The organism is Methylobacterium sp. WL64, assembly GCF_008039945.1.
Lineage (GTDB): Bacteria > Pseudomonadota > Alphaproteobacteria > Rhizobiales > Beijerinckiaceae > Methylobacterium.
In genome coordinates this window covers 1-56,666 of the sequence record NZ_VRVA01000019.1, presented here as the reverse complement: position 1 = coordinate 56,666, position 56,666 = coordinate 1, and the positions used below count along the sequence as shown (strand labels likewise).

The window sequence follows — 56,666 nt, the reverse complement described above, 5'->3', positions numbered from 1 at the left end:
GACGACGCGTCAGGCCCGCGCGACCGATCCCGCGCCGCGGGCCGGGACCGGCAGCCCGCAACCCGGTGTGCGCGTCGAGATCCGCGACCCTAGTCGGGTTTGTGGCGAAAATGCCGTTTCGCGCCGCGAGAGCGGGCCGATCGGGGCGATGGGTCAGACCGGCGGCTGGCAGGTCGCGCAGAAGAAGGTCGAGCGGTTGGCCTGCACGATCCGGGTGACCGAGCCGCGGCAGCCCGGGTGGCGGCACGGCTCGCCGACCCGGTCGTAGACCCGGAAGGCGTGCTGGAAGGCGCCCGCGCTGCCGTCGGTGTGGGCGTAGTCGCGCAGGGTCGAGCCGCCGGCCTTCACGGCCTCCTGCAGCACCTGCACGATCGCCTTGGCGAGCGCGTTGGCCTTGGGCGTCGGGCGCCCGTCGGGCTTGATCAGCAGGCCGGCGGGGGTCTCCGGGTGGAGGCGGGCCCGGTGCAGGGCCTCGCAGACGTAGATGTTGCCCAGGCCCGCGATCAGGCTCTGGTCGAGCAGCGCGGCCTTCAGCGGCGTGATCTTGTGCCGGAACAGGCCGGCGATCACCGCCCCGGTCAGCCCGTCGAGCGGTTCGATCCCCATCCGGGCGAAGTGGCGGCTGGTCGCGAGGGTCTCGCTCGGAACGAGGTCCATGAAGCCGAAGCGGCGGGCGTCGTTGTAGGTGATCGTGGCCCCGGTGCTCATCGCCATCACGACGTGGTCGTGCTTCGGCGTGCCCTGCGCCCCCTCCAGGTAGAAATCCCCGGGGGAGAGGTTGCTCCCGTCGGGCAGGGCCACGTCGAACCGGCCGCTCATGCCGAGATGCATGATCAGGGTCTCGCCCGAATCGAGCCCGGCGGTGAGGTACTTCGCCCGGCGGGCGAGGTCGGTCACGGTGCGACCCTCAAGCCGCGCCGCGAATCGCTCCGGGAACGGGAAGCGCAGGTTCGGCCGGCGCAGGGTGACGCGGCTGAACCGGGCGCCGACCATCGCGGGCACCAAGCCGCGCCGCACCGTCTCGACCTCGGGAAGCTCCGGCATTGTTTTCGGACTTTTCGTTCGACCACGCGAGCGCGCGTTGAGGATATCGAGTTCTTCGAAGAAGTCGGCAACGGCGCGGTTTGCCGCCCTGGCCCGCGAAGAGCGCGCGAAGGCTGGCGCTCAGCGACGGCGAAGTCTGACGTAGAGCGCGCCGCCGCCGCCATGGTGCCGCGACGCTTCCTCGAAGCCCAGCACGATGCCGCGCAGCTCGGCGCCGCGCAGCCAGTGCGGCACGCTGCGCCGGAGCACCCCCCGCTCCGCGAAGGCATCGGGATAGGACGAGCCCCCTCTCTCCTGGCCCCCTTTGCCGGTCACCACCAGTACGTAGGCATGTCCGGCGGCCCGGCACCGCAGAAGGAATCCTGTCAGCGCAGCATGGGCTTGCGCCTGCACCATCCCGTGCAGGTCGATCCGCGCCTCCACGGCCAGACGCCCCCGGCGCAGCCCGACCTTGGCCTGCCGCTCCAGCCCCGACGGGGCAGCGTGGCTCTGGAGCGGCGCCTGATAGGGCGCAGCGGTGACCTTCTGGGGCGAGGCGACAGCCGGCTTGGGCGGCGGTTTCAGGCGCGCTTTTTTGGCCACCGGAGGCGCGGTCGGCTTCAGGATCGGCGCCGTCAGCGGCGGCATGGTGGCGGTCGGCGGCGCCGGCGCGACCTCGGGCTGCGGCAGCGTCGCCCGGCCGGTCAGCGGTGTCACGAGCTTGGCGATCTCACCCCAGAGCCGGGCCTCCCCGGCGCTCAGCCGGCGCGTGCGGCGCGGCGGCCTCACGGCGTGACCCCGCGGGCGGGCTTGGGCAGCAGCACGACGAAGCCTATGGAATCGCGTAGGTTTCCGGCCGCGACCCCGGCCTGCACCCCGGTCCCGACGAACAAATCGCCCCGGGCCGGGCCGACGATCGCCGACCCCGTGTCGGCGGCGATGACCAGGCGTCCGGTGTCGCCCGGCACGCCGCCCGGCAACGGCCCGTCCAGCCAGAACGGCAGGCCGTAACGCCACAGTCCGCCATCCACCGCGAGGCTACGCCCCGGCGTCAGCGGCGCATTGGCGGCACCCGGCGGACCGAGCGCCGGATCCTCCACAGGGGCCAGGCGGAAGAAGATGTAGGAGGCATTGGTGCGGATCAGCCGTCGCGCACTCTCGGGATGGGCGCGCAGCCAAGTCGTCCAACGGGCCAGCGTGAGGCCTTCCAAAGGCAGGTGGCCCTCCTGCACGATCAGCTTGGCGACGGCCGTGTAGGGCCGGCCGTTGCGGCCGTCATACAACACTCGGACGGCCCGACCGTCGGGCAGGCGGACGCGTCCGGAGCCCTGGACTTGCAGGACCAAGAGATCGACCCCGTCGCGCAGCCATAGGATCGGCCGCGCCTGGGCGCCCAGCGCCCCGTCCTCGATCGCCGCTCGGTCCGGATAGGGTCCGAACCCATCCGCGGTGGCGCGGGCGGCGCGCAGGACCGGGTCGAGACCGGGGCGGGTCTCGCCAGGGGCCAGCGAGACGAGGTCGTCAGGTCGGGCGAGAACCGGCGTCGGGAAGTCCGGACCCTGCGTGAGGGAGCCGTCCAGCTCCGGCTCGAAGTAGCCCGTCAGGAAGCCCGGGCGCTCTGCCCCTGGCCGCACCACCCGGTAGGCCTCGAACCGATCCTGAAAGAACGTGGCCGCCGCCTCGCGCGTCACCCCCACCGCAGCCGCGCAAGCCGCCGACAGGTCCGCCGGATCGCCAGCGACCCCCGCCGGCTGTGGCGTCGCGGGCTGGGGCGCGGCGCAGACCCTCCGGAACGCGTCGAGTGAAGCGGCCGGATCGGGGCCGGGAAAGCCCGGCAGTGCTGCGAACGCTACGGGTGTCAGGACCGCCCCGCCGACCTCGGCGGAGGCGGTCATGGACGAGCCGGCTAGGAACGTCGCGTAGAGGGCGGGGATGAGGGCGGTCGGGATACCTCCGGACCAGGCACGCAAGTTTGGCACGGCAACGGGGTCACGAAATCAGGCGCCGGCCTCGGTGGCCACGAGCTGCCAGTTCGGGTCCCGCGAGCCGAGGGTGCGCGCGAAAGTCCAGACGTCCGGCACCTCGACAACCGTCTCGGCGCTGCCGTCGACGACCTTGCCCTCGGCGTTGCGGGTGGCGGTGATCAGGTTCGACAGGAACCGCACGGTGATCTGCGCGACACGGTTACGCACCTCGATGGCGACGATCTCGGCCTTGTCGATCGACACGAAGGTGGTTTCCAAGGTCTGTCGGTTGCGCTCACGCTCGACGATGGCCCGCTCGAAAGCTTCGCCGACCTCTTTCGACAGGAGCCCCCGCAGGGTTTTCCGGTCGCCCTTCGCGAAGGCGATCATGATCGTCTCGTAGGCCGACTTGGCCCCCTCGATGAACGCGCGAGGGTCGAAACTCGGCTCCGCCTGAACGGCCGCTTCGAGCCCGCGGGCGATCTCGGAGCCGGGCTCCGCGATGCCGCGCCAGTCACGTACCGCCGCAGACGCTGTGGCCGACGCGGGCTGAACCCGGTCGGCACCGGGCAACCGAACGACGTTGTCGCCCTCAGATCGGGCCTGCGGCTCGGTACGGCTTCGATCCACCGGCTTGAACGGCGAGCGCTCGGCACCGGTCTTCTGGCCGAGCACCGAGCGCAGGCGCCAGATCACGAAGACTGCGAGTGCGAGGAAGATGATCGTCGTAATGTCGAAACTGTCCTGCATCACCGATCCGATGGTGGCCGCGGCGGGACCTCGTGCCCCGTGCCGAGGTCGTGCGCGGTGCGGCGCCGGCAAAGCGCTCGCGGGTCTAGGCGACTCATAACTGACCAACGCGCAAGGAGCGAGCCGGTTATACCGATGCGGAACGCCGCGATCCCCATGCGTCAACCGATATGGGTCTCGAACACCGCTGCCGCCAGCGCCACGCCAGCCCGCTGCTTGTCCGTCTCCGACGCGCGTGTTAGCGGCGCTGCCTTCCGGGCCGCTTCGCGGCGCCGTTCCGCGGCTCGCGCCGCGACAACCCGGGCCGGTCCTGCCGGCCGATCGAGAAGGATGATCCGCATGGCCGACTCTCCGGCAGCCAACGGCAACGGCGGCGGCATGCCGCAGGGCGACGCGCCGACCATCAATGCGCTGGCTCAGTACACGAAGGACCTCTCCTTCGAGAACCCGAACGCGCCGCGCTCTCTCCAGCCCAAGGAAGGTCAGGGTCCGCAGATCAACATTCAGGTGAATGTCAGCGCGCAGCAGCTCTCCGACACCGATTTCGAGGTCGAGCTGACCCTGGAGGGCGACGCCAAGATCCAGGCCGAAGTGCTGTTCGCCTTCGACGTGAAGTACGCGGGCGTCTTCCGCATGGTCAACATCCCGGCCGACCAGCTTCATCCCGCGGTGATGATCGAGTGCCCGCGCCTGCTGTTCCCGTTCGCTCGGCAGATCGTGGCCGAGGCGGTGCGCAACGGCGGCTTCCCGCCCCTGTACATCGATCCGATCGATTTCGTTGCGCTCTACCGCCAGAAGGCGATGGAGGCCCAGGGCGCCAGCGGTCCGCTCGCTTCCTGAGGCGCTGAACCGTCCCGGCGGTCAGTGGCCGCCGGGACCGCGATAGGCTGCAGCCAGCGTTCGCAGCGCTTCTGCAGGGCGCCCGCTCAGTCGCCGCCAGGACGTTGCAGAGCCCCGATTAGCTGGCCAGACGGAACGGCTCGCCCGCTGGTGGGATCGGGAAGTCCGGGGCTAGGAACCAGCGCAGGCTCTCCTCTACCAGCACGATCTCGTCCCGCCCATGCATCTTCGAAATCCGTAGCTCGGCGAACTCCCACTTCGGGGCTGACCATCTCGACAGCCATCGCGGTGGTGGGCTGGTCATCATCCAGATCACCTGCAACGCCACACGGACCACGGCACAAAAGCAGTCGCCGACACAGCCCTCGGGCGCGAGCCGGGGGTGACGCCAGCCGACGTGTTCGTGAACTTGGTCGAGGTAGCGCCAGAGAACGGGTCGTTCGGCGACGGGCTCACGCCGTACGGCCCGCCCGGCCGGCGCGGCCGCAGGGGGCGGACGCTCGCTGCCGGGCTTGACCGTACGAGGGACGGCGTTCAGGTCCGGGGCCCATTGCCAGACCTGGATCGCATGAGCCCCACCGCACACCTTGCCCTGATTAACCTGTTCACCGGGGACATCCAGGGTGGCCTCGGCCCCTTCCTGGGGACGTGGCTGGCGCAGGCCGCGTCCTGGAGTCCGGCGCGGGTGGGCTTTGTCATCACCCTAGTGGGCATCGCGACGCTATTCTTGAGCGGCCCGTTCGGGGCCATGGTCGACCGCTTTACACGTCCGCGTCTCCTGGTGGCGCTCGCCTGCGCGGCGATCCTGGCGGGCACGCTCCTGCTTCTCCCGGCGCGCAGCTTCCCGGCGGTCCTGGTGGCGCAGCTGCTCGCCGCGGCGGGAGGTACCCTGTTGCTGCCGGCGGTCGCCGCGCTGACCCTCGGGATTGTCGGGAAGGACGGGTTCCCTAAACAACAGGGCCGCAACCAGGCGTTCAACCATGTTGGCATCCTGATCGCCGCCGGCGGCATCAGCCTCGGCACTGGAACATTCGGTCCGGCGATCGCCTTCTGGGTGCTGGGCGGTATGGCGGTCGCCGCGATCGTCGCGACGCTGACGACCCCGGCCGGCGCCTGGAGTCGACGTCGCGCGGTCGGTTGGGAGGAGGACGCGGACGACGAGCCGCAGCGCAGCGGCATTCGTCAGGTCCTCGGCAACCGGCGTCTGCTGGTGCTCACCGTGGCGCTGACGCTGTTCAACCTTGGCAATGGCGGCATGCTGTCCCTGCTCGGACAGAAACTTGTGGCCACCGCCGCCGACGCGACGACATGGACGGCCCGCTACGTGATGGTGGCACAGCTCGTGATGGTGCCCGTGGCCCTGTTCGCCGGCTCCCTGGCGGATCGGCGCGGACGACGCCAGCTCCTGATGGTGGCGTTCGCGGTACTGCCGGTGCGGGCCGTCCTGTCGGGTCTGATTGACGATCCGGTCTGGCTCATCACGGCGGAAGTCTTGGACGGTGTCGCCTCCGGCATCGTCGGCGTGGCCGTGCCGGTGATCGTGGCGGACCTGACCTGGGGGTCCGGGCGTACCCAGACAGCGCTCGGCAGCGTCAACGCCGTGCAGGGCGTCGGCGGCGCCCTGTCGGGCTGGTATGGTGGCTTGTCCTACGGATTGTTCGGCTGGACCGGCGCGTTCCTCGCCCTCGGCGTACCGGCCCTTATCGCCCTGGTGCTGGTGATATGGCTCGACGCTACGCCGGAGCCCGGTCGGCGCAGGCGTCGGAGGGAGCGGCGACGCACGGCGGGCCAAGGAGCGTAAAAACTCTTGCCGATCAGGTTCGGGACCCCCTGCGGGAAACGCAAAAAGCCCGGCCGAGGGGCCGGGCTTGTTCAAAAGATCGGTTGCTCCTGTCGGAAGGATCAGCCGATATGCGGGCTCCCGGTCGCGGCCGGGAACCTGTCAGCCAGGGCGCGACGGAGTTTTTCCAGGGCGCGGTTCTCGATCTGGCGGACCCGCTCCTTCGAGATGCCCAGGCGCTGACCCAGGGCTTCGAGGGTCGCCTGATCCTCAGCGAGGCGCCGCTCACGCAGGATGCGCAGCTCGCGCTCGGACAGGACCGTCAGGGCCTGTTGCAGCCAGCTGAGGCGCCGTTCGCCGTCGACCGTCGCGCTCACGGTCTCGTCCGGAAGCGCCGCACCGTCGACCAAAAAGTCCATGCGCTCCGATGAGGCGTCGTTGTCCTCGCCGACGGGGGCGTTCAGCGACATGTCGGGACCTGAAAGGCGGGCATCCATCAGAGCCACGTCGTCGCGCGAGACGCCGATGGCGGTCGCGATGCGGCGATGGATCTCGTCGCCGACATGCTCCTCAGTGGATTGCATCAACCGGGCACGCAGCCGGCGCAGGTTGAAGAACAGGGCTTTCTGAGCCGAGGACGTTCCCCCGCGCACAATCGACCAGTTGCGCAGGATATAGTCCTGGATCGATGCGCGGATCCACCACGTCGCGTAGGTCGAGAACCGGACATCCCTCTCCGGCTCGAACCGCGCTGCGGCCTCCATGAGGCCGACGTGACCCTCCTGCACCAGGTCTGCCATCGGCAGCCCGTAGTGACGAAAACGCCCCGCCAGGGCGATGACGAGGCGCATATGGGCTGAAATCAGGCGGTGCAGCGCCCGCTCGTCGCGGTTGTCCTTCCAGCGGAAGGCGAGGCCGCGCTCTTCTTCCCGGGCCAGGAAGGGCGCCTCCATGGCAGTCCGAATGAACTGCCGTCGAATTCCAGCGATATCAGCCATTCCGCCTGCCTCTTGTTGCCGAGTGCTGTCGCGGCGCCGAACGGAGCGTCCAACCCGCAGGGCGTCACCGAACGGCGGCGCCAGGCAACCGACAACGGAAGGCCAATCACGAAAGTTCCGCCACGTGCCTTCGCAGTGCGACAGGCCGATGGCCACGATTTCGTGTTTCACTAAGAAACATGGGTTCTAACGTCGCGCCGTCCAGTCCCCTGTCTTCCGAACTGCCGTGGAAAAGCGGGAGACGCGACCGATCCGGCGTGCCGGCACAAAAAAGCCCGACCCCAAGGGGCCGGGCTTGTTCTCATCGAAGAAACAGGGGCGCTTCAGGCAGCGACTTCCTGGATGTCATCGCCCTCACCTTCGGCTTCCGCCTCCGGCTCGGCCTCGCTCTTGGCGCGGCGTGGGGACTTGGCCAGGCTCTGTTCGATCAGCTTCAGCGCCTCGGTCTCGGTGATGCGGTTGACCGAGGAAATCTCACGCACGATCCGGTCCAGGGCAGCCTCGTAGAGCTGGCGCTCCGAGTAGGACTGCTCGGGCTGCGCCTCGGAGCGGAACAGGTCGCGCACCACCTCGGTGACGGCCAGCAGGTCGCCAGAGTTGATCTTGGCCTCGTATTCCTGAGCCCGACGCGACCACATGGTGCGCTTGATCCGAGCGCGGCCGGTCAGCACGTCTAGCGCCTTCTTTACCAGGTCCGGCTCGGCGAGCTTGCGCATGCCGACGGAGTTGGCCTTCGCGGTCGGGACGCGCAGAACCATCTTGTCCTTCTCGAACGAGACGACGAACAGCTCAAGTTTGTAGCCCGCGATCTCTTGCTCTTCGATCGCGGTGATGCGACCGACGCCGTGGGCCGGATATACGACGGCCTCACCGGTCTTGAAGCCTTGCCGGCCAACGGTCGTCGTCTTCTTGGCTGTGGTCATGCGAGAAGGGCCTCCACTGGCGCGCGATGCTCCGCACCGCGCAAAACCGTGTTCTTCCGGGCGGGATACCCGGTTTGCCTCGCCGTTCCCGGGATCCGTGCCCACCAGGCACAGATCCGGGCGTTCCCCGGCGCGGCCGTGCAAACACCGGAACACCCGCCGAAGTCACCCTCGGCGGTCGTTCGCGTGCCACTCCTCTAATTCACGAAAGCGAAAGGCATTTCGGCCTGAGGGAGCACGTCTGGCGCAAGCGACGGCAGGCGGATTGTGTATCACAATCCGGCGCACAGATCAAAGCATCCCTGAAGAAGCGCGCGCCATCCGGGCGCAGCCTCGAAAGAGTTCTACACCGGCCAAGCCGGAGAGGAATGACCTGATCGCGGCTCAGGGCTTCGCTTGACGCAGGTCAAATACGGTTTCGGCCATGATCCACAAGCGCCGAACGGGCCGAGGCTGGATCGCAACATCGTGAGGCGATCCGTGATCCTAGTTCTGCCCGCCCGTGTCCGCGTTTCGATCCGCCCTGGTCCTGGGCGACCTCCGCAGGGCATCAGGCTCTAGTCGCCCGAGCCAGGGTTGTTGGAGAAATGCACCTCGAGCTTACCCGAGACGCCATCCCACTCCTTGGCGTCCGACGGCGCGTCCTTCTTCTGGGTGATATTCGGCCAGCTCTTGGCGTAGTCGGCGTTCAGCTTCAACCACGTCTCGAGGTTCGACTCGGTATCAGGCTTGATCGCTTCAGCCGGGCACTCGGGCTCGCAGACGCCGCAATCGATGCACTCGTCCGGATGGATGACGAGCATGTTCTCGCCCTCGTAGAAGCAGTCCACCGGACACACCTCGACGCAGTCCATGTACTTGCACTTGATGCAGTTGTCAGTGACGACGTAGGTCATCGGCTGTCTTCGTCCTAAAAATTCTGTTCAGCCCGGGCGGAGCCTGGAAGGCCCGCACGCCCAGGCGGCGCTTCGATGGTGCGCCGCAAAACCTCGCGTCGAACCAAGTCTTTCGGAAGCCAAGGGCTCTAGACCCTGCCTTCCAGGCTGACAAGCGCACGGGTGTCCCAGGGGCCTGCGACCCGATCCGCGACGCACGGCTGTGGCGCCAGCTCATCACTCGGGTGGCTCGATCGCCGTCTGTACGCCAGCCAAGTCCTCGTAAAGAGCCCGCGCCTCCGGGGCAGGTCCCCGCCGCTCACCGAGGGCGAGTACGCGCACGGCCAGGGTCGCGTGGGGAGCGGCCACAGTCACCACGTCGCCGATCACGATGCCCTTGGCCGGGTTCTCGGCTCGGGTTCCGTTCACCCGCACGAAGCCGTCTTCGGACAGGCGCGCAGCCAGGGAGCGGGTCCGCGCGAACCGCGCGAACCACAGCCATTTGTCGAGCCGCTGCCGACCCTCCCGCATCCGCGGGCGTCAGCGCTTCCCGCCGTCGCCGGCTTCGAGTTGCGCCTTGAGCGCCGCCAGCTTGGCGAAGGGCGAATCCGGATCCGGAGCCCGTTCGCGCCGCGGCGGACGCTGGTCGGGCCGCGGCGCCGCGTGGCGTTGCTCGGCGCTGCGCTGGTCGTCCCGGCGCTCGGGCCGGCCGCCCTCGAAGCGATCACGGCGAGGGCCGCGGTCGCGTCCGGTGCGGGGACCGCCCTCGTTGCCGGGGCGCTCGCCGCCTTCGGCCCGCCGGTGTTCGGGACGCCCGCCCTCCGGGCGGCCCGGACCCTGATGCTGACCCGGCTGCCCCGGCTGAGCGCCATCGCGTCCACGCCCCGCGCCCCGCGGGCGGTTCTGCGGCCGAGGATTGGCCGGCCGCTGATGGCGCTGCAGGCGCCACACCTCGATCAGCACCGGCTCCGCCGGGGTCTCACCCTCCACAGCCGCGGATTCATTCCCGGCGGTCTCGGATACGGTCTCGTTCGCTTCCACCACCTCGTGAGTCTCGGTGGTCGGACGGGTCTCGGATTCGGGTGCCTCGGCGGCCTGCGCGCCTTCGGCTGGGATCGCTTCCACCTCGGATTGCGGTGCGTCAGCCGCTTCCGGCAAGGTGTCGGCAGCAGCCTCGACGGGCTCAGCTTCCGCCATGGCTTCGGGAGCGGCTTCGGCTTCGGCTTCCGTTCCGGTCTCTGGAGCGGCGTCAGACTCAGCGTTTTCGGAGAGCGAAGTCTCCGCGACGGAGGTCTCCGCGGTCGCAGCCTGCGCGGCGGCGTCGGCCTCGTCTCCGGTCGCCTCGCCGAGGGAGCCGGGATCGGTTTCGCCGGTCTCGCTTGCCGGTGCAGTTTCAGATGGTGGGGTCAAAACGACCGGCGCAGTCGCGGCCGCTGGTACCAGCGGCACCGTGATCGCGGGTCCGGGGCGGGCCTCCAGCGAGTAACCCAGAGACTTCAGGATCGAGGCGAAATCCTCGCCCGAACAGCCGACCAGCGAGGTCATTCCGACCGTGGCCACGAAGGCATCACCGTCGGCCGTACCCTCCGGCGCCGCGCCCGGTGTGGTACCGGGGCGATAGGCGATCGCCGGCCGAATCAAGTCGGCCAGACGCTCAAGGATGTCGACCCGCACCGCCCGCTCACCGCTGACACGGAAGCCGGCCGCCCGGTAGAGGCCCTTGGCGATCTCGCGATCGACCTTGATCGAGGTCCGGCCCGAGCCCGCGAGATGCGCGATCTCGTCCAGGCCGCGCTGGTCGAGGCCACCGTTACGGAGGGCCCACAGCTGTGCCGCAAGCGTCCGCGGCGCCGGCTTCAGCAGGGCCGGCAGGAAGATGTGGTAGGCGCCGAATCGCACGCCGTGCCGGCGGAGCGCCCCGCGCCCCTCCTGGTCCAGGCTGCGCATCTCCTGGGCGACCTTGGAGCGTTCCAACACGCCCAGAGCCTCGACCACCTGATAGCCGATACCCTTGGCGAGGCCGGTGAGGTCGCCGGCGGTCTCGAGTTCCATCAGCGGGCCGAGCAGGCGCACGATCATGGCCTTGAGCCAGGCATCGAGGCGCGCCTCGACCTTCTCGCGATGCGCGCCGGTCAGGCTGTCGTCGGCCAGCAGCCGAATCTGCGGCGCGAACAGCTTCTCGCCGGGGGTCAGCTTCGCCACCGGGGCACCGGTCCAGCGAATCATCCCGTCATGCGCGAGCACGAGGGTGGAATCGGCTGTCGCCGCGAAGCGGTCGGCCCGGGCCTCGATCTCCCCGGAGAGCGCCTTCTCGGCGGCACTCCTCAGAGTTTTGGCCTCGTGCCCCTCTGCGCTGGCATCCGGAACGAATAAAAATCCATGCAGGTGACCGACATGCTGACCCTCGACGGTGACGTCACCGTCGGCGGAAATTTGGGCTTCGAGCATCGTGTTCTCTCTCAGGCGCCGCATCAGGACGCTTGTGCGCCGGTCGACGAAGCGGCTCGCGAGGCGTTCGTGCAGGGCGTCTGACAGCCTGTCCTCTACCCGACGTGTCTCGCCCTGCCAATGTTCAGGGTCGCGCAGCCAATCGGGGCGGTTGGCCACGAACGTCCAGGTGCGCCCCTGGGCGATCCGCCGGGACAGCGTATCGATGTCGCCGTCGGTGCGATCGATCATCGCCATCTGCTCGGCGAACCACGTGTCGGGGATGCGTCCGGCCATGCCCTTCATGAGAAAACGGTAGAGCTGGGCCACGAGGTCGGCATGCACCTGCGGGTGGACCTTGCGGTAATCCGGAACGCCGCAGACGTCCCAGAGCCGCCGCACGGTGGAAGCGCTCCGCGCCATGTCGCGGATATCGTCCTCGCGCATCAGGATCTCGAGGGCCTGCTGGTCCTGGCCCATCGGCGCCCGGGTCAGACCTGACTCGCGCGGATGCTCGTCGAGGCTCGCCTGGAGCGCCTCCAGGGTGCCGAAGCTGAGGTCAGGGTTGCGCCATTGCAGGATGCGCAGCGGGTCGAAATCGTGATTCTCCAACCGCTCGACCATCTCGGGCTCAAAGGGCGGGCAGCGCCCCGTGGAGCCGAAGGTCCCGTCCGAGAGATGGCGTCCTGCGCGGCCGGCGATCTGGCCCATCTCGGCGGGCGTCAGCTTGCGAAACCGGGTGCCGTCGTATTTCCAGTTCGCCGCGAAGGCGACGTGGTCGACATCGAGGTTGAGCCCCATCCCGACCGCGTCGGTGGCCACGAGGTAGTCGACGTCCCCGGCCTGGTACATCTCGACCTGGGCATTGCGGGTCCTGGGCGACAACGCCCCAAGCACCACCGCGGCACCCCCGCGCTGGCGTCGGATCAGCTCTGCGATGGCGTAGACCTCCTCGGCCGAGAAGGCGACGATCGCGGTGCGCCGGGGCAGGCGCGACAGCCGCTTCTCCCCCGCGAAGGTGAGCTTCGATAGCCGCGGCCGAGTCGTGGTGTGGACGTTCGGAATCAGTGCCTGGACCAGCGGCAGCATGGTCGAGGAGCCGATCAGCAGCGTCTCCTCACGGCCGCGCACGTAGAGCAGGCGGTCGGTGAAGACGTGGCCGCGATCCATGTCGGCTGCGAGCTGGATCTCGTCGATGGCGACGTAGGCCACGTCGAGGTCGCGCGGCATCGCCTCGATCGTGCAGATCCAGTAGCGCGGCCGGTCTGGCTTGATCTTCTCTTCTCCGGTCACGAGGGCGACCTTCTCGGGGCCGACCTTGGCGACCACGCGCAGGTACACCTCCCGGGCGAGCAGCCGCAGGGGCAACCCGATCATGCCGGTCGGGTGCGCAAGCATCCGCTCGATCGCGAGATGCGTCTTGCCGGTGTTGGTCGGTCCGAGGACCGCCGTCACGCCGCGGGCACGGGCGTCGCGCGGCAGGGACCGGCGGGGGAGGGGGCGGAGCGGCGCGTCGATGGTCGGCGGTTCCTTCGGACGGGAAGGCCGGCGCGGCGCCGTCATGGCGCGGGCTGGAGGTCTCGTACGGCCGGTCGCGTCAGGGACGATAGGGCCGCCTCGGTCCTCCCCCATATGGGATATCACCTGGGTCGCTGCCAACCTGCGGCATAATCAGCGGATCGACCACGATCTGCATGGCCGGCGATCCAGGCTGGGGCGCGACGTCCGCGCAGAGGGTGTCGGGAACGGAGACCAATGGGCCATGCCGCGGCGGCCGGTGCTCGATCACCTGCGCCGACGAGAAGGCATCGCCGCCGCAGCCGGGATCGCCTGATCCGGCGCTCAGGGGCTGGGCCGCCGCCGGTCCGACGAGGGCCACGGCCCCGACAATCAGGGTGACTTGAAAGCGGTGTAGGGCCATGGGCCGATCATCGTGGGAACATCAAAACAATTCGTGTGCGGCGGCCAGCCGGTTAGCAGGCCGCACAATCCCACCCATCCTGGAACGCCCTCGAAACGCCAGACCACAATCCTCAGCCGCGTTTCGAAGGCTGCAACTGATTCACTCGGGGACGGGAACTCACGGATTCCAGGCCGGACACGCCAGGTCGCCCAGCCGAAGCGCGGGCAGATTCGAGACGCCCGGCAAGGAACAGCCAAGCCGTAAAAGCCATAGGGGCTAACCGGCAATGCACCAGCCACTACGATCAAATGATCAGGTCCGAGCAGGCTGATTTTATCGATAAATATTTTCAAATTTATAATTATAGTCCCGAGATATGCAGGTATTAAGTGTGACATGAGTTCTCAATAGCGCCATCTGAGCTGTGACTTTACGATGAAATTTCATCCTATTCGGCTTCGCGCGCCGATGTCGATAAACAGGGCGCTATGCGAAATGGGAACGATCCGTGCGCAAATCGTGAATGCCGCGGCTGACATTTCCGCGCCTTGATCGAACCGCGGAAAAGAGTGGCACACCCTTCCGACATGCATAGATTATCGATTGAATAGATGCCGCCGAGCGGCCAATGGTGAGCATAGGGCTCATTATACAAATACGACAGAATTTTATCCGCAATTTGTTCGAATGAAGGCCTGCCAGAGCCACCGGAGCGCGCAAGCGCTGCCGGAATTATACGCGCTTCCGCTTTAGACGGGCGTGCTCTATTAATGAAACGCTATATTTCTCGTTCTGTGGCGAGTGTGCTGGGTTCATAGGTGGATCGAGCTTTGAATTCTAAAATCTAAGATGTCGAGGCCGGCCGGAATGGGTACTGCAGGAAAAACTGTTTCGGTCGTTATAGCCACCTATAACGGCTCGGCGTTTATCCGCGAGCAGCTTGAAAGCGTCATCAATCAAACCATCAAGCCGATTGAGATTATCGTCGCCGATGACGGGTCGAGCGACGAAACGCTAGACATCGTCAGGTCGATTGCGGCTCGTTCGGCGGTGGCCATCAAAATCAAGGTCAACGACAGCAATCTCGGATTTCGCGACAATTTTCTGATGGCGGCGTTGTCGGCCAAAGGGGACTTCGTAGCCTTCTGTGACTAGGATGATATTTGGGATCTGGAGAAACTTGCTTGCGCAGCGCACCATTTTGACAACAAGAATATTTCGTTGATCGTTCACGCCGCTTCAAGTCTCGATCAAGCAACTGGTAAGCTGGTAAAATTTACTCAGGGCATCGAGCGCACGGGAGTGAAGCCGCCGCTGAGCTACGATCCCTGGCTGACATTCTTCGGCTTCTCCATCGTGTTTCGTCGGGAATTGTTGAGCCTAGCCAATATCGAAGGCCGATTCCGCGACTTCATAGTCCCCAAAGAAAAGATTGCACACGACAGATGGATCGTTTTTCTCGGCCAAGTCGTGGGCGAGACTGCCGAGTTCGATAAGCCGCTCGTGACGTACCGCCAACATTCGACAAATCTATTTGGCGATGGCCGACGCAGTAAAAAAACGAGAGGCTACGACCCAATCAAAGAATTCGACGATTATATCTCTGCGACCGCCGATATGGTCGAAGTGATCCGCAATCTCCCAACTGAGACCGAGGTCACCTTTCCGCTTTTCGACCGCGGGAAAGCGATCGATTTTTTCCAACGGGCACTTCATCAGCTCGAGCAGCGCAAGCGGGTTTACATCTCGCGCAACAGGCGCCGGGGTTTGTTGGCCGTGGTCGGTAACATCCGATCGGGGGTTTACCGGTCCGTCCACCGCGATGACATTCGATGGCGCTCGATCGCACGCGATCTCAAGTACTGCGCGATACGGTCGTAGGCGGCGCTGCCGGACCCGCGGGTTACGGCAGCACCGCGGGCAATCCTAAATAGCCGAACACCGCGCGCAGGACCCGATGTTCGAGCGCATCGCCGGCCTGCTCGCCCCGCTCCCCGGCGGCATCCACCATGCCTTGCACAAGCGCGAACAGGTCGCCCGCGGCAATCTCGATCGCGACGGGCGGGTCCGGGTTCGAGGCGTGCCAGCAGGGTCAGGAACGCGTCCGAGATCGCCCGGTGGACCGCGTCAAGGCTGTCGGCCGGCTGGAGCCGGTTCTCTTCGCGGTCGAGCAGCAACGCGAGACGTGGCCGGGACATCTGATGGGCGACGGCCGCCTGCACGATCCGACGCAGTCCGAGTTCCGGCGTCGCCGCTTCAGCCGCGGCGTGCACCGCCGCGATGAACAGGCCCGACTCCCGCGCCACAAGGGCTGCGGTCAACGCGTCCTTGCCTGGAAAGTACTGGTAGACCGAGCCGATCGAGACGCCGGCCCGCTCGGCCACGGCATTGGTCGTGTGGCCGGCCAGCCCGCGCTCCTCCAGAACGCGAGCCGCGCCTTCGAGGATCGTCCGCACCGTCTCGGCAGACCGCGATTGTTCCGGGTTTTTCCGGGGTTTGAGCAGCGGCCCGCGCGCCGTCCGGGCGGTCATGAACGCGAGTTCGCCGCTGAGCCGCCCGGGGGCATCATCGCCGCGTCCCAACCGACCCGCGGAATGAAAGAACGCATGCCCCACCAGACCTTCAACCCCAAACTCACCGTCTTCATGCTGGTGAAGACCTCGCCCGAATGGCTGGCGATGTCGATCGACGATCGCTTCGCCCGGTTGCGTGAGGTGTTCGAGCCGATCCTGCGCCGCCACGCGGATTCCGTGACGCTGCGCTTCTACGACGCCGAATTCTACACGGCTCGCGTCACCGACCTCTGGGTCTGGGAGGCCAGCGACCACCACGCCTACGAATGCGTGGTCGAAGACCTGCGCGAGACGGCATTCTGGGACCGGTGGTTCACGATCGTCGAGATCATCCCGGCGGTGGAGAACGCCTATGCGACCCATTACGACCGGGCGCCCCTGGCCGCGTGAGCGGGCAGCTTCAGTCGGCACCTTCGACAAGCACGACCTCGCCGATACCGGCGGGCAGGCGTTTCGCCTTGGCCGCCTGGTATTCCGGCGAGAAATAATAGGCCCGCGCGGCGTCGTAGGAATCGAATTCCAGCACGACGTTGCGCGGCCGGGCCTCGCCCTCCAGCGCCTCGCTACGTCCGCCCCGCACCAGGGGCCTGGCGCCGTGAAGCCGCATCGCCGCGGAGGCCATCTCGGCATACGCCGCGTAGGTCTCCGGATCGGTGACCGTCATCCGGACGATGATGTAGCCCTTCGCCATGGTTCTGCATCCTCTCTGCCGCGGGCGCACGGGGTGCCCGGAAAGAGGCCGCCGGTCAAAGATGGATCGCGGTGTTTGGCGCTATTGCCCGGGCAAACTCGCCTGCGCGACGCTCGCCCCGGCCGTCCCGGCGGCAGCGCCCTGGGTCCAGCGCGTCGCCTCGATGATGTTGGTACCGATGGTGGTGAGCACCGAGATGCGCAGCGGGACGAGCGCCCGCGTGCCTTCGACCGGGGCGAGCCAGACCGACATCTCGCGGTTGTCCTCCATGAACTTCACCCCGGGTCGATCCGGCCTGTGGCCGGCCACCGCCTGGTAGCGGGCCGTGCAGACGAGAACCGGGCCGGCATAACCGGGTTTCTGCACCTGGCGGGTCTCGGCGTAGCTCAGCACCACGTTGAATCGTGTCGCACCGTCGAACACCGGCAGGCTACGGTTGCAATTGGCTGGATCGAGCAACTCGCCCCGGCCCTGTGCTGGCATCAGCAGAGCGCTCACCGGATCCATGATGCCGCGCTTGTGGTCGGCCGTGATCGGCACCCGGTCCTGCATGTCGACGAGGGGGGGCGTGATCTCGGCCTGCACGACGTTGCCGTGCGCCAGCGCCATGCGCACCGCGATCCCGGAACTCGCCGTGTGCGTGGCGATCGAGAACGCGCCGGGCTGCGGCGCCACCGAGAAGGTGCCTGACGCCCGGGCCGAGCCCCTGCCGCCGGTGATCGCCCCGACCAGCCCGGTCAGCGTCGCGGAGACGTCCATCAGGTAATGGTCGCGCTCGAAGCTGCCGGCGAGCCGGGCGGTGCCGATCGGCAGGCCCGCGAGGTTGATGCTGTAATCGACCGTCACCGTGGCGGGGGCGGCTGCGGCGTTCCGCTTCGCGCGCCGGGCGGCTTCGGCCGGGGCACCGAGCGTCGCGACGGCGAGCACGGTCCCGAGAAGGCGCATCGTCAGCGGCTCGATCGTCCGACGGACAGGCGTGGCGCTCATGATCCGGATCGCATCCCAGGGGAACTTGGGCCAAGGGTGCCGCGCGGGACGATCCCGTACGACAGGCTCTCGACGCTCGGTGCAGGCGAGGCGCTGGCCTTCTTCGAGCAGATGCCTGTTATATCCCGGCCTCGTGGTTAACAGACCGTTGGGCGGCCGCCCCGGACATGTCCAGGCGGTACGGAGCTTGACGCAACGGGTGCAGGTCGCCTATAGGCTCGCGCCTTCAACAGGACTCCGCTGGACCTGGAATACGTATCGGGCGCCGCCCGCTGCGACGATGATCGCGCCGCTTGCGATCGGGTCTTCTCAGGCGGAACGAGACGGGAATTTTAGTCATCATGGCGCGCCGCTGCGAACTCACCGGCAAGGCCGTTCAGGTCGGCCACCTCGTGAGCCACTCGAACCACAAGACCAAGTGCCGGTTCCTGCCGAACCTGTGCAATGTCACGCTCCAGTCGGACGCGCTCGGCAAGCGGGTGCGTCTGCGCATCACCGCGCACGCTCTGCGCTCGGTGGAGCACCGCGGAGGCCTCGACGCCTTCCTGGTTAAGGCCGGCGAGGGCGACCTGTCGCAGACCGCCCGCCTGCTGAAGCGCGAGATCCACAAGAAGCTCGCCGAGACCACGGCCGTCGCGGCCTAATTTCGGGCGCGCTGCGCCTTTCACCGATCGGACGACATAAACCGCCGCGGCAGGCCATGCCGCGGCGGTTTATGCTTGCCTGCGCGGGGGCGTCATCGCCTATCCGGGTGCCCGCGCAATTCGTGTCAGCCATTGGCGGATCTCCGTCTGCTGCGTGGGCGTAAGGTCGTTCAGCATCTCGGCCTCCAGCGCGTAGACGTGCCGCTTGGCAGCTTCGAGCATCGCCTCACCGGCCGCGGTCAGCGTCAGGGTCTGGATGCGGCCGTGGACCCGGTGCCGCTCTCGTACGACGAGGCCGGCCTTCAGCAGATTCGCAACGATGACGCTCATGGTCTGCGGCGTCACGAGTGCGAGGCGGGCGAGATCCGCGCTGCTATGGCCTGGATAAGCAGCCAAGATCGTCAGGACGGAAAACTGCGGCAGCGTCAGGCAGATGCCGCTCAACCGCTGCTCGACACGTTGCCTGTGTGCGTGGGCCGCCTGCCGCAAGAGGTAGCCTAGATGCCCATCGAGGCCGCGCTTGCCTTCGCCTGCCTGCGGCAGCTCACCCATGACCCAGCCTCTTGGCGCTTATCAGACTTCTGATATGTTGTTCGTGCTCTGATTTTAGCGCGAATGGTGGGAGGGCGCACGATGTTCGATGTCGAACCGTCTGACGACGCGGGCTTTTCGTACGACCTGTTCAGGACCGGGTTACCGGCGGCTCACGCCGCGCTTCTCGCCCTCGGCAAGGCCGTCGATGAGGCGGGTCTCGACAAGCGCCTCAGCGAGATCGTGAAGATCCGCGTGTCGCAGATTAATGGATGCGCGTTCTGCGTCGGCTTCCATCTCGACACGGCCCGCCGGCTCGGCCTTGCCGAGCACACCCTCGATCTGGTTGCGGTCTGGCGCGACAGTCCGGTCTTCTCTCCGCGTGAGCGCGCCGCCCTGGCCTGGGCCGAGCATCTCACGCGCATGGCCGATGGGGCGGCACCCATGGCCGAACAATCGCCGTTGTTCAGCCGGGACGAGATGCTGCTCCTGACCGTCGCGATCGCCAACATCAACGCCTGGAACCGCATCGCGGGGGGCCTGCATTTCGCGCCGCTCGCCCGTTCGATGAGCTGAGGGCCATGCCGATTCGCCTTGCTCCCGAACAGCTGACGCATTTTGCGGCCACACCTCTGTCCGGACCCGACGACCTCGTCGCGCGCTGACGACGCCAGACCCAAGATTCTATCGCCACGGCCTCGTCGCCGGCGCGCCCCGCGCCAACATCGCTGTTACCGATCGAACCTACCGGACCCCGTGGCGCCGGTCGGAAGCCGAAAGTCCGTTACCCCGTCCCGGAATCCAAACACGGCCAGACGAGATGGCCGTGGAGTCGGGGCTTTACCCCGACGCCCTCCCGTCAACGCCGTCCGCCGGCCGCACGCAGGGCCCGGCCTACCGGGGCCGGCGATCCGTTCTCCTCGAACAGCTCGGCGAGCTTCTCGGTCATGGCGCCGCCCAGCTCCTCGGCGTCGATGATCGTCACGGCCCGACGATAGTAGCGGGTCACGTCGTGGCCGATACCGATGGCCAGAAGCTCCACCGGCGAACGGGTCTCGATCTCCTCGATCATCCAGCGCAGGTGCCGCTCCAGGTAGTTGCCGGCATTGACCGACAGGGTCGAGTCGTCGACCGGCGCGCCGTCCGAAATCACCATCAGGATCTTGCGCTGCTCGGGGCGGCCGAGCAGGCGCTTATGCGCCCAGTCCAGGGCCTCGCCGTCGATGTTCTCCTTCAGGAGACCCTCGCGCATCATCAGCCCGAGATTCTTGCGGGCCCGACGCCACGGCGCGTCCGCGGACTTGTAGACGATGTGGCGCAGGTCGTTCAGGCGGCCGGCGTTCGGCGGCTTGCCGGCGGCGAGCCAGGCCTCGCGGCTTTGGCCACCCTTCCAGGCCCGGGTCGTGAAGCCCAGGATCTCGACCTTGACGCCGCAGCGCTCCAGCGTCCGCGCCAGGATGTCGGCGCAGGTTGCAGCCACGGTGATCGGACGCCCGCGCATCGACCCCGAATTGTCGAGGAGGAGCGTGACCACGGTGTCGCGGAAGTTGGTGTCCTTCTCCTGCTTAAAGGAGAGCGGCTGGTAGGGATCGATGACGACGCGGACGAGCCGCACCGGATCCAGCTGGCCCTCCTCGAGGTCGAAGTCCCAGGCCCGGTTCTGCTGCGCCAGGAGGCGGCGTTGCAGCCGGTTGGCGAGGCGGCCGACGACGCCCTGCAGGTGCGAGAGCTGCTTGTCGAGGTAGCTGCGCAGACGCGACAGCTCCTCGGCGTCGCACAGCTCCTCGGCGTGAATGATCTCGTCGAAGCGGGGGTTGAACACGCGGTATTCCGGCCCGCGGGCCTCGTTACCCTGGCGCTGGGGCGGCTTCGATGCCTCCGAGGCTTCCTCGGATTCCGCATCCTCGGCCTCGTCGGGTAATTCGCCGGACGGCGCGTCGGCGGATTCCTGAGCGCCCTCCTCGATCTCGTCGGAGGCTTCCTCCGAGGTCTCGATCTCGGCACGCTCGCCCTGGCTCTTCTCCTCGGAATCGCCCTCGCTCGGGTTCTGCTCGTCGTCCTGGGCGTCGTTCTCGTCGTCGTTCTCGTCATCCTCGGAGTCGAACGGCGTCTCGTCCGACATGTCGAGGGAGGTCAGCAGGTCACGCACCGAACGGGCGAACTTGCGCTGGTCCTCGATCGACCCGATCAGGCCATCGAGGTTGGGGCCGGCCTTGGCCTCGATATGCGAACGCCACAGCTCGACGATCTTGGCGGCCGCCTCGGGGGGCTGCTGCCCGGTGAGGCGCTCGCGCACCATCAGGGCGACGGCGTCCTCCATCGGCGCGTCGGCCCTGTCCGTGATGGTCTCGTACTTGCCGCCGCGATGGTAGCGGTCCTCCAGCATCGCGGTGAGGTTGCTGGCGACACCGGTCATCCGCCGTGACCCGATCGCCTCGACGCGGGCCTGCTCGACCGCGTCGTAGACCGCGCGGGCGGCGGCGTTCTCGGGAGCGAGCCTGCGGTGCACGGCGATGTCGTGGCAGCCGAGCCGCAGCGCCATGGCGTCGGCATTACCGCGTAGCACCGCCACGTCCTGCGCCGAGAGCTTGCGGGGTGGCTCTGGCAGGCGGGCCTTGTCACCGGTGAGCGCCGGCCGGTCGGTGGCGTAGGTGACCTCGACTTCCGACCGGCGGGCGATGGCGCGCAGGCACCCGGCCACCGAGCGCTTCAGGGGCTCGGCCACGGATTCGCGGCGCTCGCCGGGCTTGCGGTTGGAGATGGACATGCGGGGCTACCGGTCGGCCTCGAATTCGAAGGGGCGATTCACGATGGCGTCCCCGTTGTAGGGACACTCCGCGGGCAGTGTTTCGAGCGAGCGCTTCATCGTGCGCGCGGCCCGGAGCTGACCAAGCCGATAGCGATCAGCGACAGCCTCGACGATGCGCGACTCAAGGCCCGAGTTCCTGTGCAACTGCGTGTTGATCCGCATCCGCTGCTCGGCGATCGTGCGCGACCAACTTAAGCTGCGCTTTTCGGGTCCATGGCCCCATTTGGGCACGTGGGCCAACGATACCTCGATCGCGCTCTCGAGCTTATCGGATTGTTCCAAGCCAACCTCACGCAACGCCTCGGCGACGTCGTCGAGGTCGAGTACGTCCACTTGGCCGGAACGGAGCAGTGCGACCCGCCCCTGAAACCAGATGAAGATATCGTCCGCATGGCACGCCCGACCCTTGGCATGCGAAGCCGCCGAAGCGTCTTCGCGTGTCCATGCCGGATGCGCCATCGTGTCCCCCATGCGGTTCAGCTCAAGGCGACGTTCATCGCACTCTCGGGCAGCTCCTTGCCGAAGGCCCGCTGGTAGAACTCGGCCACGAGGGTCCGCTCCAGTTCGTCGCACTTGTTCAGGAAGGTCACCCGGAACGCGAAGCCCACATCCTTGAAGATGTCGGCGTTCTCGGCCCAGGTGATCACCGTGCGCGGGCTCATGACGGTCGAGAGGTCGCCGTTCATGAAGGCGTTGCGGGTCAGGTCCGCCACGCGCACCATCCGGTTAACGATGTCCCGGCCCTGGTCGCTGCGGTAGTGCAGCGCCTTCGAGAGCACGATGTCGACCTCGCGGTCGTGCGGCAGGTAGTTCAGCGTGGTCACGATGGACCAGCGATCCATTTGGCCCTGATTGATCTGCTGGGTGCCGTGATAGAGGCCCGAGGTGTCGCCGAGCCCGACCGTGTTGGCCGTGGCGAACAGCCGGAAGGCCGGGTGCGGGCGGATCACGCGCTTCTGGTCCAGCAGCGTCAGCCGGCCCGACAACTCCAGCACGCGCTGGATCACGAACATCACGTCCGGGCGGCCGGCATCGTACTCGTCGAACACCAGGGCGACGTTGTTCTGGAGCGCCCAGGGCAGGATGCCATCCTGGAAGGCGGTGACCTGCTTGCCGTCCTTGAGCACGATCGCGTCCTTGCCGACGAGGTCGATGCGCGAGACGTGGCTGTCGAGGTTGATCCGGATGCAGGGCCAATTCAGCCGGGCCGCGACCTGCTCGATATGGGTCGACTTGCCGGTGCCGTGGTAGCCCGTGACCATCACGCGGCGGTTGCGCGCGAAGCCGGCCAGGATAGCCAGCGTCGTCTCCCGGTCGAAGATGTAGTCCGGATCGAGATCGGGGACATGCTCCTCGGGCTCGGCATAGGCCGGGACCTTGAGGTCGAGGTCGATGCCGAAGACCTCGCGGACGGAGACGGTGCGATCGGGCAGCGCGGCGGGCGTGTCGTCAGAGAGCATTCGGAACCTCGTGAGGCGCGGCGGCTCCGGCCCGAAGGAAGGGAGCATCCGCGCGGAAGAACGTCGAGCCGGGCATCCGCCGCGGGGCGGACTCAATCCTTAAACGGCGGCGCGGTGCGGCGCCACCAACCGGCATGAACCCCATATAGGGTCCCGCCCGGCAATTTGCCTTATCCTAGAGCGATCACCGTCGAAGGGGATGCCTTGCGGCCTCACGGCGCTCAGGATTGCATCGTTCGTGCCGCTGTCAGCAGAGTCCGGCGGCGCGCAAGACGTCATGGGCGCGGATGATGTCGCGCAGACGCTCCTCGAACGAGCGGTCGCCGCCATTGGCGTCAGGGTGGAAGCGCTTCACCAGCGCCTTGTACTGCGCCTTGATGGCCGGCCCGTCCGCCCCCTCCTCGAGGCCCATGACGTCGAGGGCGCGGCGTACCGTGGCTGTGCGGCGGGGTTTCTCCGGCTCCGGCTGGCTGTTGCGCCGACGTCCGTCGCCGACGCCCGCGCCGCGCAGGATGCCGAGCGGATCGACGTAGGCCCAGTCCCGGGTCGGCTCCTCGGCCGGCTTGCCCTGACCCGCGGGGTTCACGCCCATCGCCCAGGTCGGGCGGTGCCCGATGATCGCGTCCTTCTGGTAGGCTTGGACGGCGGCATCGTTCATGCCGTCGAAGTAGTTATAGCTCGCGTTGTAGGCGCGGACGTGATCGATGCAGAACCGCCAGTACTGGCCTTCCGCCTTCCGGCCCTTCGGGGCGCGGTGCGGGCCCGGCCGGGTGCAGCCCGGGCTCTCGCACAGGGCCTCGGCCGCGGGCTTCGGCTCGTCGCAAGACGGTTTCCTGATCCGGATGCTGTCGAACAGGCGCGAGTTGAGATCCATGACGGGCCGATTATGAGGGGGCAAACCGGAGACACAAGGGCACCGGGCCTGATGACGCATGCGTGGGATCGGGCTTGACGGATGCCGGCGACGTGAGGTGAGGGCAGGATGACGGACGGGACTGGTGAGGACGGCACCCTTCGGGGCTGGATGGAGGCGAAGCTGCGCGCGGAACTCGCGCCGGCGCACCTCGATGTGATCGACGAATCGCACCTGCATGCGGGCCATTCCGGCGCGCGGCCCGGGGGCGAGACCCATTACCGGCTCGACATCGTCGCATCGGCGTTCGAGGGCAAGAGCCGTGTGGAGCGGCACCGCTTGGTCAACGCGCTCATGGACGAGGCTTTCGGGCGTGGCCTGCACGCCCTGGCGTTGCGCGTCCGGACCCCGGCCGAGGCCGGCTGAAGCCCGGTGTCGCCGGTCCGGCGCGGTCGATAAGACGGTACGAGGGATATGGCGACCGTGGTTCCGGTGCGCATCCGAGAGATCACCGGTTTCCCACGTGCACGGGTGCGCTGGCACACAGGCCGCTGCCATATGCCAGTCTCGTACCGGAGTTCATCATGTCCCTGCGGGTGAACGCACGGATCGCCATCGCGGACGACGAGATCGAGCTGTCCTTCATGCGTGCCTCCGGGGCGGGCGGACAGAACGTCAACAAGGTCGAGACCGCGGTCCAGTTGCGCTGGTCGGTCCTGGCCTCCCCCTCGGTCGACGAGCGGGTCAAGGCCAACCTGTACAAGCTCGCCGGCCGGCGCCTGACCAAGGATGGCGTTTTGATCCTGTCCGGGCAGCGGCACAGGACCCAGGAGCGCAATCGGGCCGACGTGCTGCAACGGCTGGTCGATCTCGTGACCGAGGCGGCTAAGCCGCCGCCGCCCATCCGTCGCGCGACGAAGCCAACCAAGGGCTCGAAGGAGCGGCGCATCGGCGCCAAGAAGAGCCGTGCCGTGGTCAAGCAGGGGCGCGGCAGCTATCGGGATTCCGAGGGCTGAGCCGGCCCGCTGCCGGTCAGGCTGAGCGGCTGGGGCGGCTTCACGTCCTTGACGTGCCGGGCTCGCTCACGCCGAGCGAGCCGCGACCTCCGCGGCGAGCGATCTAGTGGATCGCGTCGATCACCTCCGCCTTCGGGCTCGCGTCGGGGGCGGGCGACGAGCCGGCGACCAGGGTGCTTCCCGGCTTGGCGATGGTGAGCGCGATCGCGATCAGCGCCAGGATGGCCGCGAGGCCGGCGGGGAACAGGAAGGCGGATTCGCCGTAGCGGAGATCGAGCAGGCCGCCCAGCACGGCGCCGGTGCTGAGACCGGCCCAGAGCGGCGCCTGGATCCAGAACGACGGGGCCACCGTGCCGAGGAGCAGGTTGGCGCAGCCCGTCCCGAACCGCACCACCGCGCCGGTCACGTAGGTCAGTGCCAGTGAGCGGCCGCCTTCATCCTGAAGCGTCGCGTTCTGCAGGCCCAGAGCCAGCACGATCGGGTAGGCGTGCAGCGGATAAGCGAAGGTGCCCCAGGGCATCAGCAGTCCGCCCGCGAGCAGCAAAGCCTGGAGCGTCAGCAGGACGGCCAGCCGCCAGCGCCCGACCCAGGCGGCGATCAGCGTGCCCAGGAAGGCGCCGAAGCAGAACAGGCTGATCGTGCTGGCGACGCGGGTGACGTTCTCCCAGTCGCCGTTGGAAACCGCCACGCCGAATCGGGTCGTGTTGCCCGACATGAACGACATGAACAGCTGCGAGAATTCCAGGAAGCCGATGGAATCGGCGCAACCCGCCAGCAACGCCAGCGCGATGGCGAAGGAGATGCGCGTCCGGGGATCCGCTGGGAAGGACCGGTCCGCTGGCAGGTCGGGCTTGCGCTCCGGTGCGCGCCCATCGTCCCTGCCGCCGAAATCCGCCATGCCAATCCCCGATCCCATCGCCGCAGGTCATGCGGCCGACAGACAATGGACGAACAGCCAAGCAGTTTCATGCCGGGGGAATCATCGGCGTGTGCGGTGCAGCACGACGACTCGGCCCTGCACCGGCCGGCCGCCTTCGCGCCGCACATCGGCTTCGTGCAGCCGTAAGACCTCCAGGCCCGCACCGGAGGCCGCCGCGGTGACGTGGGCGTCGGCGTGGGCGTAGCGCCCGTCCGCCCCCAGGACGCCGTCGTCGCCGTCATGAGACTGCACCGTGAAGGCGGCCAGGCCCCCGGGCCGAAGGACGCGGGCGACCTGCTTCAACACAGGCGCGAGATCCGCCACGTAGATCAGCACGTCCGCCGCCAGGCAGAGGTCGGCGGATTCCGACGGCTCGGCCCCCAGGAAGGCGGCCAGGTCGCCCTCGGCCACGCGGTCGTAGAGCGGCTGGCCGTTCTGCATCTTGGTCCGCGCCAGCGCCAGCATGCCGGGCGAGAGATCGACCCCGGTGAGGTGCCCGACCCGGTCGCGGATCGCCGCGCCCATCAGGCCTGTGCCGCAGCCGAGGTCGAGCGCCACATCGAACCGCTCCGGCTCCGGCGGCAGGGCGTCGTGGACCAGTTGGGGGCCGATATAGCCCAGCCCGTCCACCAGGTGGCGCTCGAAACGCGGGGCGTAGCCGTCGAACAGGGCCCGGACATAGGCCGGCGACAGGGCCGGCAGGTCGCCGCCTTCCCCCAGGCGGACGAGGTGCGCCCGCACGCCGAGGGTATCGTCGGGGTCGATGTCGAGGGCACAGGCATAGGCCCGGGTCGCGGCCGCTCGCAGGGCCGGGTCGTCGCCCCGGACGGCCAGCCCCTCCCGGGAGCGGCCCAGCACCAGCCAGGCCGGCGCGTAGCGGGGTGCGATCTCCAGCGCCTGCTCGGCGAGGTCGGCCGCCCCGGCATGGTCGCCATCCGCCAGGCAGGCCTCGGCGTAGCGATAGCGGCGGTCGGCGAGGAGGTCACCGGAACTGTGTTGCGTGGCCATGCGTCTGCCGGGTCGGAGGCGCCTATATACCGGGGCCACCGGCGGACTCCACCGGCAGCAGCGGGCCCGATGCCGACACGCGCGAGCGATCTCCTCACCCTGACCCGCGAGGGCCTCTACTGTCCGCTCGGCGGCTTCCACGTCGATCCGACCTGGCCGGTCGAGCGCGCGCTGATCACCCACGGCCATGCCGACCATGCCCGGGCCGGCCACGGACACGTGCTGGCGACGCCCGAGACCTTGCGGATCATGGCGGTGCGCTACGGCGAGGATTTCTGCCGCCAGCGCCAGGAGGCCCGGCTCGGCGAGGCCCTGCGCGTCGGCGACGTCACGGTGCGCTACGCCCCCGCCGGCCACGTGCTCGGCTCGGCGCAGATCGCCATCGAACGGGACGGCGTCCGCGTCGTGGTTTCGGGCGACTACAAGCGGGCGCCGGACCCGACCTGCCTGCCGTTCGAGGTGGTGCCCTGCGACGTGTTCATCACCGAGGCGACCTTCGGCCTGCCGGTCTTCACGCATCCCGATACGCGGGACGAGGTCCGCAAGCTGATGGCTTCCGTGGCCCTATTCCCGGAGCGCGCCCACATCGTCGGCGCCTACGCGCTCGGCAAGGCGCAGCGGGTGATGGCACTGCTGCGCGAGGAGGGCTGGGACCGGCCGATCCACCTGCATGGCGCGATGGAGAAGCTGACCGAGCTGTACAAGCGCGAGGGCATCCCCCTGGGCGAGACCCCGAAGGTCGTGGCCGCCGACCGCAAGGATCTGCACAGGGCCATCGTGATCTGTCCGCCCAGCGCGATGCAGGACCTGTGGTCGCGCAAGTTTCCCGACCCGGTGACCTGCTTCGCGTCCGGCTGGATGCGGGTTCGCGCCCGCTCGCGCCAGAAGGGCGTCGAGCTGCCGCTGGTCATCTCCGACCATTCCGACTGGCCGGACCTGTGCCGCACGATCCGGGACACCGGCGCCGGGGAGGTCTGGGTCACTCACGGGCAGGAGGATGCGCTGGTCCATTGGTGCGGGACGCAAGGGATCAAGGCCAAGCCGCTGCACATGCTGGGCTACGGGGACGACGGTGAGGCGGAGCCGGTCCCCGCAGGCGTCGCCGAGCCGGAGGTGGCCGCGTGAACGACTTCGCCCACCTCCTCGACCGCCTCGCCTATGAGCCGCGCCGCAACGCCAAGCTGCGTCTGCTCCAGGACTTCTTCGCCCGCACGCCCGACCCCGAGCGCGGCTACGCGCTCGGGGCCATGACCGGCACGCTGAATTTCCGCGAGGCCAAGCCGGCGCTGATCCGCGGCCTGGTGGAGGCGCGCATTGACCCGGTCCTGTTCCGGCTGTCGCACAACTACGTCGGCGATCTGGCCGAGACCACGGCGCTGATCTGGCCGGGGCCGGTGGCGCCGCGTGAGCCCGGACTCGGACACAACAACCCACCGCCCCACGTTCCGACCCTCGCCGAGGTGGTGGAGACCCTGGCGACCATCCCGAAGAAAGACCTGCCCCGCCACCTCGCCGAGTGGCTCGACGCCCTCGACGAGACCGGGCGCTGGGCTCTCCTGAAGCTCGTCACCGGAAATCTGCGGGTCGGCGTCTCGACCCGGCTCGCCAAGACCGCGGTGGGCGCGTTGGGTGGCCATGAGGCGGATGCGGTGGAGGAGGTCTGGCATGGCCTCACGCCACCGTTTGAGAGCCTGTTCGCCTGGGTCGAGGGTCGGGCCGAGCGCCCCGAGACCTTGAATCCGGCCCCGTTCCGGCCGCCGATGCTGTCGCATCCGATCGAGGAGGAGAGCGATTTCGAGAAGCTCGAGCCGGAAGCGTTCTCGGCCGAGTGGAAGTGGGACGGCATCCGCGTCCAGCTCGTCGGCGGGCGCGACCAGGCGGGCGTGCAGGTCGCGAAGGTCTATTCCCGCACCGGCGAGGACATCACCGGTGCGTTCCCCGACCTCGCCGAGGCGATCGGCTTCACGGGGACGCTCGACGGCGAGCTGCTGATCCTGCGCGAGCGCCGGGTCCAGAGCTTCAACGTCCTGCAGCAGCGCCTGAACCGCAAGGCCGTCACGGCCAAGCTCCTGGAGGAGTTCCCCGCCCATGTCCGGGCCTACGACCTCCTGACGCTGGACGGCGAGGATCTGCGGGCCGACCCGTTCGCGACCCGGCGGGAGAAGCTGGACGCCCTGGTCACCCGCCTCGACCACGCGCGGATCGACATCTCGCCCCTGGTGCCGTTCGCGGATTGGGAGGCCCTCGCCGCCGCCCGGGCCGATCCGGCCGCGGTGGGAGCCGGCGAGGACGCGGACGCGATCGAGGGCGTGATGCTCAAGCGCCTGAACAGCCCCTACCTGCCGGGCCGCCCGAAAGGCCCTTGGTGGAAGTGGAAGCGCGAGCCCCATGTCGTCGATGCCGTGATGATGTACGCACAGCGCGGCCACGGGAAGCGTTCGTCGTTCTACTCGGACTACACGTTCGGGGTCTGGCGGGAGGCCCCCGAGGGCGGGGACGAGCTGGTGCCGGTGGGCAAGGCCTATCACGGCTTCACGGACGCGGAACTCGCCAAGCTCGACCGCTACGTCCGCAACAACACCACCAAGCGGTTCGGCCCGGTTCGCGAGGTCACCCACGGGCATGAGGCCGGGCTCGTTTTGGAAATCGCCTTCGAGGGCGTCCAGCGCTCGACCCGGCACAAGTCCGGCGTGGCGATGCGCTTCCCCCGGGTCAGCCGGATCCGGTGGGACAAGCCCGCCGCCGAGGCCGACCGGATCGACGTGCTGGAGCGGATCCTGGCCCGCGGCGAGCGCGAGATCGCGCCCGGGGCAGCGTTGATGGAGTCGGGGACATGAAGCAGGGGACAATCGGTCCGGTCGAGCCGCTGGCCTCCGTCGCGGTGGAGCGCCATGCGAGCGGCCGCCTGACCATCGCGACCCCGGGGCAGGGGTTCACGGATTTCACCGGCGCGGTCGCGGAGTTCGTGCGCGGCAGCGGGATCCGGGACGGGCTCGTCACGGTCTTCTGCCGGCACACCTCCGCTTCTCTCACCATTCAGGAGAATGCCGACCCGGACGTGCAGACCGACCTGATGACGGCCCTCGACGGCTTCGCGCCGCGCGGCGCCCCCTACGTCCACGGTTCCGAGGGACCGGACGACATGCCGGCCCATATCCGCACGCTGGTCACCGATTCGGCCTTGAGCATCCCGCTGGTCGAGGGCCGTCTGGCCCTGGGCACCTGGCAGGGGATCTACCTGATCGAGCACCGCGACCGGCCGCATCGGCGGGAGATCGTCGTGAGCGTGATCGGCGCGTGAATCGGGGCGCTTGGCCCGGCGCAGGCAGCAACATTCGCTGACACACGGCGGCTTAACCATGCCGCGGGCAAGAACGCCCTGGGATCCGCTTCCGCGCCGGTCTCGCGAAGGGGGACCCCGATGGGCTTGTTCGACGCGCTCTCGAATTCGGTGTCCGGCGCCTCGGCGCAATCCCTGGCGCTCAACAACATCTCCGGGAACATCGCCAACACCCAGACTGCGGGATACAAGACCACTGAGACGAGTTTCGCCGACATGCTGGCCCAGACCACCGCAAAGGCGCAGTCGAGCGGCGGCGTCGCGACCAGTACGCGCGACACCCTGGGGCTCCAGGGCACGATCCAGTCCACCGGGGTCACGACCAACCTCGCCATCTCGGGCAACGGCTATTTCGTGGTCCGGTCGAACACCGGCACGCCGCAGAGTCCGAGCTTCACCGGCGAGACCGGCTATACCCGCCGCGGCGATTTCGACCCGGATGCGAACGGCTATCTCGTCAACGGCGCGGGCTATTACCTGTTCGCCGGCCCGGCGGCGACCGCGCCCGTGCAGGTTCCAACCGGGACCGACACCCTGGCGAGCCTCACGGTCTCGCCCGCGGGCACCCTCACCGGTACGGGCGCGGACGGCGGCACGGTGCCGCTCGGGTCGCTGACGCTGGCGCAGTTCGGGGGCCAGGACACTCTGACCTCGCTCGACGGCGGCACCTACGTGGCCAACGGCCAGTCCGGCGCGCCAAGCTTCGGGTTCGCGGGCGCGACCATCGCGGCCGGGTCGGTGGAGCAGTCGAATGCCGGCATCTCGGACCAGTTCTCCAAGATGATCGAGACCCAGCAGGCCTACACGGCCAACACGAAGGTCATGAGCGCCGCCGACCAGATGCTGCAGGACGCCATCGCGATGGATGTGTGAGGCCCGAGGGCGCGCCTTACAGGAACTTCAGGGGGTCGGTCTCGGGCGGGGGCGGGGCCACGTCGTTGCGGTTCCACCAGCCGCCGCCGAGCGCCACGAACAACGCCGCGCTGTCGCCGTACTGGGTGGCGCGGGCGGCCGCCGAGGTGACCAGCGCCGAGAGGTAGCCCTGCTGGGCGATCAGCACCTGGGTCGAGGTGACGGCGCCGGCCGTGTATTGCTTGCGGATCAGCCCGAGGCTCTGGTTGGTCGCGCTCACCGCGGCATCGGCGGCGGCCACCGCCTTGGCGTCGGCCTGGAGCGCCCGCAGGGCGTCGGCGACGTTCTGGAACGCGGTGATCACCGTCGCCTTGTACTGCGCCTGTGCCTGGGTCAGCGTCTCCTCGGCTGCCCGCTGGCGCCGGAACAGGGTGCCGGCGTCGAAGATCGGCGCCGTCGCCTGGCCGATGATCGTGAAGAACGCCGCCCCGGGATTGGCGACCTGGGCGAGCCGCACGGCGCTGGAACCGCCCGTGGCGGTCAGGCTGAATTGCGGCAGGCGGTTGGCCACGGCGACGCCGACGCTGGCACTCGCCTGCTGCACCAGGGCCTCGGCCGCCTTCACGTCGGGGCGCTGCTGCACGAGGCGTGAGGGCAGGCTGACCGGGAGCCTTGTCGGGAGCCGCAGGGCCGAGAGCTGGAAGGTCTCCGCGATCTCGTTGGAGGGCAGGCGCCCGGCCAGCGCCGTGAGGAGGTTGCGCTGCTGCGCCAGCTGCTTCTCCAGCGGCGGCAGCAATTGCTGCGACAGGGCCAGGGCGGCCTGCTGCTGGACCACGTCGGCTCCGGCGATCTGGCCCAGCGAGAGCTGCTTGTTGAACAGCTGCAGCACCTCGGTCTGTGCCTGGATAACCTTGCGGGTGGCGTCGATCTGCGCCCGCAGCGCCGCCTCCTGGATGGCGGCGGCGACGACGTTGCCGGTGAGGCTGAGATAGGCCGCCTCCAGCTGGAAGCGCTGGTTCTCGGTGGTCGCCTCAAGCGATTCGATCTGCCGGCGGTTCCCGCCGAACACGTCGGGATTGTACGAGACCACGGCCTGCGGCGTGTACAGGCTGTAGAGGTACCGAGACTCGTTGTTGAGCGGCGATTGCAGGTCGAGGCCCGGTGCCAGGACGCCTTGGGCCTGCGGGGTCGCGGACAGGCTTGGATAGAGCGTGCCCTTCTGGGCCAGCACGTTCTGCTGCGCGATCCGCAGCGACGCCTGCGCGGCCTCTAGATTCGGGTTGTTCGCCAACGCCTGCTCGACCAGCTGGTTCAGCGCCTTGGAGTGGAACAGCGTCCACCACTGCCCGGGGATGTCGGCGCCGGAGACGAAGCTCTGGTCCGCCGATCCGCCCTGTCGGGTGCGGATGTTGTCGGCGGCCGAGGGATTCTGGAGCGGCTCCTTGGTGTAGCGGCCCACCGGGGGCGCCTCGGGCGGCACGAAGTTCGGGCCGACCGCACAAGCCGACAGGGACAAAGCCGATAGGGACACGGCCGCCGCCAGCATGATGGCCGCACGACCGCACCGATTCGGCGCCAACGCCACCATCATGCCCCCGAAACCCCTCCCTCGGTAGAGCGTCCCGGCGGACGACCAAGTCAATCCGACGGTGCCGCGATCCTGTGCGCCGGAGCCGCGCTGTGGCGCCCGGGCCACGTGACGATGCCCGGCACGCGTCGCTCTCGCCCGGCTCATGCCGCCACCCGGTGCCCGGTCACGGCCCGCCCGTTCGGATTCGGGTGCCGCCGCGAGAACAGCGAGATCAGCACCGGCACCACCACCAGGATCAGGTTGGGCGCCAGGATGATGCCGCCGACCACCACCAGGGCCAGGGGCTTCTGCACCTGCGAGCCGATGCCCGTGGAGATCGCCGCCGGCAGAAGGCCGACGCAGGCGGCCACGCAGGTCATCATCACCGGGCGCATCCGCACGATCGCGGCGTTCCACACCGCGTCCTTGCGCTGCCAGCCCTCGTCGAGCAGCTGGTTGTAGTAGGCCAAGAGGATCACGCCCTCCATGGTCGAGATGCCGAACAGCGCGATGAAGCCGATCGCCGCCGAGATCGAGAACGGCGTGCCGGTCAGTGCCAGCGCAAAGATGCCGCCGATCATCGCCATCGGGATCACCGACAGGGTCAGCAGCATGTCCGCCACGGACGAGAAGTTGATGAACAGTAGCAGCGCGATCAGCACCAGGGTGACCGGCACGACCAGGCTGAGGCGGGTCGCGGCGTCCTTCAGGTTGGTGAACTGCCCGACCCACTCCATCCGGTAGCCCGGCGGCAGGTCCACCGCCTCGGCGACCTTGCGCTGCGCCTCGATCACCGCGCTGCCGAGGTCGCGCCCGCGCACCGAGAACTTCACCGGGATGTAGCGCTCCTGGTCCTCGCGGTAGATGAACGAGGCGCCCGAGACGAGGTCGACATCGGCGATCTCGGAGAGCGGCACCTGGATCACGCCGCCGTTGGGATTCTGGGCGCCCACCGCGATGTTGCGGATCCCGGCCAGCGACGAGCGGTATTCCTTGGCCAGCCGCACCCGCATGGAGAAGTGCCGGTCGGAGCCGTACTCGTAGAGGTCGCCCGCGGTCTGGCCGCCGATCGCCGCCTGGATCGTGGTGTTCACGTCGCCGATCGAGAGGCCGTAGCGGGCCGCCTTGTGGCGGTCGACGTCGATCCGCACGGTCGGCTGGCCCAGCGATTCGAACACCGCCAGGTCGCTGATGCCGGGCACGGAGGCCAGCGCCGCCTTGACCGCGTTGGCGGTCTTGGTGAGCTGGGCGAGGTCGCTGCCATAGATCTTGACCGAGTTCTCGCCTTTCACGCCCGAGGCCGCCTCCTGGACGTTGTCCTCAATATATTGCGAGAAGTTGAACTCGATCCCCGGAAACTCGGCGTCGAGCTTCTTGCTCAGGTCGTGGATCAAGCTGTCCTTGTCGAGGCCCTTGCGCCATTGGTCGATCGGCTTGAGCGGCGCCAGGATCTCGACGTTGAAGAACCCGGTGGCGTCGGTGCCGTCGTTGGGCCGGCCCTGGTGCGAGATCACCGTGACGACCTCCGGGACCTCCTGGAAGATCTTGCGCAGGCGCTGGACGTAGTCGTTGCCGGCCTCCAGCGAGATCGAGGACGGCATGGTGCCGCGCACGTAGAGGTTGCCCTCTTCGAGGCGGGGCAGGAATTCCAGGCCGAGGTTCCGGGCGGCCAGCCCCGAGGCCAGCAGCACCACCAGCATCACCGAGAGCGCCAGCACCCGGTTCTTGAGGCCGAAGGCCAGGATGCGCTCGTGCCCGGCCCGCAGGACCCGCACGATCAGGGTGTCGCGCTCCTCGAGCTTCTTCGGCAGGATGAGCGCCGAGAGGGCCGGCGAGACCGTGAACGTCGCCAGCAGGCCGCCGACCAGCGCGTAGGCGTAGGTCTTGGCCATCGGCCCGAAGATGTGGCCCTCGACCCCGCTCATCGTGAACAGCGGCAGGAAGCCGACGATGATGATGATCGCCGAGAAGAAGATCGCCCGGTTCACCTCGACGCCGGCGATCGCGATGATGCCGAGCCGGCCTTCGAGCCCCCCTGGCGCCTTCTGACCCTCGGAATGCTCGGGCTCGGCGAGGTGCCGGAACACGTTCTCGACCATGATCACCGTCGCGTCGACGATCAGGCCGAAATCGATCGCGCCGAGCGACAGGAGGTTGGCCGAATCGCCCCGCACCACCAGGATCAGGATCGCGAAGCCCAGGGCGAACGGGATCGTGGCCGCCACGATGATCGCGCTGGTGAGCGACCCGAGGAACAACCACTGCACGATGAACACCAGCACCACCCCGAAGACGAGGTTGTGCATCACCGTATGGGTCGTGGTGTGGATCAGCCCCGACCGGTCGTAGATCCGCTCGATCTTCACGTCGGGCGGCAGGATCGTCGAGGCGTTGATCTTGTCGATCTCCGCCTCGACCCGCTGCAGCGTCGGCAGGCTCTGGCCGCCGCGGCTCATCAGGACGATGCCCTCGACCACGTCGGACTGGTCGTCGTGGCCGACGATGCCGAGCCGCGGGGCGTTCGACACGCGTACCTCCGCCACGTCCCGCACCAGCACCGGCGTGCCGTTGACGAGGCTGATCATCGTGTCCCGGATGTCGTCCATGTCGCGGATCAGGCCGATGCCGCGCACCACCGCGGATTGCTGGCCGACATTCAGGGTCTGCCCGCCGACGTTGATCGAGGCGTTGTTCAGCGCCGTGGTCAGCTGGACCAGGGTCAGGCCCTGGGCCTGGAGGCGGTTCAGGTCGACCGCGACCTCGTATTCCTTGGCCTTGCCGCCGAACGCGGTCACGTCGGTGACGCCCGGGATCGCCTTGAACCGCCGCTGCAGCACCCAGTCCTGCAGGGTCTTCATGTCCATGGGCGAGTAGCCCGCCGGGCCGACCAGCTTGTAGCGCATGATCTCGCCCACCGGGCTCGTCGGCGAGATCTGCGGCGTGGCGCCGTTGGGCAGGGGCGGGGCCTGCGACAGGCGATTGAGCACCCGCTGCAGCGCCTGTTCGTACGTGTACTCGTAGTTGAACTGGACCTTCACGTCGGACAGGCCGAACAGCGAGATCGTCCGCACCACCTGGGCGTTGGGGATGCCGGCGAGCGCCACCTCCAGGGGAATGGTGATGTAGCGCTCGATCTCGTCGGCGGATTGGCCCGGGTTCTGGGTGATCACGTCGACCAGCGGCGGCACCGGGTCGGGATAGGCCTCGATGTTGAGCTGCGTATAGGCGCCGTAGCCGATTCCGAGCATCACCACGAACAGCAGCACGACCAGCACGCGCTGGCGCAGCGAGAAGACGATCAGGCTGTTCATCGCCCGGGTTCCCGCTCAGGACGCCTTGTCGCCGGAGGCCGCCCGGTCGATGAACAGGGCCCCCCGGGTCACGATCTGATCGCCCGCATGCAGGCCGTCGACGACCTGCGCGTTGTCGCCGTTGATCACGCCGAGCTTGATGTCGCGCGCCTCCACGGCGCCGTCCTGGCGGGCCACCCACACATGGGTACGGTCGCCCTCGTACACGATCGCGGCGACCGGCACGCTCGGGCTCGGCTCGCCCTTGCCGGTGATGATCGTGTAGGTGGCGAACATCTCCGGGCGCAGCACCCGGTCGGGATTGTCGACCTCGCTGCGGACCGCGAGCCGCCGCGTGGCCGGGTCCAGGCTCGCGGCCATGTAGTTGACCCGCGCCTTGAACACCCGCGCCCCGAAGCCCGCCACCTTCGCCTCGACCTCCTGGCCGATGCGGATCTTCGGGATCTCGCTCTCGCGCACGTTGGCGACGAGCCACACCGTGGACAGGTCGCCGATCACGAAGACCGGGTCGCTGGAGGCGGAGAGGAACTGCCCGGTGCCGACCTTGCGCTGGACGATCGTGCCGGCGATCGGCGCCCGGATCTGGGTCTCGGGGCTGAGCCGGCCGTTCTTCTCGTAGGCGACGATCTCGGCGTCGGACTTGCCCAAAAGCCGCAGCCGGTTCCGCACGGCGTCGAGGGACGCCTCCGCGGTCTTCAGGTCGCTCTGCGCGGCGATGACGTCGTTCTGCGCCGACTGGTAGTCCTTCAGCGCCACCGCGTGGGCCTGGAACAGTTCCTGCTGGCGCGCCGCGATGGTCTGGTCGAGCTTCAGCAGGGCCTGCTGCTTCTGGAGATTGTTCAGGGCGGCCTGATAGTCGTTCTGCGCTTGGACCATGTCGGTGGCCTCCAGCGTCAGCAGCACGTCGCCGGCCTTCACGTCGTCGCCCGCCCGGGCCAGCACCTTGGTCACCCGACCCGCGTAGGGCGAGACCACCGGCACGTTGTCATCGTCGTTGAGCGCGATGCGCCCCTCCGCGGAGCCCTCCGGGCGGAACATCTGAGTCGCCACAGGCAGGATCTCGAACGCGGCGCGCTGTTCCTTGCTCGGCCGGAACACCCGCTCCACCGTCCCGGCCTTCTCGGCCTCGATCCCCGCATCCGGGTTGCCCGATCCGAACAGCCCGGCGACGACGCCCGAGACGGCCTCGCGGGCGCGGTCCGAGACGGCCAGCGCCAGGCCGCCCGCGACCGCGATCAGCACGAGGACGATCAGGGGCCAGGGCGTGCGGCGCCGGCGCGCGGATGCGGCGCGGGCCTCATCCTGGTCCAGAGGATTGCGGGCGTCCATAAGGTTGGTCTTCTGGGTCCGGGCGAGGGACCGGGATGGCAGATGAGGACAGGCTTCAGCCCAGACCCCGGCCGTTTCATGGTGATCGGAGTCGCTTGTCGAGGCGTGCCATCCGGGCTGAGGTCCCGGACGGCACCACGTGCCTAGAGCAAAGCTTGGCTGATCCGCAATCGATCGGGGGGCCAGGTCGCGAAACCGTGTGGCTCCGTCTTCCTTCGCCGGGATTTGTTACAATATGACAACGCTCCCGGGCCAGAAGCCCGATCCGTCCCGCAGATCCGATCGAAGAATCCGCCATGACCGACATGAGTTCTGCTTCCGCCCCATCCGGTTCGACCGCCGGCAAGATCCCGGTCACCGTGCTCACCGGCTATCTCGGCGCTGGCAAGACCACGCTGCTCAACCGGATCCTTACGGAAAACCATGGCAAGCGTTACGCCGTGATCGTCAATGAGTTCGGCGAGATCGGTATCGACAACGACCTCGTCGTCGGCGCGGACGAGGAAGTGTTCGAGATGAACAACGGATGCGTCTGCTGCACCGTGCGCGGCGACCTGATCCGGATCATGGACGGCCTGGTCAAGCGGCGGGGCAAGTTCGACGCAATCATCGTCGAGACCACCGGGCTGGCCGACCCGGCCCCGGTCGCCCAGACTTTCTTCGTCGACCAGGATGTCGGCGACGCCGCCCGCCTCGACGCCGTGGTGACGGTGGCGGACGCCAAGTGGCTGTCCGACCGCCTCAAGGACGCCCCGGAGGCGAAGAACCAGATCGCTTTCGCGGACGTGATCCTGCTCAACAAGAGCGACCTCGTCTCGCCGGAAGATCTGGACCGGGTCGAGGCCGAGATCCGCGGCATTAACCCGCTGGCCAAGCTCCACCGCACGCAGAACTGCGCCGTGCCCCTGGAGGCCGTGCTGGAGCGCAACGCGTTCGACCTCGACCGAATCCTCGAGGTGGAGCCGGATTTCCTGGAGTCGGGCCACCATCACCATCACGATTCCGAGATCCAGTCGGTCTCGGCCAAGATCGACGGCGAGGTCGATCCGGAGAAGTTCATGCCCTGGATCTCGAACCTGACCCAGGTTCAGGGACCGGACATCCTGCGCTGCAAGGGCATCGTGGCCTTCCCCAACGAGCCGAAGCGCTTCGTCTTCCAGGGCGTGCACATGATCCTCGACGGCGACGTCCAGGGGGATTGGCGCCCGGACGAGAAGCGGGTCTCCCGGGTGGTGTTCATCGGCCGCAACCTCGATCCGGTGGCGATCCGCCAGGAATTCGAAGCCTGCCGGGCCTGATCGAATGCCGCCCGGCTGGACCCGGGCGGCATTCGCCGGCGTGTCGCGGTTCCGCGTCGTCGGCGGCAGCGGGGTGACGGCGCAGCGCTCACAAGCACTTGTATAGCGACCGATTGTCGGAGCGAATGTCCTCGATATAGCGTATCGATACGGATCGATATCGACGCGGGGGGGATTTCGCCATGGTACGTCTACTTCTGACCGCCGCCATACTTGCTGGCAGCACCGGATTGCTCGTCACGCCGGCGGCGGCCCTGTCCGCCAAGGATTGCTCGACCAAGTATCAGGCTGCCAAGCAGGCCGGGACGCTCAACGGCCAGAAGTGGAACGACTTCCGCAAGGCGGAATGCGGGGCCGAGGCGTCGAACACGACGGCCAACACGGTGCCGAATCCTGTGGCACCCGGTGCGACGAAGCCCGCGGCCCCGGCTCCCGCGCCGCAAGCCCCGGCCGCGAGATCGACGGCGGCCCCGGCCGGGACGGCCGCCTATCCGTCCGCCGTCGATCCGAAATATGCGAGCGAATCCGCCGGGAAGGCGCGGATGCATACCTGCCTCGACAGCTACAACGCGGCCAAGGCCGCCGGGACGCTGGGCGACGCGAAATGGATCCAGAAGGGCGGCGGCTTCTACTCGGTCTGCAACAAGCGGCTGAAGGGCTGACGCCACCCGCCGAGAGGAACGGGTCCGCCCGGAGGCGCAGCCGATTCTCAACCATTGGATGTCATGGCTACCGGATGTGCGGGCCCGCGTAACCGGCCCGCGGAGTCCGCGTATCCATGGCTCAGACCGCAGCGCCCGCAATCCCGGTCCCGTCGGGATTGCCCGCCGGGATCCCGCTCCTCGGGGTCATCCGGGGGCTGGCCATGGCGCTGTTTGCCGCCTTCATCTTCTTCGCCTGCTTCGCGTTCTCGGAAACCTCGCCCTACGATGCGGTGGCGATCCCCACGATCCTGCTGTGGCTCTGCCTCGGCGTGCGCCTGCACCGTGGGGCGGTACCGCTGCTCGCGCTGCTGCTGCTCTACCTGGTGGCGATCGTCACGGCGCTGTTCCCGTACCTGAACGAGGAGTTCCCGGTCACCTGGACGATCCAGCTGATCTACCTCGTGATCACCTGCGTGTTCTTCGCGATGTTCTTCTCGGAGGACACGCACGCCCGCATGGAGCTGGCGCTGAAGGCCTACACGGTGAGCTGCGTGTTCTCCGCGGCGCTCGGCATCGTCGGCTACCTGCAATGGCTCGGCATCGAGGACCTTTTCTACAAGTACGACCGGGCCTCCGGCACCTTCCAGGACCCGAACGTGTTCGGCTCGTTCCTGACGCTCGGCGCCCTGTACCTGATGCACGGCCTGCTCACCGGCAGCGCCCGGCGCCCGCTGGTAGCGCTGGCCGGGCTGCTGATCATTTTGGCCGGCATCTTCCTGTCGTTCTCGCGCGGCTCCTGGGGCGGCAGCGTCGTCGCCGTGCTGCTGATGGTCGGCTCGGTCTACGCCGGCAGCGGCTCCGTCCGGCTGCGCCGCCGCATCGTGCTCCTGACGCTCGCTACATTGGTGCTCGCCACGATCGCCGTGATCGGCCTCCTGTCGGTCGAGCACGTGCACAAGATGTTCGAGACCCGGGCGGCCCTGACCCAGGATTACGACCAGGGGGAGACCGGCCGTTTCGGCAACCAGGTCCGTGGGTTGGCGATGCTGCTGGAGCGCCCGTTCGGGATGGGGCCGATGCACTGGCGGTTGGTCTTCGGTCTCGAGCCCCACAACTCCTATATCGGCTCGTTCGCCAACGGCGGCTGGCTCGGCGGGGTGGTGTTCATCGGCCTAGTCCTGGCAACCAGCTTCGTGGGCTTCCGCCTGCTGGTGCGGCCATCGCCCGTCCGGGCGCATGCCCAGATCGTCTGGCCGGCCCTGCTGATGTTCTTCCTCCAGGCGTTCCAGATCGACATCGAGAAGTGGCGCCACGTCTACATGATGCTCGGGATGGTCTGGGCGCTGGAGGCGGCCCGGCTGCGCGCCCCCTGGATCGGCGGATCCGGCCGCCCGTGAGGGCGACGTGATCGTGCGCGACCCCAGACCAGCTTGAAACGCGTCCGCAGTCGCGGCAACGCTCCCGCTCGGCCCGAACAGGCGCTGAGGAATGCCCGACGGCGATTTGGCCCCGGAGACGGTCGGTGAGAGTACATCCGGATGATGAGGCGGCGCGGCTCGCGGCCCTGGACGCCCTCGGCATCGTCGGCACCCCGCCCGAGCCGCATTTCGACGCCGTCTGCCGGATCGCCTGCCGCCTGTTCGGCGTGCGCAGCGCGTTCGTAGGATTCATCGATGACACGCAGCTCTGGCTGAAGACCCCCTGCATCGACGTGCCGGGATCGATGCCGCGGGAGCTGGGCCTGTGCGAGCACACGATTCGCAGCAACGCCATGCTGGTCGTGCCCGACACGCGGGCCGATCCCCGGTTTCGCGATCTGCCCGGGGTCGCCGCCCCGGGCGGCTTCCGATTCTACGCGGGCATCCCCCTGAGCCTGTCGCCGGGCGTCAGGATCGGCACCTTCTGCCTGATCGACCCGGCGCCTCGGGACCGGCTCTCCGAGGCCGACGCAGAGGCGTTCCGCGACCTCGCCGAGATCGTGATCGCCCATCTGCGGCTCTCGGAGGCCGATGGCCGGCGCAGACAGGAGATGGCGCAGGCGGTGATCCGCGAGGCCCTGATCCGGGAGCAGCATCGCGAGATCAACGCCCGCTCCGAGGCGCAGGCGGCGGCGAACCACCAGCTGACCATGGCCGAGCAACTCGCCAGCGTGGGCAACTGGCGGGTGGACCTCGCCGACGGGCAGCCGGTCTGGTCGGAGAGCCTGTACGCCATCGCCGGCCGCGATCCGCGGAAGCCGGCGCCGCCGCTCTCCGCCTTCTCACAGATCTACCACCCCGACGACCGCGAGCGGCTGGAGGGCATCGTCGCGGATGCCATCGCCCGGGGCGCGAGCTTCGACTTCGAGGCGCGGCTGCTTCGGCCCAACGGCGATGTCCGCGACGTGGTCGTGCGCGGCGTCTGCCGGGGCGATCGGCCGGTGACCGGCCTGATCGGCGTGCTCATCGACGTGACCGAGCGGCGCCGCGCCGAGGACGATGTCCGCCGCAGCGAGCTGCGCTACCGCGGTCTCGCCGAGACCCTGCCGCTGCTGATCTGGACCATGCGGGTCGGCGACGGGCAGGCGACCTACGCCAACGCACAGTTCCACGCCTATTACGGGCCGATCGGGCTGGAGCGCGTGGATCGCCTCGCCCGCAACCACCCGGAGGACGCCGCCGGCATGGAGGTGGCCTGGCAGCAGGCGATCGAGACCGGGATCGGCTACGGCGGCCAATGGCGGATCCGGCGGCACGACGGCGCCTACCGGTGGCACAAGATCTCTCTGATCCCGATCTACCTCGATCCCGACGACGGCAAGGTCGTGGAGTGGCTCGGCACCGCGCTCGACGTCGACGACATCGTCACGGCGCGGCTTGCCGTCGAGGAGGCGCGCGGGCTCCTGGGGATCGCCCTCGACGCGGCCGATGCCGGTACCTGGGACTGGGACATGCGCACGGGGTTCGCCACCCTGAGCCCCGAGAGCGCGCGCATGCACGGCCTGCCCGATACCGGCCGGGCGCACACGATGGCCGCGGCCGACTGGACCGCCCTGGTCCACGCCGAGGACGTCGGCGACGTCTGGAACGAGATTCGCCGCGCCGTGGAATCGTCCTCCGCCTACGTCGCCGAGTTCCGGGCGGGCGAGCGCTGGATCTACGCGCGCGGGCGCACGCTCTTCGGTCCCGAGGGCCAGCCGCAGCGCATGGTCGGGCTCCACCTCGACATCTCCGAGCGCAAGGCCGCCGAGGCCGCCCTGCGGGAAGCCACGCGGGACGCGGAGGCCGCGCGGGCCGATGCCGAGCGGGCGAGCGCGGCCAAGAGCGAGTTTTTGGCCGCGATGAGCCACGAGATCCGCACGCCGCTCAACGGCATCCTGGGCTACGCCGACCTGCTCCTCGACGAGAGCGCGATCCGGGACGAGGACCGGCGGCGGCTGGAGCTGATCCACAGCTCCGGGGCGGCCCTCCTCACCGTGGTCAACGACATCCTCGACTTCTCGAAGATCGAGGCCGGCGAACTGACCCTCGACCCGGTCGGCTTCCCGCTGGCCGCGCTCGTGGACAGCACGGTCTCGATCGTGCGCGGCAGCGCGCTCCGGAGCGGGTTGCGGATCGAGGCCGAGATCGACCCGGCGCTTCCGAGCGTCGTGGTCGGCGATCCCGGCCGCCTGCGGCAGGTGCTGCTCAACCTGCTCAACAACGCCGTGAAATTCACCCCCGAGGGCTCGGTGATCGTGACCGTGCGCCGGGAGGGCGAGGGCATCGCGCCCGAGGGCGGCCCCGGCGACGTGGTCCGGTTCGCCGTCACCGATACCGGCATCGGCATCGCGCCATCGCAGCAGGAGCGCTTGTTCAAGCGGTTCAGCCAGGTCGACGGCTCGATCAGCCGCCGCTTCGGCGGCACCGGACTCGGTCTGGCGATCTCCCGGCATCTCGTCACCCTGATGGGCGGCGAGATCGGCATGGACAGCCGGGAGGGGGTGGGTTCGACCTTCTGGTTCCGCCTGGTCCTGCCGCGCAGCAGCGAGGCCGTGGACGCGCTTCGCCTTGGGACGGCGCCGTCGCCGCCGCGTCCGGCCGGCGGATCCCGGCCGCCGCCGGATGGGCCGTCGCTGCGCCTGCTCCTGGTCGAGGATGTACCGCTCAACCAGGAGCTCGCCTGCGCCGTCCTCGAATCGCAAGGCTACACCGTCGAGGTCGCCGGGGATGGCGGCGAGGCGATCACGGCCGTCGGCCTGTCGGTGGCCGAGGGGCGCCCGTACGACCTCGTCCTGATGGACGTGCAGATGCCTGGCGTCGACGGACTCACCGCCACGCGGCGGATCCGCGCCCTGGCGCCGCCAGCCTGCGACGTCCCGATCGTGGCGATGACAGCCAACGTCCTGCCGGAGCAGGTCGCGGAGCTGCGCGAGGCCGGGATGGACGACCATGTCGGCAAGCCGTTCCGCCGGGCGGACCTGTTCGCCACGATCAGCCGCTGGACCGCCCCCGGAGCCCGCCGCCGGGCCCGCCAGGAGACGCCGCGGCGCAAAGTTGCGGTCGATCCCGCGGTTCTCGACGCCGCGGTGCTCGCCGACATGGAGACGAGTTTCGGTACGGATCAGGTGGGCGGGCTGCTGGATCTGCTCTCCAACGAGCTGTCCGAGCGCTTCCGCCCGAGCGAGACCGACCGCCTCCAGATCGCCCACGACGCCCACGCCATGGTGGCGGCGGCCGGGCTCCTCGGTTTCGTCGGGCTCTCGAGCCTGTGCCGGGAGGTCGAGGCCGCCGCCCATGCAGGCGCCGACCTCGTGCCGCTGATCCGGCGCCTGGAGGTGCAACGGGCCACGACCCTCCGGGCGATCCGCCAGCTGCGGGCGGCGTGAACCGGTTCTAGGGCTCCTCAACCTCCGAAAGCGGATCGCCGGTCCAGGTGGTCGCGAAGGCGGCGAGCTGCCGGGCATCCGCGAAGGTGGCCACGCTCACGTCGCGCTCGGCCGGCACCGCCCCCGGATAGGGGGCGAGCAGGACCCGCACCCGGGCGAGGCGACCGCCCGGGGCGTTCGCGTCGATCCAGGCCTGCGCCTCGGGGGTGAGGCGATCCGGACCATCGAGGGCGCGGGCGTCGGCGCGCAGCACGACCACGTAGGTGCCGAGGCTCGGATCGGCCTGCTGCACCGCCTTGACGATATCGATCACGGGCTCTCCGCAAAGTCGTTGATCTGCACCTGGGCCTGCGCCGCGGTGAAGTTCGGGATGTCGGCGAAGATCTCCTCGCCGTGGGCCGCCACGGCCTTCTTGAACGCGTCGGCCGATTCGAAGGTCAGCAGCGCCATCACCTGGAACGGGGCCGGGCCGCCGTCGGGGGTGCCGGCACCCTTGACCACCTTCGCTTCGTGGAGGCCCAGCGCCGACCAGCGCTCACGCACCAGCGGCATGTGGTGCCCGAGATAGTAGCTCATGTCGAAGTTCGGGCCGGTCGGATACATCACGCTCACGAGGATCATAGGGCGTCCTTCCTGTTGCGGCCCCCGTGTCGCCGGGGTGCCGGTGGATCCGGGCGCATCATTCCGAGCGGGCGATGCCGGCTGTCGGAAAACGATGATGCCGTGTTGACGGCTTAGAGCATGTTCCGACGACGTTGGCGCGGGTTCGGCTGAGAAAATGCGGTCCCCTCGAGCACCCGGGCGAAATTCATCTGCCCGTGAACGGCTTTTGCTCCGAGAGCGACCGGATCATAAGCACGGTGCTATGATGCCGGCGAGGGCTTCGTACAAAGCGGTTGTCCCAAACGTCACGCCCGCTGCTGCATGGCCCGCGGTAAGTCCGGTCGCGACAGGCGCCCGGGCGAACGCGTCGAGCGTGAGGACAGGCCGGATCGCTGGCCCCCTTTTACACTGTTCAGGGATCGATCACGCCGCCACGGCGAGGCGCACACCCAAGGCTTTCAGGACGCGCAGCAAGGTGTCCAGCGTCGGATTGCCATTGTCGCTGAAGGCTTTGTACAGCGCCTCGCGACTGATACCCGTCTCGCGGGCCAGCGCAGACATGCCGTGCGAGCGGGCAATCGTGTTCAACGCGCCCAGCAATTCCTCCGGAGTCCCGTCCTCGAGATAGGCATCGAGATAGGCTGCGATGTCGGCCGGGGTTCTCAGGACTTCGGCCGCATCCCAGGGCTTGGTCTCTATCGCCATTGTCAAACCTCCCGCGCCATAGTCTTGGCCCGTTCGATGTCCTGCGTCTGCGAGCCCTTGTCGCCACCGCACAGTAGGATCACGACGACATCACCGCGCAGAGTGTAATAAACTCGGTATCCCGGCCCGAAAGAGAACCGCAATTCGCTGACGCCATCGCCAACGGACTTGGCATCGCCGAGGTTGCCCTGAGCGATACGGTCGATCCGCTTGGTGATCCGCGCCCGCGCCTGGACATCCCGCAAAGCGTTCAGCCAAGCGATGAATTCGCCGGTGCGGCGCACTTGGAACATGTTAGGTCTCGTAACCCAGAAAGCGGCAAAATGTCAACTATAATTCACATTCCGCCTCCTAGGATGCGTTCGAGATCCACGCGATTCTAGCGACCGTTCGTCCTTCCTGTTGCGGCCCCCGTGTCGCCGGGGTGCCTGTGGGACATCAATGCAGCTTTACCCGTGATTCGGTACGGCGGGTGAGCGCCCGGGCCAGGGCGTCGAGCGCCGTCTTGACGCTGCCGTGCAGGGCACGCTCGTGCATCTTGTAGAGCGAGCGGTACATCATCCGGGCGAACAGCCCGGCGATCAGCATGTTCTTGCCCCGGACGAAGCCCATCAGGCTGCCCACCGTCGAGTATTCGCCGAGCGAGACCAGCGAGCCGAAATCCTTGTACTTGAACGGCTTCAGGGGCTTGCCGTCGATCTTGGCCTGGATCTGGCCGATCAGGTGGCTGGCCTGCTGATGGGCCGCCTGCGCCCGGGGCGGCACCGGCGTGTCCGAACCGGCCTCGACCAGGTAGGCGCAGTCGCCCATCGCGAAGATGTCAGGGTCGCGGGTGGTCTGCAGGGTCGGGGCGACCACCAGCTGGTTGGTCCGGGTGGTCTCGAGCCCGCCGATGCCCTGCAGGAACGGCGGCGCCTTCACGCCGGCCGCCCAGACCACCAGCTCCGACGGGATGAAGGTGCCGTCGGCGAGCTGTACGCCGTCCGCGCGCACCTCGGTCACCCGCGCCTTCACGCGAACGTCCACCCCGATCTTGTGGAGGAGCTGCATCACCTCCACCGAAAGGCGCTGCGGCACCGCCGGCAGGATCCGTTCGGCCGCTTCGACCAGGGTGATCCGGATGTCCTTGCCTGGGTCGATCCGGTCGAGGCCGGTGGCGACCACGTGGCGGAAGGTCCGGTGCAACTCGGCGGCGAGTTCGGTGCCGGTGGCCCCGGCCCCGATCACCGTGACATGGAGCTGGCCGGGCCGGACGGGGCCGGCCTGGGTGTGGGCCCGCAGGGACGCGTTGACCAGGCGCTGGTGGAAGCGCACCGCCTGGTCCTGGGTGTCCAGCGCGATGGCGTGCTCGGCGACGCCCGGCGTCCCGAAATCGTTGGTGGTCGAGCCCACCGCCATCACCAGGGTGTCGTAGGGCACCGACCGCTCCGGCGTGACCTCGCGGCCCTCGGGATCGTGGCTCGCGGCGAGCCGGATCGTGCGCGCCTCCCGGTCGAGCCCGGTCATGCTGCCGATCCGGTATCGGAACCCGTGCTTGTGGGCGTGGTGCAGGTAATCGACCGCATGGTGGCCGATATCGAGGCTGCCGGCCGCGACCTCGTGGAGCAGTGGCTTCCAGATATGCGTGCGGGCGCGGTCGACCAGGGTGACGTGCGCACGCTTGCCGCGTCCCAGCTTGTCGCCGAGCTTCGTCACCAACTGGAGCCCGGCGGCCCCGCCGCCGACCACGACGACGCGATGCAGGCCGGACTCGTTCTCGTCGGGTACCATCGACACCCTTTCTCCCCACGGGTCGGGATTGACGCCCCGGCCGGATTAAACGCCTCGGAGGTCCGCTTGCCACATCTGCCGGCCGAGCGCACGCGTGACCAGAGCACGCGCGGGCGTCGCCGGTCAGGCGGCGGGGGCGCCGGGCTGGCGCAGGGGATGCGCCTCGACGACCGCCGGCAGGGCGAGGCAGGCCTCGGCGATCCGGGCGACCGTCGGGTAGGCGGCCGTGTCGATCCCGAAAATGCCGGTCCCGACCCAGAGGCTGACGAGGCACAGGTCGGCATGGCTCACCGCGTCGCCCTGGCAGAAGCGGCCGGTGCCAGGCTCGGTGGAGAGCCGGGTTTCGAGGGTCGTCAGGCCGGTCTCGAACGCGTTGCGCAGGAAGGCCAGCATCCGCTCCCGGGGCAGCCCGTACTCCTCCATCAGGAACGTGCGGACGCGGGGCACGTAAAGCGGGTGGGTGTCGCAGGCCACGACCTGGGCGAGGGAGCGTGCCCGGGCCCGCGCCCGCGGCTCGTCCGGCAGCAGGCGAACGCCGCCCCGCGTCTCCTCCAGGTAATCGAGGATCGCCAGGGACTGGGTCAGCGGCGGCCCGTCGCCGTCGAACAGGGCCGGCACCGCACCTTGCGGGTTGATCCTGCGGAACTCGGGCTTGTGCTGGTCGCCGGCATCGAGGTCGATGAAGGTCTCCTCGTAGGCGAGGCCCTTCAGCTTCAGGGCGATCCGGACCCGGAAGGCGGCGGCGGAGCGCCAGTTGCCGTACATGTGCATGGGATGGGTTCCGAAGCGCGGTGTCCTCGCCGCGCAAGACACGCGAAGACACCGCGATTCGTTGCCAACGGCAAGTCGCGACGACCGGGACGGGTCGACGCCGCGTCGTTACAGCACCGATCGCACGGCGCTAGACCCCCTCGGCGGCAGGGCTTCCGCTACGTACGCGGATCCTGCTGTCCACCGACCGATGCGAGCAGCGATGCGGCAGCCTTTCGCTTGCCTTTGCCTTTGCCCTTGACCTTGTGCGGATAAGGCAAGCTGTCGCGATAGGGCAGCGTGACGGGAATTTTTGACGTGTCGTCGGCGGCCACGTCGCGCGATCCCACCGGAGCGGGCCGCATCTCGTCGTGTCGTGGCAGCGCCGGACGCACGATGTCATGTCCGGCGACACACCACCTGGCCGCCGCCGCGGCGTGGATCCGGGCGGTGTGCAGGACCGGCACCGCGTTCGGCTTGTTGAAGGCCAGGTCGATCTCCGGCGAGGCGACGACGATTCCATCGACGTTCTGCGCTTCGAAGTCAGCGATGATCTGGTTGTAGGTTTCGAGTTCGAGCGCGGTGCACTCGCCGTTGTAGATCCGATTGCAGACTGAATAGTCTATGTTGACCCACAGTTTTTGGCTGGGGAGCACCACATCCACGCCGTGCGATCCGTCGATCAGAGCCCCGTAGTAGGATTGGCTCATCGTCACCGAGGTCCCGATGAAGCCGACTTTCTTAAGGGACATGCGCCGGATCTCCTCGACCAAGGCGTCCCGCCTGTGCAGCACAGGAACGCCAAGATGAATCGCTTCCCGTTCGAGAACGCAGTGAAGGGTGTCGCTGGTTATCATCAACCCATCGACGCCCTCCAGAAGAAGATAGGTGACCGCCTCCTCGACCTGATGCGCGATTGCGGGCCAGCCGTCTTGTGAGAGGAGATGAACGATCGTATCCGGATCGAGACTCCACGTGGAAAGATTTGCGGCGGAGCGATTGCGAGTCAGATCCAGAACTTCACGATTGACGAGATTGTGATGTCTGAGCGTCGAATGGCGGCTCAATCCACCAAGGATACCCAACTTTCGAGAGACGGAAATCATCTTGCGCTCCACGATTCCGCGTCATGACGATGTGTCCGCCATCCAGGAAATCTTCTGCCTGGATGCGCTGGAACATGTGCGGAGCATCGCCTGTTCTATGCTGAGTTTCGGGCGATGCCAATGATTTGCGAAAGAGCGCCTGGACGCGAAGAGAATCGATGTCCGCACCTGGACGCTGTCCGTACAGGCTCGATGAATCGGATTGCGGAACGGAAGCCTCGATTCGATTCGCGCGCAAACTCCTTCTCGAAGTGTCGTTGCGAAGCCGGGATGGGATCTCGGCTCCTGTGTCGGCGCGCGAAAGACTGTCTATCGTGTCAGCCCGCGACAAGCCGTAACGAACTATAACGCTCCGGCTTGACCACAGTGGTCTTGATGGAAGAAAAGTCAAAGGCTTTGTGGCCCTTATTTCATTTATTTATAATTATACAAAGATAAGTTGCATCGAAGGTGGCATGTCGCTTGTATAGGTGGTGCGGTGGCGAGACAGTTTTGAGTCTATTCCAGCGCATCAGTCTAAGACGTTCGTCATCGAAATCTGCGATCCCGGTGCCTCTCAAGATTCTGTGATTGAAGCTGTGCCCCTCACTTGGCTAGAATAGTTTCGTTCTGATCAGATCATCCCGTGACCTGGCGATCCTTGGTTGAGGTGCTGGGGTGCGCGCGATCCGTTTGCCGCGGGGGCGCCTGTCGAGGCGCACGCGACGAAACAGCCGGGTCGAGCGGCGCGAGCGGGCCTGCCATGCCGGGCGTGGTTTCCGCTCCAGGCGGGCTCGGCTGGAGCGGCAGCCCGAGGGGGGGCGACAATTCCGGGCCGGCAGCCCATATCGGATGCCCATCCCGGAGAGCCCTCACGATGGCCGATCAGTCCGACTCACGCCGCTTCATCCCGTTGGGGATCGCGGTGCTCACCGTCTCGGATACCCGCCGGATCGCCGACGATCGCTCGGGCGACACGCTGAGCCAGCGCCTCACGGAGGCCGGGCACCGGCTCGCCGCCCGGGCCATCGTACCGGACGAGATCCCGGCGATCCGCGCGCAGGTGGAGGCTTGGCTGCGCGAGCCGGCGGTCGACGTGGTGATCACCACCGGCGGCACCGGTTTCACCGGGCGCGACGTGACCCCGGAGGCCCTGGAGCCGCTGTTCGAGAAGCGGATGGACGGTTTTTCCGCGGTGTTCCACCGGATCTCGTACGACAAGATCGGCACCTCGACCCTGCAATCCCGGGCCACCGCCGGAGTCGCGCAGGCGACCTACCTGTTCGTGCTGCCGGGCTCGCCCGGGGCCTGCCGCGACGCCTGGGACGGCATCCTGGCGCAGCAGCTCGATTACCGGCACCGCCCCTGCAACTTCGTCGAGATCATGCCGCGGCTCGACGAGCACCTGCGGCGGGGCGCCAGCATCACGGCGTGACCGCGGTGCCTTCCTTGCGGCGCAGGACCGAGTGCCTGCGGCCGTAGAAGAAGTAGACCACGAGCCCGATCCCCATCCAGATCACCAGGCGCAGCCAGGTGTCCAGGGGCAGCCCGGCCATCAGCAGCAGACAGAACAGGATGCCGAGGATCGGCACCACCGGCACGGCGGGGGCCCGGAACGGCCGCTTCATGTGCCGGTCGGTTCGCCGCAGGTAGATCACCGATCCGCAGACCAGGATGAAGGCGGCCAGCGTCCCGATGCTGACCATCTCGCCGAGGATGTTGATCGGCACCAGCGCCGCCACGAGGGCGACCACGGCTCCGATCAGCGCCTGGCTGCGATACGGGGTCTGGTAGGTCGGGTGGACGTGGGCGAACAGCTTCGGCAGCAGCCCGTCATTGGCCATGGTGAAGAAGATCCGGCTCTGGCCGTAGAGCAGCACCAGGATCACCGTGGTCAGGCCGGTGAGCGCCCCGAGCTTGATCAGCAGGGCGAACCAGCCGATGCCGATCACGTCGACGCCCTTGGCGATCGGGTCGGGGACGTTCAGCTCCTTGTAGGGCACCAGCCCGGTGAGGACCGCGGCCACCAGCACGTACAGGATCGTGCAGACGATCAGCGAGCCGAGGATGCCGATCGGCATGTCCTTCTGCGGCTTGCGCGCCTCCTGGGCGGCCGTGGACACCGCGTCGAAGCCGATGAAGGCGAAGAACACCACGCCCGCGCCGCGCAGGATGCCGCTGTAGCCGTACTCCCCGAAGGTACCCGCGTTGGGCGGGATCAGCGGGCTCCAGTGGGCGGTGTCGACATGGCCCCAGCCGAGCGCGATGAAGGCCACCACCACGGTGAGCTTCACGGCCACCATGATGTTGTTGAACCGCGCCGATTCCTTGGTGCCGCGCATCAGCAGGATCGTGATCAGCGCCACGATCACCACCGCCGGCAGGTTGAACAGGGCGGTGCCGCCGCCGTCGATCGCCGTGCCCGGCGCGTGCGCGAACCGGGCCGGGATCACGAGGCCGACGTCCTTCAGGAGGCTCGTGACGTAACCCGACCAGCCCACCGCCACCGTGGCCGCGCCCATGGCGTATTCGAGGATCAGGTCCCAGCCGATCAGCCAGGCGAAGAACTCGCCGAGCGTGGCGTAGGTGTAGGTGTAGCTCGATCCCGCCACCGGGATCAGCGCGGCCATCTCGGAGTAGCACAGGCCGACGAACGCGCAGGCGATGCCGCCGAGCACGAAGGACAGCATGATGCCCGGCCCGGCATATTGGGCCGCCGCCGTGCCGGTGAGCACGAAGATGCCGGCGCCGATGATCGCGCCGATGCCCATCGCGGTGATCGACAGCGCCCCGAGCGATTTCGAGAGCTGCTGCTCGCCCTCGCCGCTCTCCAGGATGTCGTCGACGGACTTCCGCCCCATCAGGCCCGAGGAGTCCATCTTCGCATCCCTCCCGGCGGCGCGAAGTGGATCCGGATGCGCCGGCAAACACTTATTCAGCAAGTTTTCTGCTGTCGCGCCAGGAGTTTTCCAAAACTTTCCGCCAATAACGATAAGTCGAGCTGCGACATTCTGTCGATCAGGGCCTGTCGATGCGGGCGATGAGCGGCCGGACCTTGAGGCGGGGTGCGAATGCCGCGCCGGCCCGCAGCGCCTCGCGCCGCACCACGTCGCCGGCCCGGGCCTGCCGGGCGCCCATGAGCGCGTCGAGCCGGCCGACGACCCGGCCGGTCCAACCCGAGGCGGGGCGGTGGAGGCGGCCGAGGCCGGTCTCCGGCCGGGCGGTGCCGATGAAGCGGTCGAGGGTGCGGATCCAGCCTTCGGCCGGAACGTCCCCGGCTTCCAGGCACAGCACCCAATCCCGTCGCGCCTGCGCGGCCCCGGCCCCATAGGGATCCCTGCCCCGGTGGAGCACCAGGGCTGCCCCGGTCGCGTCCGCGATGGCTTCCGCCGCGTCGCTCTCCCGGCCGGTCACGATCACGGCGTCGCCGACCAGACCGCCGGCCACGCCCGACACCAACACGCTGAGCGTGTCGGCGAGGCGATCGATCGCGTCCGGATCGGCCGGGTCGGCCAGGTAGGTCACCGCGGAGAGCATCTGCGCGCCCATAGACGATTCTGCGCGGCGGTAAACCGGGCGTCGTCGTCTCGCCCGGGCGCCGGGGCGTTTGCCTGAAATTAAGGCGTCGGCGTCGCGTTGTTCGCGCTATGTTCCACGTGAAACACGGGGCGGCGCGCATGGCTAAGATTCCGAACGGCTCGACACCCGTCGCACCGGTGCGACTGGGATCGAGCACGCTGCCCCCGGAGGCCCGACGCGGCCGCGGTGCCACGGCGAACCCGACAGGCCGGTACGAGAGGGCGATGCGCGAGGTCTTCCGGGACCCCGATTGGGAGCCCGATGAACCCGCCACCCTGCGCACGCAGGTGACCCTGGAGCGGGCCACGCGGATCATCGCCCGCAATACCTCGCCGGACATCCCGTTCGATCGCTCGGTGAACCCGTATCGCGGCTGCGAGCACGGCTGCATCTACTGTTACGCGCGCCCGACCCATGCTTGGCTCGGCCTTTCGCCCGGCCTCGATTTCGAATCCCGGATCTTCGTCAAGCCCGATGCCGCCAAGCTGCTCGCGCGCGAGATCGCCGCGCCCGGCTATCAGCCGGAGACGATCGCGCTGGGGACCGCCACCGATCCCTACCAGCCGGTGGAGCGGGAGCACCGGATCACCCGGGCGGTGCTGGAGGTGCTGCAGGCCGCGCGCCACCCTGTCGGGATCACCACGAAGTCCGACCTCGTTCTGCGCGACCTCGATATCCTGGCCGAGATGGCGTCGGACAACCTCGTGCTCGTGGCGGTGTCGCTGCCGACGCTGGAGCCGCGCCTTGCCCGCCTGCTCGACCCCAGAGCGCCGCGGCCGGAGAAGCGGCTGGCCGCGATGCGGCGCCTGTCCGAGGCCGGCGTGCCCGTCATGGTCAACGTCTCGCCGATCATCCCGGGCCTGACCGACCACGAGATCGAGGCGATCCTCGCCAGAGCCCGCGATCATGGCGCCAGCCGCATCGGCCATGCCCTGCTGCGCCTGCCCGGTGAGGTCGCCGACCTCGTCTCCGACTGGTTCTCCGAGCATTACCCCGAGCGCCGGGCCCGGGCCTTCGCGCTGCTGGCGCAGGCCCGGGGGGGCCGCGAGAACGATCCCCGCTTCGGCCACAGATTCCGCGGGGAGGGGGCCTATGCCGAGATGATCGGCCGGCGGGTCCGTCTCGCGGGCGGGCGGCTCGGCTTCGCGTTCGGGCGCATGGCGCTGAACACGGCGGCGTTCCGCAAGCCCGGGGCGCAACTTGCCCTGTTCTGAAGCTCTCAGGCGCCGCGATCGCCGTACCGATGCGGGCGGCTCGAAACGGGGCCTTCGTTTATGACTTCGGCCTGCCGCTGGCTTCAAGCTTCGGAGAGCCGGATTCGGCCGACAGCCGCGTCATCGTCGGGCGTCGGTCGAGATGTATTTGAAAGTCGTGACGAACAATGATCCTGAACCAGGCACGCGGGCTGATGACGTGTGTCATGAAACCAAGATGAAAACGTCATGTTCTGGATCCAGAGAGGCTATTACGCCGTAAGATCTCTGGATTTGTTCCAGATCAAGATCGAAATTTGCCCGGCGCCGCATCAAAACCATGATGGAATCGACGCCGATGTCTCGTGGGCAACCCTTAACATTTGCCGGGTTCGAACTCACAACCCTCACGATCGGCAAGATCCTGTGCGCGACCTTGTTCTCATTGAGCGCCATGCTGATCGCCTCGGAGGTGTCCACCCTTCGTGAAGCCCAGGTGCAGGCGGATCGGAGCCACCGTGTGGTGGCTTTGACCGAGGCGAGCCGGACGCTTCTCAAGGATCTCCTGGCCATCCGCATGGAGCGGGGCCGCACGCTCCAGGCCCTGAAGGCCGCCGACCCCATTCCCGCGAAGGACGTGGCGCTGATCGCCGCACAGCGCACCACCATCGCGGGCGGTCTCGAGCGGCTCGCGACGCTCGCCCGGGCGGTGGATGCGCCCTCGCTGGTGACGAAGGTCGCGCCGCTGCAGCGAGCCTACGAGGCCACGCTCAAGCTGCGCCCGCAGGTCGATGCCGCCCTAGCGGTCCCGGCGGGGCAGCGATCCCCCGGCACGCTGCCCGCCATCGCGGAGGCCTCCCAGGCGCTGCTCGACGCGTTCCTGGCCACAAACGACGCGGTCGACGCTGCCATCCCCCGCGGCGACGCCACCCTCGCGCATTACCTCGACCTCAAGCGCGCGGCCTGGGCCTCGCGGGCCATGATCGGCGGCGTGGTCGTCCGGATCGAAGCTGCCGTCGCCGCCGGAACCTCGTGGACTCAGGGTGACATCGTCGCCGCGGCCGAGGAGCGCGGGCGGCTGGCTGCCGCCTGGGCCGACGTCGTGGCGGCCGCCGCCGACGAGACCTCGGATGTGGTCCGGGCCGCCTTCCGCAAGGCCAAGGCCGACAACTTCGAGGGTGAGGCCGAGGCGCGCCGCAAGGCCGCCACGGAGGCCCTCACACAGGGGCGGCCGACCGGGCTCTCCATCGACGCGCTGCGCATCCGCCACACCGCCGAGGTCAACACGATTTCCGACCTGGCGAGCGCGGCCCTCAACGCGCTGGTGGACCGAGCCCAGGCGCTGACCGACGAGGCGCGCGCCGCCCTGCTGCGGACCGCGCTGTTCCTGCTCGCCGCTCTCCTGCTGACCGGCGTCGGCACGCTGGTCGTGGTCCGACGCGTGCTGCTGCCGATCCGCTGGATGACCGATGCCATGCGGGCGCTGGCCGCGGGCGATGCATCCGTCATGGTCCCGGCTCGGAAGCACCAAGACGAGATCGGCGCCATGGCCACCGCCGTGCAGGTGTTCAAGGACAACCTCATCCGGACCCGCCAGCTCGAGGGCGAGGCGGACGAGGCTCGCCGCGCCGCCGAAGACCAGCGCCGCGCGGACATGTACCGCATGGCCGAGACCTTTGAGGCGGCTGTCTCCGGCATCGTCACCCAGGTCTCGTCCGCCGCGACCGAACTGCAAGCCACGGCCTCCCAGATGACTGCGAGCGCGCAGGAGACCGCGAGCCAGTCCGGCGCGGTGGCGGCGGCGGAGCAATCGGCCTCCAACGTCAACACCGTGGCGAGTGCCGCCGAGCAACTCGGCAGCAGCGTCGCGGAGATCGGCCGCCATGTGCAGGGCTCGACCGTCCTGGCCCAGCGGGCGGTCGGCGAATCGGACCAGACCGCCACCCTCGTCGCCGAGCTGAGCGCCGCCGCCGCGCGGGTCGGCGACGTCGTGCAGCTGATCGCCTCGATTGCCGCGCAGACCAACCTGCTGGCGCTCAACGCCACGATCGAGGCGGCCCGTGCCGGTGCAACCGGACGCGGCTTCGCCGTCGTGGCGGCCGAGGTGAAGGAACTCGCCGGCCAGACCGCCAAGGCGACCGAGGAGATCGCCAGCCAGATCGGCCGGATCCAGGGCGTCACCGGCGAGGCGGTCAGGGCGATCGAGACGATCACCGGTCGGATCCGGGAGATCGACACGGTCGCGACGACGATCGCGGCGGCGGTGGAGCAGCAGGGCGCGGCGACCCGGGAGATCGTCCGCAACGTCACCCAAGCGACCGCGGGCACGCAGGAGGTCACGGGCAACATCGCCGGGGTGGCGCAGGCCGCCGAGCAGACCGGCGCCGCGGCCGAGCAGGTCCTGGCCTCCGCCACCGGGTTGTCGCGCCAGTCCGAGCAACTCGCGGCCGAGGTGGATCGCTTCCTGGCCAACGTCCGGGCCGCCTGAGCGCTGACGGGCCGCCGTCGCGACACGCCGAAGTCTTTGTCTCGGGCTTGGACACAGGTTGCGAGACCTGATCCGACCGGCGTGTTCAGCGCGGCGAAGTAAAGCGGACATTGATCCGCTGCGGTCGAGTCAAGGGTTCGTTTGTCGGTTCGCTGATTTACTTCGGCAGGAAGATAAATAGCCGCCGTCCTGCAGGATTTTTGTAATTACCCACCCCCTTGCGCGGGTTGGGTTTCGCTGATTTCCTCCTGGGATAAGCCGAAGTGATCTTGAGCGGCTGAGCCGTGAGAGTAATTACCCACGCCATTGATGGCTGGTTTCAGGCGCCG

50 protein-coding genes and 1 pseudogene are annotated in these 56,666 nt (G+C 68.2%); 20 read left to right on the top strand and 31 right to left on the bottom strand.

What is annotated here, in order from left to right; translation table 11 throughout:
* Window positions 1-153: 153 nt before the first annotated feature.
* The 4 genes from mutM to FV242_RS11850 all read right to left on the bottom strand — a co-directional run bounded on the left by mutM (window position 154) and on the right by FV242_RS11850 (window position 3,737).
* Window positions 154-1,044: a bifunctional DNA-formamidopyrimidine glycosylase/DNA-(apurinic or apyrimidinic site) lyase gene (gene mutM / locus FV242_RS11865; RefSeq protein ID WP_147939055.1), complete on the bottom strand. Its 891-nt coding sequence runs from the start codon at window positions 1,042-1,044 to the stop codon at window positions 154-156.
* A 120-nt stretch (window positions 1,045-1,164) separates the two neighbouring features.
* The gene (locus FV242_RS11860) at window positions 1,165-1,812 is read right to left on the bottom strand and encodes a Smr/MutS family protein (protein WP_147939054.1); all 648 of its coding nucleotides are present in this window, start codon (window positions 1,810-1,812) and stop codon (window positions 1,165-1,167) included.
* Window positions 1,809-3,002, bottom strand: a complete 1,194-nt coding sequence (locus FV242_RS11855; RefSeq protein WP_187278398.1) for a murein transglycosylase A — start codon at window positions 3,000-3,002, stop codon at window positions 1,809-1,811. The genes FV242_RS11860 and FV242_RS11855 overlap by 4 nt, the downstream gene beginning before the upstream one ends.
* Window positions 3,003-3,020: 18 nt before the next feature.
* Complete coding sequence (locus FV242_RS11850; RefSeq protein ID WP_147906308.1) at window positions 3,021-3,737, bottom strand: Tim44/TimA family putative adaptor protein; 717 nt, start codon at window positions 3,735-3,737, stop codon at window positions 3,021-3,023.
* Window positions 3,738-4,076: 339 nt separating this feature from the next.
* Here FV242_RS11850 and secB point away from each other — a divergent pair, with 339 nt between their 5' ends.
* Both secB and FV242_RS11830 read left to right on the top strand, forming a co-directional pair.
* Window positions 4,077-4,577, top strand: a complete 501-nt coding sequence (gene secB, locus FV242_RS11840; protein ID WP_147857047.1) for a protein-export chaperone SecB — start codon at window positions 4,077-4,079, stop codon at window positions 4,575-4,577.
* Window positions 4,578-5,145: 568 nt separating this feature from the next.
* Window positions 5,146-6,378 (top strand): MFS transporter, encoded by a 1,233-nt coding sequence (locus FV242_RS11830; protein ID WP_147906309.1) that lies wholly within the window; start codon window positions 5,146-5,148, stop codon window positions 6,376-6,378.
* Between the two features lie 101 nt (window positions 6,379-6,479).
* Here FV242_RS11830 and FV242_RS11825 read toward each other — a convergent pair whose 3' ends face one another.
* From FV242_RS11825 to FV242_RS11805, 5 genes are all read right to left on the bottom strand, one after another.
* Window positions 6,480-7,355 carry an RNA polymerase factor sigma-32 gene (locus tag FV242_RS11825; protein WP_147939052.1) on the bottom strand — a complete coding sequence of 292 codons (876 nt, stop codon included), beginning with the start codon at window positions 7,353-7,355 and terminating at the stop codon, window positions 6,480-6,482.
* A gap of 323 nt (window positions 7,356-7,678) precedes the next feature.
* Window positions 7,679-8,278, bottom strand: a complete 600-nt coding sequence (locus FV242_RS11820) for a CarD family transcriptional regulator (RefSeq protein ID WP_147906310.1) — start codon at window positions 8,276-8,278, stop codon at window positions 7,679-7,681.
* Window positions 8,279-8,835: 557 nt separating this feature from the next.
* Entirely contained in the window at window positions 8,836-9,174 is a 339-nt protein-coding gene (gene fdxA, locus FV242_RS11815; protein WP_147939051.1) for a ferredoxin FdxA, read from the bottom strand.
* Between the two features lie 216 nt (window positions 9,175-9,390).
* Window positions 9,391-9,684: an RNA-binding S4 domain-containing protein gene (locus FV242_RS11810; protein ID WP_147906312.1), complete on the bottom strand. Its 294-nt coding sequence runs from the start codon at window positions 9,682-9,684 to the stop codon at window positions 9,391-9,393.
* Between the two features lie 9 nt (window positions 9,685-9,693).
* On the bottom strand, window positions 9,694-12,978 hold the full coding sequence (locus FV242_RS11805; protein ID WP_147939066.1) for a helicase-related protein: 3,285 nt from the start codon (window positions 12,976-12,978) through the stop codon (window positions 9,694-9,696).
* A 1,372-nt stretch (window positions 12,979-14,350) separates the two neighbouring features.
* Here FV242_RS11805 and FV242_RS35430 point away from each other — a divergent pair.
* On the top strand, window positions 14,351-14,638 hold the full coding sequence (locus tag FV242_RS35430) for a glycosyltransferase (protein WP_246692676.1): 288 nt from the start codon (window positions 14,351-14,353) through the stop codon (window positions 14,636-14,638).
* A 66-nt stretch (window positions 14,639-14,704) separates the two neighbouring features.
* Window positions 14,705-15,364: a family 2 glycosyl transferase gene (locus FV242_RS11795; RefSeq protein WP_246692675.1), complete on the top strand. Its 660-nt coding sequence runs from the start codon at window positions 14,705-14,707 to the stop codon at window positions 15,362-15,364.
* Between the two features lie 485 nt (window positions 15,365-15,849).
* Here FV242_RS11795 and FV242_RS35425 read toward each other — a convergent pair.
* Window positions 15,850-16,014, bottom strand: a pseudogene (locus FV242_RS35425) (TetR family transcriptional regulator); the annotation flags it as partial.
* A gap of 63 nt (window positions 16,015-16,077) precedes the next feature.
* On the opposite strand from FV242_RS35425, the gene FV242_RS11785 reads away from it, so the two are divergent.
* Window positions 16,078-16,446: a darcynin family protein gene (locus FV242_RS11785; RefSeq protein WP_306440303.1), complete on the top strand. Its 369-nt coding sequence runs from the start codon at window positions 16,078-16,080 to the stop codon at window positions 16,444-16,446.
* 10 nt (window positions 16,447-16,456) lie between these two features.
* Here FV242_RS11785 and FV242_RS11780 read toward each other — a convergent pair whose 3' ends face one another.
* A complete protein-coding gene (locus tag FV242_RS11780; RefSeq protein WP_147939049.1) occupies window positions 16,457-16,747 on the bottom strand; it encodes a DUF1330 domain-containing protein in 291 nt (96 codons plus the stop codon).
* A gap of 81 nt (window positions 16,748-16,828) precedes the next feature.
* Entirely contained in the window at window positions 16,829-17,692 is an 864-nt protein-coding gene (locus tag FV242_RS11775; RefSeq protein ID WP_147939065.1) for a DUF3108 domain-containing protein, read from the bottom strand.
* Between the two features lie 383 nt (window positions 17,693-18,075).
* Here FV242_RS11775 and rpmB point away from each other — a divergent pair, with 383 nt between their 5' ends.
* Complete coding sequence (gene rpmB, locus FV242_RS11770; protein ID WP_147853769.1) at window positions 18,076-18,378, top strand: 50S ribosomal protein L28; 303 nt, start codon at window positions 18,076-18,078, stop codon at window positions 18,376-18,378.
* 99 nt (window positions 18,379-18,477) lie between these two features.
* Here the strand turns inward: rpmB and FV242_RS11765 are convergent, their stop codons facing one another.
* Complete coding sequence (locus FV242_RS11765) at window positions 18,478-18,930, bottom strand: MarR family winged helix-turn-helix transcriptional regulator (protein ID WP_147939048.1); 453 nt, start codon at window positions 18,928-18,930, stop codon at window positions 18,478-18,480.
* An 81-nt stretch (window positions 18,931-19,011) separates the two neighbouring features.
* Here FV242_RS11765 and FV242_RS11760 point away from each other — a divergent pair, with 81 nt between their 5' ends.
* On the top strand, window positions 19,012-19,485 hold the full coding sequence (locus FV242_RS11760) for a carboxymuconolactone decarboxylase family protein (protein ID WP_147939047.1): 474 nt from the start codon (window positions 19,012-19,014) through the stop codon (window positions 19,483-19,485).
* Window positions 19,486-19,768: 283 nt separating this feature from the next.
* Here the strand turns inward: FV242_RS11760 and cobT are convergent, their stop codons facing one another.
* From cobT to FV242_RS11740, 4 genes are all read right to left on the bottom strand, one after another.
* Entirely contained in the window at window positions 19,769-21,676 is a 1,908-nt protein-coding gene (gene cobT / locus FV242_RS11755) for a cobaltochelatase subunit CobT (protein ID WP_147939046.1), read from the bottom strand.
* A gap of 6 nt (window positions 21,677-21,682) precedes the next feature.
* Window positions 21,683-22,189, bottom strand: coding sequence for a DUF29 domain-containing protein (locus FV242_RS11750; RefSeq protein ID WP_246692674.1), 507 nt, complete (start codon window positions 22,187-22,189; stop codon window positions 21,683-21,685).
* A 5-nt stretch (window positions 22,190-22,194) separates the two neighbouring features.
* Window positions 22,195-23,178, bottom strand: a complete 984-nt coding sequence (cobS, locus tag FV242_RS11745; protein WP_147939045.1) for a cobaltochelatase subunit CobS — start codon at window positions 23,176-23,178, stop codon at window positions 22,195-22,197.
* A gap of 247 nt (window positions 23,179-23,425) precedes the next feature.
* Window positions 23,426-24,052 (bottom strand): J domain-containing protein, encoded by a 627-nt coding sequence (locus tag FV242_RS11740; RefSeq protein WP_147906321.1) that lies wholly within the window; start codon window positions 24,050-24,052, stop codon window positions 23,426-23,428.
* A gap of 108 nt (window positions 24,053-24,160) precedes the next feature.
* On the opposite strand from FV242_RS11740, the gene FV242_RS11735 reads away from it, so the two are divergent.
* Complete coding sequence (locus FV242_RS11735) at window positions 24,161-24,457, top strand: BolA family transcriptional regulator (protein WP_147906322.1); 297 nt, start codon at window positions 24,161-24,163, stop codon at window positions 24,455-24,457.
* 158 nt (window positions 24,458-24,615) lie between these two features.
* Window positions 24,616-25,047: an alternative ribosome rescue aminoacyl-tRNA hydrolase ArfB gene (gene arfB, locus FV242_RS11730; protein ID WP_147939044.1), complete on the top strand. Its 432-nt coding sequence runs from the start codon at window positions 24,616-24,618 to the stop codon at window positions 25,045-25,047.
* 103 nt (window positions 25,048-25,150) lie between these two features.
* Here arfB and FV242_RS11725 read toward each other — a convergent pair whose 3' ends face one another.
* Window positions 25,151-25,945 (bottom strand): YoaK family protein, encoded by a 795-nt coding sequence (locus FV242_RS11725; protein WP_147906324.1) that lies wholly within the window; start codon window positions 25,943-25,945, stop codon window positions 25,151-25,153.
* Window positions 25,946-26,026: 81 nt separating this feature from the next.
* Window positions 26,027-26,974 (bottom strand): class I SAM-dependent methyltransferase, encoded by a 948-nt coding sequence (locus FV242_RS11720; protein WP_147939043.1) that lies wholly within the window; start codon window positions 26,972-26,974, stop codon window positions 26,027-26,029.
* 69 nt (window positions 26,975-27,043) lie between these two features.
* On the opposite strand from FV242_RS11720, the gene FV242_RS11715 reads away from it, so the two are divergent.
* From FV242_RS11715 to FV242_RS11700, 4 genes are all read left to right on the top strand, one after another.
* Window positions 27,044-28,099, top strand: coding sequence for a ligase-associated DNA damage response exonuclease (locus FV242_RS11715; protein ID WP_147939042.1), 1,056 nt, complete (start codon window positions 27,044-27,046; stop codon window positions 28,097-28,099).
* Window positions 28,096-29,811, top strand: a complete 1,716-nt coding sequence (locus FV242_RS11710; protein ID WP_147939041.1) for a cisplatin damage response ATP-dependent DNA ligase — start codon at window positions 28,096-28,098, stop codon at window positions 29,809-29,811. The genes FV242_RS11715 and FV242_RS11710 overlap by 4 nt, the downstream gene beginning before the upstream one ends.
* Window positions 29,808-30,275 carry a secondary thiamine-phosphate synthase enzyme YjbQ gene (locus FV242_RS11705; RefSeq protein ID WP_147939040.1) on the top strand — a complete coding sequence of 156 codons (468 nt, stop codon included), beginning with the start codon at window positions 29,808-29,810 and terminating at the stop codon, window positions 30,273-30,275. Before FV242_RS11710 ends, FV242_RS11705 begins: the two co-directional genes overlap by 4 nt.
* A 120-nt stretch (window positions 30,276-30,395) precedes the next feature.
* Window positions 30,396-31,187, top strand: coding sequence for a flagellar hook basal-body protein (locus FV242_RS11700; RefSeq protein WP_147939039.1), 792 nt, complete (start codon window positions 30,396-30,398; stop codon window positions 31,185-31,187).
* A gap of 16 nt (window positions 31,188-31,203) precedes the next feature.
* Here the strand turns inward: FV242_RS11700 and FV242_RS11695 are convergent, their stop codons facing one another.
* The 3 genes from FV242_RS11695 to FV242_RS11685 form a co-directional block, all read right to left on the bottom strand.
* Entirely contained in the window at window positions 31,204-32,754 is a 1,551-nt protein-coding gene (locus tag FV242_RS11695; RefSeq protein WP_147939063.1) for an efflux transporter outer membrane subunit, read from the bottom strand.
* Window positions 32,755-32,897: 143 nt separating this feature from the next.
* Complete coding sequence (locus tag FV242_RS11690) at window positions 32,898-36,047, bottom strand: efflux RND transporter permease subunit (protein WP_147939038.1); 3,150 nt, start codon at window positions 36,045-36,047, stop codon at window positions 32,898-32,900.
* Window positions 36,048-36,062: 15 nt separating this feature from the next.
* On the bottom strand, window positions 36,063-37,376 hold the full coding sequence (locus FV242_RS11685) for an efflux RND transporter periplasmic adaptor subunit (protein ID WP_147906331.1): 1,314 nt from the start codon (window positions 37,374-37,376) through the stop codon (window positions 36,063-36,065).
* 296 nt (window positions 37,377-37,672) lie between these two features.
* On the opposite strand from FV242_RS11685, the gene FV242_RS11680 reads away from it, so the two are divergent.
* The 4 genes from FV242_RS11680 to FV242_RS11665 all read left to right on the top strand — a co-directional run bounded on the left by FV242_RS11680 (window position 37,673) and on the right by FV242_RS11665 (window position 44,164).
* A complete protein-coding gene (locus FV242_RS11680) occupies window positions 37,673-38,674 on the top strand; it encodes a GTP-binding protein (protein WP_147906332.1) in 1,002 nt (333 codons plus the stop codon).
* Window positions 38,675-38,856: 182 nt separating this feature from the next.
* The gene (locus FV242_RS11675) at window positions 38,857-39,336 is read left to right on the top strand and encodes a hypothetical protein (protein WP_147939037.1); all 480 of its coding nucleotides are present in this window, start codon (window positions 38,857-38,859) and stop codon (window positions 39,334-39,336) included.
* Between the two features lie 116 nt (window positions 39,337-39,452).
* Window positions 39,453-40,715 (top strand): O-antigen ligase, encoded by a 1,263-nt coding sequence (locus tag FV242_RS11670; protein WP_147939036.1) that lies wholly within the window; start codon window positions 39,453-39,455, stop codon window positions 40,713-40,715.
* 125 nt (window positions 40,716-40,840) lie between these two features.
* Window positions 40,841-44,164, top strand: coding sequence for a GAF domain-containing hybrid sensor histidine kinase/response regulator (locus tag FV242_RS11665; RefSeq protein ID WP_147939035.1), 3,324 nt, complete (start codon window positions 40,841-40,843; stop codon window positions 44,162-44,164).
* Between the two features lie 7 nt (window positions 44,165-44,171).
* Here FV242_RS11665 and FV242_RS11660 read toward each other — a convergent pair whose 3' ends face one another.
* From FV242_RS11660 to FV242_RS11630, 7 genes are all read right to left on the bottom strand, one after another.
* Entirely contained in the window at window positions 44,172-44,477 is a 306-nt protein-coding gene (locus FV242_RS11660; RefSeq protein ID WP_147939034.1) for a hypothetical protein, read from the bottom strand.
* A complete protein-coding gene (locus tag FV242_RS11655; RefSeq protein ID WP_147906337.1) occupies window positions 44,474-44,785 on the bottom strand; it encodes an EthD family reductase in 312 nt (103 codons plus the stop codon). Before FV242_RS11655 ends, FV242_RS11660 begins: the two co-directional genes overlap by 4 nt.
* 405 nt (window positions 44,786-45,190) lie before the next feature.
* Entirely contained in the window at window positions 45,191-45,472 is a 282-nt protein-coding gene (locus tag FV242_RS11650; RefSeq protein WP_147906338.1) for an addiction module antidote protein, read from the bottom strand.
* 2 nt (window positions 45,473-45,474) lie between these two features.
* On the bottom strand, window positions 45,475-45,765 hold the full coding sequence (locus FV242_RS11645) for a type II toxin-antitoxin system RelE/ParE family toxin (protein WP_147939033.1): 291 nt from the start codon (window positions 45,763-45,765) through the stop codon (window positions 45,475-45,477).
* 145 nt (window positions 45,766-45,910) lie between these two features.
* Window positions 45,911-47,242: an NAD(P)/FAD-dependent oxidoreductase gene (locus tag FV242_RS11640; RefSeq protein ID WP_147939062.1), complete on the bottom strand. Its 1,332-nt coding sequence runs from the start codon at window positions 47,240-47,242 to the stop codon at window positions 45,911-45,913.
* Window positions 47,243-47,365: 123 nt separating this feature from the next.
* Window positions 47,366-48,013: a maleylacetoacetate isomerase gene (maiA, locus tag FV242_RS11635; RefSeq protein ID WP_147939032.1), complete on the bottom strand. Its 648-nt coding sequence runs from the start codon at window positions 48,011-48,013 to the stop codon at window positions 47,366-47,368.
* Between the two features lie 158 nt (window positions 48,014-48,171).
* Window positions 48,172-49,110, bottom strand: coding sequence for an aspartate/glutamate racemase family protein (locus FV242_RS11630; RefSeq protein WP_147906341.1), 939 nt, complete (start codon window positions 49,108-49,110; stop codon window positions 48,172-48,174).
* Window positions 49,111-49,954: 844 nt separating this feature from the next.
* On the opposite strand from FV242_RS11630, the gene moaB reads away from it, so the two are divergent.
* On the top strand, window positions 49,955-50,512 hold the full coding sequence (gene moaB, locus FV242_RS11625; RefSeq protein WP_147939031.1) for a molybdenum cofactor biosynthesis protein B: 558 nt from the start codon (window positions 49,955-49,957) through the stop codon (window positions 50,510-50,512).
* Here moaB and FV242_RS11620 read toward each other — a convergent pair.
* A complete protein-coding gene (locus FV242_RS11620; protein WP_147939030.1) occupies window positions 50,502-51,956 on the bottom strand; it encodes an amino acid permease in 1,455 nt (484 codons plus the stop codon). The two genes, moaB and FV242_RS11620, sit on opposite strands and share 11 nt — an antisense overlap.
* A 139-nt stretch (window positions 51,957-52,095) precedes the next feature.
* Window positions 52,096-52,626: a hypothetical protein gene (locus FV242_RS11615; protein WP_147906344.1), complete on the bottom strand. Its 531-nt coding sequence runs from the start codon at window positions 52,624-52,626 to the stop codon at window positions 52,096-52,098.
* Window positions 52,627-52,754: 128 nt separating this feature from the next.
* Here FV242_RS11615 and FV242_RS11610 point away from each other — a divergent pair, with 128 nt between their 5' ends.
* Both FV242_RS11610 and FV242_RS11605 read left to right on the top strand, forming a co-directional pair.
* A complete protein-coding gene (locus FV242_RS11610) occupies window positions 52,755-53,870 on the top strand; it encodes a PA0069 family radical SAM protein (protein ID WP_147939029.1) in 1,116 nt (371 codons plus the stop codon).
* A gap of 337 nt (window positions 53,871-54,207) precedes the next feature.
* Complete coding sequence (locus tag FV242_RS11605) at window positions 54,208-56,337, top strand: methyl-accepting chemotaxis protein (protein ID WP_147939028.1); 2,130 nt, start codon at window positions 54,208-54,210, stop codon at window positions 56,335-56,337.
* Window positions 56,338-56,666: the final 329 nt, after the last annotated feature.

Excerpts from the sequence above, each read along its gene's own strand:
- FV242_RS11690 (WP_147939038.1), bottom strand. The coding sequence starts at position 36,047 with ATGAACAGCCTGATCGTCTTCTCGCTGCGCCAGCGCGTGCTGGTCGTG.
- arfB (WP_147939044.1), top strand. The coding sequence starts at position 24,616 with ATGTCCCTGCGGGTGAACGCACGGATCGCCATCGCGGACGACGAGATC.
- FV242_RS11640 (WP_147939062.1), bottom strand. The coding sequence starts at position 47,242 with ATGGTACCCGACGAGAACGAGTCCGGCCTGCATCGCGTCGTCGTGGTC.
- secB (WP_147857047.1), top strand. The coding sequence starts at position 4,077 with ATGGCCGACTCTCCGGCAGCCAACGGCAACGGCGGCGGCATGCCGCAG.
- FV242_RS11645 (WP_147939033.1), bottom strand. The coding sequence starts at position 45,765 with ATGTTCCAAGTGCGCCGCACCGGCGAATTCATCGCTTGGCTGAACGCT.
- FV242_RS11705 (WP_147939040.1), top strand. The coding sequence starts at position 29,808 with ATGAAGCAGGGGACAATCGGTCCGGTCGAGCCGCTGGCCTCCGTCGCG.
- FV242_RS11695 (WP_147939063.1), bottom strand. The coding sequence starts at position 32,754 with ATGGTGGCGTTGGCGCCGAATCGGTGCGGTCGTGCGGCCATCATGCTG.
- FV242_RS11810 (WP_147906312.1), bottom strand. The coding sequence starts at position 9,684 with ATGCGGGAGGGTCGGCAGCGGCTCGACAAATGGCTGTGGTTCGCGCGG.
- FV242_RS11750 (WP_246692674.1), bottom strand. The coding sequence starts at position 22,189 with ATGGGGGACACGATGGCGCATCCGGCATGGACACGCGAAGACGCTTCG.
- FV242_RS11670 (WP_147939036.1), top strand. The coding sequence starts at position 39,453 with ATGGCTCAGACCGCAGCGCCCGCAATCCCGGTCCCGTCGGGATTGCCC.
- moaB (WP_147939031.1), top strand. The coding sequence starts at position 49,955 with ATGGCCGATCAGTCCGACTCACGCCGCTTCATCCCGTTGGGGATCGCG.
- FV242_RS11765 (WP_147939048.1), bottom strand. The coding sequence starts at position 18,930 with ATGGGTGAGCTGCCGCAGGCAGGCGAAGGCAAGCGCGGCCTCGATGGG.
- FV242_RS11780 (WP_147939049.1), bottom strand. The coding sequence starts at position 16,747 with ATGGCGAAGGGCTACATCATCGTCCGGATGACGGTCACCGATCCGGAG.
- FV242_RS11675 (WP_147939037.1), top strand. The coding sequence starts at position 38,857 with ATGGTACGTCTACTTCTGACCGCCGCCATACTTGCTGGCAGCACCGGA.
- cobT (WP_147939046.1), bottom strand. The coding sequence starts at position 21,676 with ATGTCCATCTCCAACCGCAAGCCCGGCGAGCGCCGCGAATCCGTGGCC.
- FV242_RS11715 (WP_147939042.1), top strand. The coding sequence starts at position 27,044 with ATGCCGACACGCGCGAGCGATCTCCTCACCCTGACCCGCGAGGGCCTC.
- FV242_RS35430 (WP_246692676.1), top strand. The coding sequence starts at position 14,351 with ATGGGTACTGCAGGAAAAACTGTTTCGGTCGTTATAGCCACCTATAAC.
- FV242_RS11685 (WP_147906331.1), bottom strand. The coding sequence starts at position 37,376 with ATGGACGCCCGCAATCCTCTGGACCAGGATGAGGCCCGCGCCGCATCC.
- cobS (WP_147939045.1), bottom strand. The coding sequence starts at position 23,178 with ATGCTCTCTGACGACACGCCCGCCGCGCTGCCCGATCGCACCGTCTCC.
- FV242_RS11825 (WP_147939052.1), bottom strand. The coding sequence starts at position 7,355 with ATGGCTGATATCGCTGGAATTCGACGGCAGTTCATTCGGACTGCCATG.
- FV242_RS11735 (WP_147906322.1), top strand. The coding sequence starts at position 24,161 with ATGACGGACGGGACTGGTGAGGACGGCACCCTTCGGGGCTGGATGGAG.
- fdxA (WP_147939051.1), bottom strand. The coding sequence starts at position 9,174 with ATGACCTACGTCGTCACTGACAACTGCATCAAGTGCAAGTACATGGAC.
- maiA (WP_147939032.1), bottom strand. The coding sequence starts at position 48,013 with ATGCACATGTACGGCAACTGGCGCTCCGCCGCCGCCTTCCGGGTCCGG.
- rpmB (WP_147853769.1), top strand. The coding sequence starts at position 18,076 with ATGGCGCGCCGCTGCGAACTCACCGGCAAGGCCGTTCAGGTCGGCCAC.
- FV242_RS11700 (WP_147939039.1), top strand. The coding sequence starts at position 30,396 with ATGGGCTTGTTCGACGCGCTCTCGAATTCGGTGTCCGGCGCCTCGGCG.
- FV242_RS11680 (WP_147906332.1), top strand. The coding sequence starts at position 37,673 with ATGACCGACATGAGTTCTGCTTCCGCCCCATCCGGTTCGACCGCCGGC.
- FV242_RS11805 (WP_147939066.1), bottom strand. The coding sequence starts at position 12,978 with ATGCTTGCGCACCCGACCGGCATGATCGGGTTGCCCCTGCGGCTGCTC.
- FV242_RS11830 (WP_147906309.1), top strand. The coding sequence starts at position 5,146 with ATGAGCCCCACCGCACACCTTGCCCTGATTAACCTGTTCACCGGGGAC.
- FV242_RS11785 (WP_306440303.1), top strand. The coding sequence starts at position 16,078 with ATGAAAGAACGCATGCCCCACCAGACCTTCAACCCCAAACTCACCGTC.
- FV242_RS11760 (WP_147939047.1), top strand. The coding sequence starts at position 19,012 with ATGTTCGATGTCGAACCGTCTGACGACGCGGGCTTTTCGTACGACCTG.
- FV242_RS11850 (WP_147906308.1), bottom strand. The coding sequence starts at position 3,737 with ATGCAGGACAGTTTCGACATTACGACGATCATCTTCCTCGCACTCGCA.
- FV242_RS11740 (WP_147906321.1), bottom strand. The coding sequence starts at position 24,052 with ATGGATCTCAACTCGCGCCTGTTCGACAGCATCCGGATCAGGAAACCG.
- FV242_RS11610 (WP_147939029.1), top strand. The coding sequence starts at position 52,755 with ATGGCTAAGATTCCGAACGGCTCGACACCCGTCGCACCGGTGCGACTG.
- FV242_RS11650 (WP_147906338.1), bottom strand. The coding sequence starts at position 45,472 with ATGGCGATAGAGACCAAGCCCTGGGATGCGGCCGAAGTCCTGAGAACC.
- FV242_RS11655 (WP_147906337.1), bottom strand. The coding sequence starts at position 44,785 with ATGATCCTCGTGAGCGTGATGTATCCGACCGGCCCGAACTTCGACATG.
- FV242_RS11820 (WP_147906310.1), bottom strand. The coding sequence starts at position 8,278 with ATGACCACAGCCAAGAAGACGACGACCGTTGGCCGGCAAGGCTTCAAG.
- mutM (WP_147939055.1), bottom strand. The coding sequence starts at position 1,044 with ATGCCGGAGCTTCCCGAGGTCGAGACGGTGCGGCGCGGCTTGGTGCCC.
- FV242_RS11620 (WP_147939030.1), bottom strand. The coding sequence starts at position 51,956 with ATGGACTCCTCGGGCCTGATGGGGCGGAAGTCCGTCGACGACATCCTG.
- FV242_RS11725 (WP_147906324.1), bottom strand. The coding sequence starts at position 25,945 with ATGGCGGATTTCGGCGGCAGGGACGATGGGCGCGCACCGGAGCGCAAG.
- FV242_RS11615 (WP_147906344.1), bottom strand. The coding sequence starts at position 52,626 with ATGGGCGCGCAGATGCTCTCCGCGGTGACCTACCTGGCCGACCCGGCC.
- FV242_RS11720 (WP_147939043.1), bottom strand. The coding sequence starts at position 26,974 with ATGGCCACGCAACACAGTTCCGGTGACCTCCTCGCCGACCGCCGCTAT.
- FV242_RS11775 (WP_147939065.1), bottom strand. The coding sequence starts at position 17,692 with ATGCGCCTTCTCGGGACCGTGCTCGCCGTCGCGACGCTCGGTGCCCCG.
- FV242_RS11605 (WP_147939028.1), top strand. The coding sequence starts at position 54,208 with ATGTCTCGTGGGCAACCCTTAACATTTGCCGGGTTCGAACTCACAACC.